Raw genomic sequence first — 57,671 nt, 5'->3', positions numbered from 1 at the left:
GTACCCGTGATGGCAGCGGACGAGCACCCGGCGCCCGTCCTCCAGCGCGTCGTCCGCGGCCCGCGCGAGGCGCATGACTCCGGTGATGTGCGTACCGTCCAGCGGTCCGTCCGGGATCGGCCACACATGGTGCTCGACTCCCGGGTCGGGTCCGTGTCCCGGCTGCCGCAGCAGCGTCAGGACCAGGTCGAACTCATCGTGTACGACGGCGGATTGCGGTTGCCCCGAACGCCCCGCGAACTCGTGCCCGCCCATCCACAGGCCGGGCACGATCTCACTCCACGGGCTGTCCGGGGACGGAACGTCCGGATACCTTCTGCGAGTTCGCAACGGCGCCTCCCCACCAACTGCCCCAACTCCTGCCAAAGGTAACCGGGTTCTTGCCCACGGAGCACCCCGCCTGTTCCCATGGTCATGGGGTGATGGTGCATGAACGGACTGCGCGTCGTACCGGCCCGGCGGCACGGCCAGGAGCGCCTGTACGTCTGCCTGACCGACGGCAGAAGCGTCGCCTGGTACGACCGTGACACGGCCAGGGTCAATCTGCTCAGCGAGGACCGGCGCGAGGACGTGCTCGGCGTCCTGGGCCCGTTCCTGACCGGCCCGGTGACGATCGGACCGCCGCCCGTCCCGACGCCGGCCGAGCTGGCCCGTCTGGCCCTCCACCCGGACGACGACCTCGCGCCGAACCGACCCGGCGAGGCCCTGGTGATCGACCTCGACCGCGACCCGGGCCCGGCGCGCCGGCTGCGCCCCGACCCGCGCAGGCGTGCGCTCACCGCCGAGCAGACCGTCGGCGCGGCCATCGACCGGCTCGAGGGAGGCGGGTGGCACACCCTGCATTCGATCCCGCTCCCGGGCGGCGACCGCATCCACCATCTGGTGATCGGCCCCGCCGGCCTCTTCTGTCTGTACGCCCTTCACGCCCACAAACAGCGCGTCCTGGTCGCCGACCCGATGGTCACCGTCGGCCGCCGCGAGTCACGCCCACTGCTCCGCCGGGTCCGTGCGGACGCGGACCGCGCGTCCCATGCCCTGACCGCTCAGGTCCGTGCCGTGCTCGCCGTGGTCGGCCCCGCCCGCCTCGACATCCCGGCGCCCGCGAGGGAGGTCCGCGTCCTGAGGGACACCGACCTGGCGGGCCTGGCACGGCTCGGCGGGGTGCTCAAGCCGGCCGACGTGGAGGCCCTGCACGCGATGGCCCGCGACCGGCACACCTGGCTGCGGGTCTGAACCGGAACGGGGCGCCCGCCCCACGGCCTTCAAGGCAACGGGGGGCCCGCCCCGCGCCCCTCAGCCTCTGCGGCCCCTCAGGCCTTGCGGCCCCTCAGCCTCTGCGGCCCCTCAGGGCAACGGCCCGGCGCGCTCCGGGTCGAACAGCGGAGCCAGGAGATCGCCGAAGTCCTGGATCCGGGACGCGATGTCCGTTGCCTGGAAGGCCAGTTGGGCAGGCGAACCGCATTCCTCGACCTCCTCCCACGTCACCGGCGCGGACACCGTCGGCTCCTCCCGGGCCCGTAGCGTGTAGGGAGTGGCGGTCGTCTTGCGGCCGGCGTTCTGGCTCCAGTCGACGAACACCTTTCCCGGCCGCAGGTTCCGCGTCATCCGGTGCACGACCTGCCGGGGCAGCGCCTTCTCCGCCTCGACGGCCAGCCCCTTCGCGTACGCGCTGACGTCGGCGGACGGCGTCGGCGCGACCGCGGCGAGCAGATGCAGCCCCTTCGCCCCGGACGACTTCGCGTACGCCTCGATCCCGTCGGCGGCCAGCCGCTCGCGCAGCCACAACGCCACCTCGCAGCACTCGACGACTGTCGCCGGCGCCCCCGGATCGAGGTCGAGGACGATCCGGTCGGCGATCCCGGGCGTGCCGATCGTCCACTGCGGCGTATGGAACTCCGTCACGAGGTTCGCCGCCCACATGAGCGAGGCCAGATCCTGGACGAGGACCATGCGCGCGGGCCCCTCGGTGCGCGGAACCTCGGCGGTGGTGACCCAGGCGGGCGTACCGGGCGGAACGTTCTTGGTGAAGAAGACCTGCCCGTCGGGACCGTCGGGATAGCGCAGGAAGGAGACCGGCCGGTCCCGCAGATGGGGGAGGAGCACGTCCGCGACCGTGGCGTAGTAGTGGAGCACCTCGCCCTTGGTGAAGCCGGTGGCCGGGTGGAGGACCTTGTCGAGATTGGTGAGCGCGAGCCTCCTGCCCTCCACCTCCGTGATCGGCGTCATACGATGACAATCCCACGAAAACAGCACAGACCTTGCTCAAAGTTACCGAAAGGGTGCTGCACGTGCGATCCATATGGAACGGCGCCATCTCCTTCGGCCTGGTGAGCATCCCCATCAAGGTCGTGAACGCCACCGAGAACCACGCGATCTCCTTCCGCCAGATCCACCTGGACGACGGCGGCCGCATCCGCTACCGCAAGGTCTGCGAGCTGGAGGACAACGAGGTCTCGGCCGCGGAGATCGGCAAGGCCTACGAGGACGCGGACGGCACCCTGATCCCGATCACGGACGAGGACCTGGCCTCGCTGCCCATCCCGACCACCCGGACCATCGAGATCGTGGCCTTCGTCCCGGCCGACCGGATCGACCCGCTCCAGATGGACACGGCGTACTACCTGGCCGCGAACGGCGTTCCGGCCGCCAAGCCGTACGTCCTGCTGCGCGAGGCACTCAAGCGGAGCCAGAAGGTCGCCGTGGCGAAGTTCGCGCTGCGCGGCCGGGAGCGGCTCGGGATGCTGCGCGTCGTGGACGACGTCATCGCCATGCACGGCCTGCTCTGGCCGGACGAGATCCGCGCCACCGACGAGGTCGCCCCGGACACCACGATCAAGGTCCGCGACAAGGAACTCGACCTGGCCGACGCCCTGATGGACACCCTTGGCGAGGTCGACCTCGAAGACCTGCACGACGACTACCGCGAGGCCGTCGAGGAACTCGTCACCGCCAAGGCCGAGGGCCACGAGACACCCGCGGCCCCCTCCGGGGAGAAGGCCGGCGGCAAGGTGCTGGACCTGATGGCGGCCCTGGAGAAGAGCGTGCGCGCGGCCAAGGAGTCGCGCGGCGAGGAGGCCGACGGGACGGGCGAGGACGCCGAGGTCACCACGCTGCCGTCCGGCACACGGGCGCCGAACCGTACGGCACCGAAGGAGGTCGGCGGCAAGAAGTCGACGTCCGCCGCGAAGAAGACGGCGGCGAAGAAGACGCCACCGAGAAAGTCGACGACGAAGCCGACGTCGTCGAAGCCGCCGACGGAGAACCGAGCCACGAAGCCGACCGCGAAGTCGACGGCCGGAACCACGACGAAACGGCCCGAAGCCGCGGAAGCCTCCAGGCCGACGAAGAAGACCGCCACGAAATCCGCCACGAAATCCGCCACGAAGACCGCCACGAAGAAGACGGCTCCGCGCAAGCGCGCGTCGGCGTGAGGGCACGAGGGAGGACGCTCACCGCACCACGTCGATTCCGTACCACCCGGCACGGGGGGCGCAGGATGCCTAGGCCCCAAAGAGCTCGGACCTCTCCCCTTAGACATGCCTCACTGCGGGTTTCGCTTCTACCTGGAACCTACCAGCGGCAATGCCCCAAGATCCCCTCCACGCCTCGTCCCCGGACGTCGACATGGACTCACTTGAGGCTGTATCCGCCTGCACCACCACGAAGACCCCGGCCTCAGCGGTTCCGCTGGTGACGGGGTCTTCGGGCACCTCATAAGGGGTGCCCCCGGCAGGATTCGAACCTGCGCACACGGCTCCGGAGCCCAGGTGAGACCGCGGGGCCTTTGCTGCTCTGACCTGCGGCGGACGCTCTGATCGGGCGAGTGCCGAGCAAGGTCATCACGCCCCTATTACGCGGGTGGTCTGTCGGGCGGTCGGCGCGGGCCGTATCGTCGAAGCATGATCTCGGGCAGCGGCGGCACGGAGTTCACGGCGGAGGGCCTGGAGCCTGTCCTCCGGGAGGCATGCGCGACTGCCGGACTCGACCACCGTGGCGCCGAGTTGCTGCGACTTGGATCGAACGCGGTCTACCGCCTCACGTCGTTACCCGTCATCGTCCGCATCGCGCGTGATCCGGCGGTTCTTGCAGAGATGGAACGGGCTGTGGGCGTGGCCCGGTGGCTTGAGGAACAGGACTTCCCGGCCACGTGCGTGCCGGCATCGATCGCTCAACCGCTCGTCACCGGCGGCCTGGTGGCCACCTTCTGGGAGAGCGTCCAGGACAACGAGGAGTACGCGACGGTCGGTGAGCTGGCCGACCTCCTGCGCCGCTTGCACTGGCTCGAAGAACCTGAGTTCCTGGGCCTGCCGTACTTCGATCCGCTGGCCAAGCTGGCGGCGTCGCTCGAAGGGCTGGACGGCATCTCAGGGGAGGACCGAACGTTCCTGGAGGAGCGAGCCGGGAGCCTCGCCAAGGATTACGACCGGCTGGACTTCGTACTTCCCTTCGGCATGATCCACGGTGACGCCAGTATCGGGAATATCCTCCGTCATCGGGACGGGCACGCGGTGCTCATCGACCTGGACGGCTTCGCCCTCGCTCCACGTGAGTGGGACTTGGTTCAGACGGCGATGTTCTACGACAGGTACGGCTGGCACACCAAGGCGGAGTACGCCGAGTTCGTGCACCGGTACGGCTTCGACCTGATGAACTGGCCGGGCTACGAAACGCTGGCTGACCTACGTGAGCTGATGATGGTTGCCTGGCTCGGCCACCAGGTCGCGACGAGTGAACGGTCTGCCGCCGAATTCGCTCGGCGAGTGCGCTCTCTCCGCACGGGGGAGGGCCGGGACGAGTGGGGCCCGTTCTGAAGGCGCCGCGACCTGTGCTCAGAGACCGGCGTGATCGGCCGAGGCTATCCACAGCCTGTGCTCTGTGACCTGCTCGGTGAACGTCTGGACGTCCGCGCTGTCGCCGGCCGCTGCGAGACCCTGCCGGAACTCGACCAGGTAGCTGACGCATCGTGCCGACTTGAGCTGCTCGCCCAGGTCAAGCGCATCGAGTGCCACGCGGCAAGCCTCCTCGATGTCTCCGGCACGTAGGTGGGCGTCGGCGAGCACCATGGTCGCGAAGAAGTCGCTCCGCACGTGGTTGCCACTCATTGCGTTCTCGGCATGGGCGACGGCTTGCCGGGCGCTGTTGACGTCACGGAAGCAGTGGGCGGCCTCCGCGGCGAGCTCCGCCTCGTCGAAGTAGCTGATCCATTCGGGCTCGTCGTCGGTGTTCCGGCTCTCCAGCGCTTTCGTGGCCGCGCTCAGGGCGGCTTCGCAGGCTCGCACATCCCCGGTCCGGGCAAGAGCGCGGGCTTCCATGGCGTGGAACTGCGCGCGAAGCGTGGGTGTGGCCACCGGAGAGATACCCATGAGAGCCGCGCGGGCGAGCGTCGCGGCCTGCGTGAAGCGACCGAGGAACGTCGCCTGGTGGCTCATGGCCGACAGGATGCTTCCGGCGAGCCGACGGTCGCTGGCGTCCTGGGCCAGCCGGAGAGCCTGGAGGAAATACCGCTGTGCCAAGCCGTGGCGGCAGGCGTCGTAGGACATCCAGCCAGCGAGGAGGGTTGCCTCCGCCACGGTGGAGAGTAGGGCTCGGCCAACCTGTTCGGTGTACTGACCGCGAAGGAGCGGCGCGACTTCGGTGCTGAGGTACTGGATCGCCGCATGCCGTGCGTGGTCGCCGCCGAACCGGTCGTCCAGTTCGGCGAACATGTCCGCGGTGGTCTTGATGGCGGCCACGTCTCCGAGGCCAACACGGATTCCCTCCCGGCGCTGCCGGGGAACGGCCGGCTCGGGCGCCACGAGCCATCGGAGGGACGCTTCGTTCCATGCAGGCTCGGACGGCTCGGCTTGTAAGAGAGGTTCGTACCGGTTGAGATCGGCACGCCACAGCTGGCCAACGGCTTCGATCGCGTCGTCGGGACTCGCTGGATAGCTGACGTCCATGAGCGACGTATCCCGTCCGCCCTCGTGGTTCAGCCCGAGCTCGGCTGCACTGAGGCTGTACGCCTCGCACAGGAGCGGCCCGTAGAAGTCGTCAGGAACGCTGTGGCCGTTCTCCCAACTGGCAATACGGCGCTTGACGCTGGCGTCCGCCGGGAGCTGATGGCCACGGCGCGCCGCAGCGTGACGCAGCTCGCGCACCAATCGCGGCTGACTCCACCCGCGATCCGTACGGGCCTGCCGTAAGCGAACGCTGGTCGATTCCATCGAAGACGTGACCGTCCTCTCCCGGTGAGTGAACTGGTGCGGCCACTGGGGCGCACGACTCTGAGGCCGTACGACCGAATGTACGCGCGGTTCATGGCCCGATGCTCCAAGTAGTCGCAGATCGGCGGCGATTGACCAACGACGGGGGATGACACGTCCACGCGTAACGCGTCATCCCCCGTCACCCCTCGTCATCTGCCCTGACCAGGGTGGCGAACGTGAGTCTGGAGGCAGAGCGGCATTGCGGCCGCGAATGAGACTGACCGAGGTGAGATGACGTGCAGAGGATGACCACAAGAGGCGTCGAATGGCTCTCTGCGGCGGCCGACGATCCGGCCGGATGCCGGGCGACCTGGGCGGACGACGCACGTGCACCGTACGCGCTGGCGGCCGGCCGTTTCTTCGATGTGGTGACGGTCGAACAGCGGGTCGGCATGGAGACCTTTGACCAACTTCTGCACCGGGGACTGCCGTTCGGCCCGGTGGTGCTCGACTACAAGGCCCGGCGAGTGGGTTTCCTCCTCGGCTCGCGGAGTCAGGAGACCTTCGTTCACTACCTCGCCCAGGAAGACGGCACGCCCCCCACGTACCGCTACCTGGGTCACGGCTCGGTGGTCGTCGTCCCGGGACCGATGCCCATGAGCGGCGACCGATACCAGTGGCTCCGGGCACCGACTCGACGCCCCATCGCCAACCCGCTGCGTCCGGTCGCTTTGGCCACCATGTTGGTTGCCTCCGCCGAACTGCTCACCCGCGTGGACCGGTACGGCGAGCGCTACCCGTCTGCGGCTGCCCTCGTCCTCCCCATCTTCGAGGGGACTCCGACCGATGCGGGATGACCCCACCCACCGGCATGACGCTGCGACCTGGTCACCTCTGGATACTGACGACTGGTACGCCGCACGCAACGCCACGACTGCCCTCCGGGACGCCCTGCTTCGTGCCGGCCTGGAGAAGGACTTCCCTTACCTGCGAGCCGACTTGAACGCGTTCGGGCATGGCCTGGTCGAGTTGGGCCGCGTCTCACCGGCCACCGCGGAACGCCTGGCGGAACTGCTGCGGCTGGCGCTTGCCGCGGGGCTGCAGCGACTTGAAGAGACCAGCGACAGAGCTACCGAGGACCGAGGACTGACGAAATGACCGATCGACGGGGAGTCGTAGCCAAGCGTGCAGAGAACCTGGTGCCTGGCGTGCCGTACGTCCGAGGCTGGGCGCAGGCTCGACGCGGTGCTGACGAGCTGGCCGCGCAACTGACCGCTCTGGGCCTGGATCCGGACTTCCCCGGCCTCACGGCCGACGTGAACGTCTCGGGCGACGGCCTGGTACGCCTCGGCGTCGTACGGCCCGAAGCGGCCCTGATCCTGGCGGAACTGATCGTGTCGGGCTTCGCGGCAGAGATGCCGACGCATGCCGAGACCTCAATGCAAGAGGCGGGGAGCGCCCGCCACACCTCGACGGCTGCCTGACCGCTTCGACCCGAGAAACCCCGGCCGGTCGCGGTCCGAGCATGCTCCCGCGATCGGCCGGACCGGCCCCGTGCGTCACCGTTCCCGGTTGGACGATGCGCGGGGCCTTCTGCTGTCCGCGAGTCCTGTCGTCTGTGGTCTGCCGCTCGGCCGGGACCGGCGCCCCAGCGCCGCAGCCCGGACGAACGGCAGACCCACCACGCTCCGAGGATGGATGCGCGGCTCATATGCGACTCCGCCCAGCAGGACATCAGCTTGGGAAGCTGAGGTGATCTGGGGCTTGCTGAGGGATTGACCTGGGGCGGAGGGTGCCGACGCATGGTGGCGGGTTTCTGATTCCCCGGTGTTCCCCGCACGATCTGGCACACGTCTGGCACGACCTTTTCGTCCCGAACTATCGGAGGGCGGGTCGTTTAGGTGCAGCGAGCTGGCCAACTGGCCGTCGACGGATCTTGGCGGTCGGCTGTGGTCATGATGGTTGCTGTACTCCGCTGCTGTACCGCAGTACTCATTGCAGTCGCTCGGCCTGATCGTACTCGGCTGCCCGGATCGTGGGCTGGTACCTGATCTGGGGCTGGGTCCGCTTGATCATTGCCAACAGTGCCTCTCCATGCAGGGTGCGCACACCAATCTCGGTCCCGTCGGCACCAGCAACGTTGTCGACCACATAGAGGTAGTACTGCTCGGGGTTCACTCTGGCGGCTTCCACCTGCTGGTGTTCCAGCAGCAGTGCTTTGCTGCGTGCCGTGCGGCTGAATGCCTTTACCTCGATCATGCGAGGCGGACTTTTGATGTCGTACGGGAGATCCGAGCGGCGGACGTGCTTCGGATCGCGGCCAGCCCGTCGCTCCAAGGCCATCACATGCCTGATCGCCGCTTGCTCTGTCTCCTTGCTGCCTCTGGTCAATCCCAGGCGTTGCATCCGAGCGAGTAGCCAAGCCTGTTCACGCTTCAGTGACTCGAAGGACTCTTGCAGGTAGACGGACAATTCTTCGTGTGGGAAATTGCCGGCGATCGATACGTGATCGCCGTACTGGACGGAGTCGAACCCCTCTTCCTGCCAGCCGGCGACGATGGGCTCATAGCAGGCCACATGTGCGCACAGCTCCTTCAGGGAGTCGGGGATGGTGTCTTCAATCAGCAGATCGGCATGAGTGACGATTGTCTCGACCATGCGCCGGTTGAGCGGCATGAAGACCGTTGACATCCACAAGCGCCAGGTGGCGGCCCACTCTGCGGTGGTCGGAGCCGACGCAACCCACTTGGTCCTATATCGGGCTTCGAACTTCTCCCAGGCTTGGTCCACGGCCGTAGACTGCGCATAGAGCGGACCGTAGAGCTCGCTGAGTTGGCGGTTGACCCGGTCCAGATGATCCTTGCGCCGAGTTAGACGCAGATTCGTCAGGTAGGTCGCTCCGTAACCCGTGGCCGCAATCACCACGGTGACTACTAGAGGGACCACAATATTCAGCTGCACGATCCACAACGTTACCCAAGCGACGTCGCAGGTCTGTGAACACCGCTTTAGGAGTTCGATCCGTGCCAGCCTTGGGCTGACCACTGGTGCGACGGCCGGAGAGAGACGCTGGGGTACGCCTCAGTCCGGCATCGTTGATGTCAGCCGCGGATGTCAGCCGCCTTCTGATCCACAGCTCTACAGAGATCGGTTGCTGACGGTCGTAGCCGAGGATGGTTGCTGTGATTGCTGTACTTGCCGAGTAAGCGAACCTCAGATGCAGGGTGCTGGCTGCGATAGCGTCGACCAGCCTCAGAACAGCGGGTCTTGAGGGGAGTGCAGACTGCCCGCGAACTGTCTCTCCAGCCTGGAGAGACTCAGGCGACCGGAATATTCATGGCGGAGCTTCATCCACTTCCGCTGATGACTGATCAGGTTGGCGTACTCGGCGAGGTCCGGGGAAAGCACGGAGAACTGGCCCGCCGACAGCGCACGGGTGCCCTGACCGCGCAAGACTGTGAGTCGGGCGTCAACGTTCGTTGTGCTCACGAGGACGCGGGTCTCCCACACGCACGCGACGCCCTGTACTCGGAGGGTGTCTCGTAGGAGGGCGGGGCCGCTTAGGACCCACCGCACCGTGGCTGTACACCAGACGTGATCCCCGATGTGGTAGGCGGTCAGATCGGTTGCCTGGTCGAAGGCGACGGACGGGGGCATGGCCCAGCCCAGAACCCGGACGGTGTCCGTATCAATCAGCGTGTTTTCGCCCTGAACGAAGAGGCCCATCGTGCCCTCAAACTCCGGCCCCACTAGGTCCGGCGGCACGAACATCAGACGAACGGCTTCAGCTTCGATCGCGCTGAGGCTTTCTGTGCTCGCGAGGATCGAACGCACCGCGTCCTCGTCGGCAATGCCGGTCCGTTGTGCGAATTTCTCCACGACGTCGTACCAGGTTGTGAGGAGCACGAACCGATCCTCGATGCCGGCGAGGTCCTCGTTCATCGGGTATGGGAAGGTGGTCCCGTCGCCGAAGTCCTTCGTGTTCTTGCTGACGAAGTAGACCTTCTCGTCAGGATGCTCCCGCGCGTACTCAACGGCCGTTAGCCAGATCGCAGCGTCCCGCCCGCCGATCTTCACCGTGTCACCGCCAGCGTTGGTGGTGACCTGCTTGCACGGAGGCAGGATGTTGGCCTCCCGAATCAGTGCCTGCTTGAGCGCGGTTTCGCTCGTTGGGACGATGTCGACTACCTTGAGCCACCTTTGCCGCCACTGATCCTGGAAGTGTTGGAGACGCATCCGCGGGAGCGTCACGCCGAGGGGCCATGGCGTTGCCTCCTTCAGGCTGCGCAGGGCAGCCTCGGCTGCCTCGTACTTCTCGCGGTAGGGCACTGCGCGATGGGCCGTCAACTCCTCTAGTACGACCCACGGCACAGACACGCGCTCGACCCCGGACGCCCTGATGATCTTTGCCAGATCCGTAGTGGCGCTGTCGATGTCGGACTTCGTCAGGATGTTTGTGTCCAGGATGATCAACTCTGGCCATCGCAATCGCTCTTGCCCGCGCCATTCCCCAAACTGAGGCCATCCGATTTCATGGATCCCCCAACTTTAGTCTTCAGCTGCTCTTTTGCTTCATTCGCCCGTGCTTCACGCGCCCGCATTTTGTCCAAATTGCGTTTCGCCGCGAGTGTAACTCCGCCGACTGCAAGCGTGCCTAGCGCCCCTGCTCCGGAACCCTGCCCAAAGGCCTTCGGAAATGCCTTCGCTATGGCGGCATCTTCGATGGCCTTGATCAAGGATTGGACGCCGCCCACTCGTTTTGCGGCTGTCACAATGTCCTGATACGGACCTAGGTTGCCCACCTGCACCCTCCCTCTGCGCCCGTCCCCTGCCACGACAGCGCGCGGCTCTTCCTGCTCGGCCAATCCCGGGCGCGGAGCACCGACCATGCTGCAGATGTCAGGGTCGCAGGACACGGGCACGCGCGCACGCGCTTCGACTGATCAGGGCGCCCTCCTCGCCACCGCTGGCTCGGCGGAGCGGCCGGCGCCCGCCGCCGGGTGATCAAAAGACTTCACCGGAAGATCACTTCGAGCTTTGACCGAGACGGTCAAGAGGTAGGTCGGGTACTCCGAACCAGCTGGATGCCGCGTCCGGTGCGGCTTCCTGGATGGAACTCGCGCTCTCAGCTTGGGTTCTATGGGGTCGAGAGGCTTGCTGACCTGCTGCGGAGCAGCGTCACGACCGGAGGGTGTGCTTGGGCGGGTGACCGCTGTTCCCCGTGGTTCCCCGCAGTATCTGGCACGGGTCTGGCACTGAGGCGCGTTCATGTGGATTAGTCAGTCGCGCCTCAACCTGGCATGCCGATGCCGAGGTCGGTGGCGGCGGTCAACGAGTGGGCCGCGGTTTTCAGATCGTTCTCCCATCTCGGGAGCTCGTCGGGGCCGATCCATTCGCTGTAGTCCGCTGTCAAGGAGAGGAACCGTATCTCCTCCTGGGTGCGGGCTGCGACCGTCATCGATATCCGGTCGGCGACGTCCTTGGCGCTCAGCTCGCCTTTCGCGAGACCGAACGCAAGGCTCACGAGGAGGCATCGGCCAGCTGTCTCCTCGTCGGGGAGGGGTATGCCGAGTTCGTGCAGGGTTTGGACGTACAGTTCACGGATCTCGGTCTCGTCGCTCCTGCGCGGCAGGCCGGCCAGTTCGCGTAGGGCAGGGGAATCAAGCCCATCGACGAGCACATGTGCAGCGAGCATTGGGAGTTCACCGGGAGGAAGTACTTCCGCCACGTACTGCCAAGCGCTGCGCTGTAACCGGTTGATGCGCCCATAGTGCGGGGCAGCGGGATGTCCTGGCCAGCCGATTGCTGTTGTGGCCGCGGCTTCTTCTTGCCCCGGGTCTTGTCGGGGATCTTGGTGGCCTGCGTTTTCCCTGTTCAAGGGTGGTGACTCCGCAGAGCTAGCTGTCGCCGTTGGTCGTTCTTGGCCACTGTCGAGCGACCTCGGACGGCCCTGAGACGGCTCAGCCAGCGCCATCATGGGCGTCGACTCACAGCGTTACGCAGTACCTCGAACCAACTCATGAAGCGCCACCACAACCAGCCCCTCCGCCCTCCTAGCGGCCTGGGTCCCGAACGTGCTGGTCTGCGCGGGAGTCGGGAAGCAGTAGAGACACGTGCGGCTCGACTCCGCCGGCCCCCACCACCATGCAAGTGGCAGTAGCCGTTCCATCCGGCTACGTTCCCGCACGCTCGCCCTTGGTCCGGCACGGATGTCGGCCTGGTTCGCCTCTCCGGGGTCGAGCCGGTCATACGGATCCCAGCTCCGCCTGCCGTACCACTGAGTCCTGTCCGTGGAGATCCATGACGCCGTGACGGCGTACCCCGAGTGGTGCACCGGCGGGCGAGTTGAGCTGCGGGATACCACCGGTGCCCGGGCCGGCGGAAGAGCGAGGGCGGGGGAGAGAAAACCGAGGAAGATCGTATGGTGCGAGTTCGCCAGGCCGTGAAACGATGCCAGGCGGGGAGAGGGGGACGAGATTCAGTCGATACTTGCGAACATCGTGCTTGGGCTAGTGACCAGCTTGCTCGGCGGTGGGTTCGTCTGGTTGTGGGAACGGGCCAAGCGCGCTCGGGCGGTGAACAAGAGGGCGGCATTCTTCGGCGTCCGACCCGGGCAGACCTGTCTGATCGTGCTGGGCAACAAGCACAACTCGCCTGGCGTCGCGCATTACCGGGACATACGGGCGGCCATGGAACTGGCCTTGATCGCAGGTGAGTTGGGCTGCCATGTCTCGGTGGAGTCCGGTGACTTTCGCGGGGGCAACGGGGATCGCACCGAATTCTGTGTCGGCGGACCCATCGGGGGCGCCAACATCCGCACCGGCGGCCACCTCGCTGCCCACCTGCCCGGCGTCGTCATTCATCCCTACGACGGCACCCATCCGGACTCAGTGGCCATCGAAGTGGGTGGGGAGAAGTTCCAGTTCGACCGGGGCAACCAGGAGTACACCCTCGTCGCGAAGTTCACGCCCGTAGAGTCCGTTTGCCCGGTGTTCGTGGTGGCCGGGCAGACGTCGGTGGCTAACCTTGCCGCGATCCACTTCCTGCGGCGCGAGTACGCGCAGGTGGCCAGACAGCTGTCCTCGGTGGAGCGCTTCTGCGTGCTCATCAAGGTCTCCGACATCAGGACCTACGAGTTCCATCGTGCGGGACTGGAACGCGAAGTCACTGCGGCCGCGTTCGGAGAGTGAGTGCACTCACCGTCCCATGATTTCACCGAGTACCACTGCGGCCGCACGACTCCACGACACCTGCTGGGCCATCTCGTTGCGGAGTTCGGCCGCCTGCCGAAAGGCAGCGTCGCAGTCCCGCAGTTTCCGTTCGATGGCCCGAGCCCATTTGTCAGTGTCCTTCTCGTCGTCTCTCGACAGTTCGACGACGAACCGGCTCGCCCGCTCTTGCCCCAGGGTCTCGCGGAGTAGATCGGCCAGTCCGCTCTCCGAGCTGATCAGAACCGGGATGCCCTGAGTGATCGCCTCAAGTCCAACGAGGCCGAACCCCTCCCTGCGTGATGGCATGATTACCAGACTGGCGGTCTTCAGATCGTCGTCAATGCGGGGCTGTTCCGACGTGTAAGCGCGGACCACGACATCCAGCCTGGGGCTCGCGGCCCAAGCCATGATCTTGTTCCGTTCGTCGTCCACGGCCGATGCCGGGGCGCCGCGCACTAGCAGCCGGACGCTCCTGAGACCGTCCTCGCGTAGCCATGTCGTGACCCGGCCGCAGGCCGCGGCGGCGAGGTCGACGCCTTTGAGCTCGGCGTCCTCGACGCGGCCCAGAAGCATGACCCGGAACGGGGATCCCTGGGGCGGGGCGAGATCCACACCTGGGACGGCGCAGTCGAACCCTGGATCGAGCCGCAGAGGGGGAAGGCCCTCAGGGCTCCTGAACTCGTCGATGAATTGGTCATGCAACCGAGGCCCGACCGTGACCACACGGTGGGCAGTTCTGCCGAGTGCCCGCTCGATGGCGGTTCGTTCCTCGGCCCGCAGGCCCAGGTCGTTGCCACAGTCAGGCTTGTACCACTCGATCTCATCCGGGGCCATGTGTACAAAGTGCAGGCGCCGGGCGGTGGGGAAGAAGTCGTCTGCGAGTTTCTGTGCCGCAAATCCCGTAATCCGGCCGTGCCCCAGGACCAGGTCGGGCACGGCCCCACCGAGACGATTCGGACGGCTCGTGAGCCGAATGTCCTCGGAGGCCCCGGGCATCTCGGGAGCCGAAAGCAGCTTGACGCCTGCATCGTCGGCAGCAGCGATTTCCGCGGCGGTGGCGTCCAGCACCACACAGAACACCTGCGCGCCGACGGCGGCCAGCGCCCGGCACAGGTCCCGATTGAACGTGCTGAGTCCTCCATGGGAGGAAGCCCATTCGGTGGCCACGGACAGAACTACCGGCGTCCGGTGGGAGTGCGCCGTGGGTTCGGCGGCTATCTGTGGGTGCGCGGCGCCCGATCCTTCGACCGCTGCTCCTCCGTACGGGCCCACCGGAACGTTGCCTGGAGCGATGCCGAGGGCGGCACGAGCACGCTCTACCGCCTCCGCAAGGTCGAGGTTGGTGTCCTCGTACAAACGCGTAGTGTCGTCCGGGTTCGGGAGCAGCAGGAAGGCCATCTTGTTGATTAGTGCCGTGCTCTCCAGCTCCGCTGTGACTCTCAAGAGGTGTTCGGCGGCGGTGTCCCGGTCACCGGTCAGGAGATGGGCCATAGCCGCGTTGTAACGGCTCAACGTGCGCCGGTAGGCGTCGGTGGCCAGTTCGAGTGCACGCTGGGACCATTTGAGAGCCTCGTCCTTGAGGCCGTTGGCCAAGCTGAGATACGTCAGACTGTTCGCCTGCTTCCAGCCTGGGGTCAACGCGAAGGACGACTGGAAGTTGGTGTGGGCGGCGGATACGCCTCCAGCCCCATACGCGTCGAACGCGGCGCTGTAATGGTTGTCCGCCAGCTCGGTGCGCAACTTTCCGGTGGCCTTGCGGAACCAATTGTGAGCTGGCCACGTCCGCAGTGGTATGCGAACCCGGTCGGCGGTGAGGCGACCGCCGAGTTCCGCGATCCGTTCGGCCACCGCCTTAAAGCCGGGAGCGTCGGCCACCGAGATGTCGTCAGTGTCCGCCGCGTACAGCCAGCGTTTAACTGTGTGTTCACCGTACGTGCAAGTGACGGTGGTGAGGTCGAGGGCCGATGGCTCACCCGCACGCAAGATCGCGGAGTGGAGATAGGTGATCCGTACGATGGCGTCCGGGCCGGTGTTGGGCATCCGCTCCAAGGCGCTGAGCATCTTCTCTACGTGCCGCTCGTTCATCTGGGAACAGCATGTCTCGAAGATGCGCAGAGGTCCCTGGGCGGCATCGTGCAGGAAGCAGAAGAGCCGATTAATCAGCATGGCTCGGACGTTGCCTCGGCCAGTGACCTGGTCGTGCGGCTGCAATCGGATGGTGCGGGCGGTCCACAGACGGGCGTAAACCTCATCGAAGAGTTCCGTCTGCACGGCGAAGCGGACGGTGTCCCCGGGGTCGAGGATGCCTTGTGCGACCAGTGCCTCCCTGTGCTGGTCATACTGCGTGCGTGTGATCTCCGGCTGCCCGGCCAGGGAGTAAGCAAACCAGGCCTCATCCGGTGTCGCGTGCCCCAGAGCAGAGGTCAGAACGTTGAAAGCGATGAGCTCTTGTCGTTTCATCGCGCGCACGGCACGGATAAGCGGGCGCTCCAGGACGTTGCGACCCGATTCCATGCGGGAACGGATACCTTCGAGTACCTCAGGGGTGAGCTTCATATGATCGGTGACGCCCTGCTGCCAGCGGGCGAACATCTCGTAGCAGTAAAGCTGGACCTCGTACGGATTGCCATCCGTGAGCTGCCGCAAGGAGGACACCACGCCTTGTGAGATCCCGCCATAGATTCCGGCGTTGCGGAGTGGCCACAGTATGCAGTTCTTGACGTCCTCCGACTCGATGAATGCTCGGACCTCGATCTCCTTGAACTGCCGCAGAATCGGCGAGTGCACGTCCATGATCCGGTCGATCAGCCCGGACGTGCCCGCGAGCACCAGGATCAACCCGTCGACACGCGTGGCGAGAAAGCGCAGTACCGACAGGGCGCGGGCGTCGTGGGCGATCAGTTGAGCCTCGTCCACGAGGAGAACTACTGGATGCCCGAGGAGACGTACGAAGGAGGAGAGGTCGGCGCGCAGCGCTGCCTCCGGCACCCGGCCCTCGGCCCCCGCGAGGGCCACTGCCTCCGGGAACTGGAACGGTGCCACGGAAGCGGCGTCGTCGGCCCCTGCCATCACCCGACGGACGGTCGACACGTCGAACGGGACGTCTTTCCCGGCCTGCGCGGCCCCGTTCGCAATCGTCGAGACCAACTCGTCGTACAACTTACGAAAGAAGGTGAGCGGCTCGCTGTCACCCTCGACCAGATCCACGCGCGCGGTCGTAAGGCCGCGTGCCGCAGCTATCCGTTCGGTGGCGTAGAGCAGGCTCGTCTTTCCGACAGCACGCGGGCCGTGCAGGACGATGCAGACTGATGGCCGGTCGACGGCTGCCTGATCGAGTTCATATGCAATGGTGGCGACTTCCTGGTCCCGTCCGGCGAAGACCGCTGCCTCACGCACTGGGTTCCGGTAGTCGTATGGATTGCGCACCTCGGAGATGTCCACGAGCCCCCTCACCTCATGCAGATCGTACGACCCGTGCGGCAACCGGCGGTACCGTTCTCCTTCGTATCCGCAAGTAATGCGTGTGAGGGGGCTACGTCTGGCGACAGCAGGATTATGCAAAGGTCGGCGGAGCGGCTTTGGGCTGGAGCTGCTTTGGGGCGAGTGATCATGGCCCCGTAAGCTTCTGGCGCGTCGGGCAGTCTGTGGACCTGCCCGCTAAAGCATGACGTTGGGGCCATGATCTTAGAGGCTCGCCCCAAAGTGGCTACCTAAAGCCGTGGAGCCGACCGCCCCAGCCGCAGAGGGTGTCTCCCACCTTCATGCCCGCATGCACGTAGCGCGCCGCCGGGCGCGGCCAGCCGGGGCGGAGACAGGAGGCAGGCCGCGCCGCAGAGGTGGCGCGCGCCCGCGCCGTGCGCGGGCCTTGAACCAGTAGAGAAAGTCTGAGCCAACTGGGCGTCTGCTACAGCCTGAAGGACAGCTCCAAGTCGTCGCCTGGGAGGTGGAACTCCTCCAGGGCGAGCGGCTTCTCTGCCGCGGTGAGTGTCACGCGGATGATGTGGAGGAGCGGGACGCCTTCGGGGAGTCGGAGGGTCTGGGCTTGGTCAGGGAGCGGCATACGCGTGCGGATGTACTCCGTGAAGTGGAGTTCGTGGCCTAGGCCTGCGAGTGACGCGTAGAGCTCCGGGGCCGGCGGGGGCGCTTCCTCTTCGTACTTCGTGTCGATCAGCACGGAGAACGGTACGTATGTGCGGTGGAGTTGGCGGAGGCGGCCGTTGTCGGCTGTCTGCAACGCGTCGTACGTGAACATCGGCTCGCCCGGCGGGATGCGCAACAGGTCGGCGAGTGCGAGCGGGGCGTCTGTGCGGGTAGCTACGGAGGGTTCTGCGTTGGCCCATCGGATGCTGTCGGCCTCGACATAGCCTCCGTTCGGAGTGCGTCGGATGCCGCGCGGGCGCGTGAGGCTGGGACGGCTCTGGGGTGAGCGGGCGAAGGTGCCCCGCCCCATGATGACTTCGACGAGACCGGATGCCCGTAGCTCGGTGAGGCCTTGACGGACCGTGGGGCGCGTCACGCCGAACTGCTTGGCCAATGTCTCCTCGGAGGGAAGCGGCTGGCCGGCGGGGTAGGTGCCGTTCAGGATGCCTTCGCGCAGGTAGTCGGCGATCTGCCGGTACTTCGGCTGCGTGTTCTGTGGCGGCATGTGGGCCCTCCGTGGCCGTGGTTCCCGATCGGCTGTGCGCCGTCGTGGACGGCTTGTGTATTGCGGTGAACAGCGTCTCCCATCCCAAGGCGGTTGACAACCCGTACTACGGGTGGTCACTCTGGACTCTCGACCCGTACTACGGGTTGTAAAGCAGCCCGGAGGATCGGCCTTCGGGTGCGATGGATGAGGAGTCCAGACAAGTGGCAAGCCTTCCGATCGACACCGCGAAGTTCACGGGGATCATCTGTGCCGTTCCCCCCGCTCCGCGGATCGCGAACCGTGAGACCGGTCAGCTCCGCGTTGACCGCGACACGGGCAAGACCGTGTACCAGGTCGGCCTGTGCCTGATGTCGGGCGGGTCCGCCGACGTCGTGACCGTGAACGTCCCCGGTGAGCCCAGCGGCGTGCAGCTCGGCATGCCCGTGGCTGTACGGGACTTGGTGGCCACGCCGTGGGAGAACGACGGCCGGCACGGCGTCGCCTTCCGCGCGGCGGAGATCCGGCCCCTGAACGCTCCGGCTCCGGCCGGGAAGGGGGCCGCGCAGTGATGATCCTGGCCTCCACCGCCTCGGCTGGAACGACCTGGCCGAGCTGGTTCCTGGTGGTGGCCGCAGTGCTGGTGTCGGGCCTACTCCTCGTAGGCCCGGCCCTGCGCCGCCGCTACCCCGTCGCCTGCTGGCTCTTATTCGGGTTCCCGGTCGCGTGCTGCCGCGTCATCCGTACGTGGCGTCCGCTGATGGCCGGGTGTGGCCTGGCAGTGAGTCGACGTCCTGCTCTGACGGTCGTGTCCGGGCTCGTCGGCAAGGGAACTCCACCCCCTCAGCCGTTGGTGCCCCGGTTCGGGTTCATACGGCCGACTGCCGGCGGCTTCTGGCTGCTGGCGCGTCTCCTTCCGGGCCAAGTGCCGGACGACTTCGTCAAGGCGGCGCCCGCCATGGCTGAAGCCTGGGAGGTCCATGCGGTCCGGGTTCTTTCCCATAAGCCGGGAACGGTCCGGATCACGGCCTGGGTCACCGATCCGTTGGCGTACCCGCGCATACCGAAGCAGCGCGAGCCCGTTCAGTTTCTCCGAGTTGCGGTCGGTGCGCTGGAGACCGGCGCCGCATGGGTGATCGACCTGCGTCGCGTACCGCACTGGCTGATCGTCGGTGCCACCCGGTCCGGGAAGTCCACGCTGATCAACGCGCTCGTGGCGGGCCTGGCTCCGCAACCCGTCGCCCTGGTCGGCGTCGACTGCAAGGGCGGCATGGAACTGTCGCTGTACGAACCGCGGTTATCGGCGCTCGCAACCAACCGTGAACAAGCGGTCCGGCTCCTGGCCGCGCTGGTTGATCTCACCCTCGACCGCATGACTGTCTGCCGCGCTGCCCGCGTACGGAACATCTGGGGCCTCCCCGAGCAGGATCGACCGGTCCCAGTGGTCGTCATCGTCGACGAGATCGCGGAACTGTTCCTCATCGCGAGCCGGAACGAGAAGGACGAAGCCCACGCCGCTGGTACGGCGCTGATCCGGCTCGCCCAACTTGGCGCGGCACTCGGCGTCTTCCTCGTCGTCGCTGGCCAGCGCGTCGGCTCCGACCTGGGTCCGGGCGTCACGGCCCTACGTGCCCAGCTCGGCGGGCGAGTCTGTCACCGCGTCGCCGACCCCGGCACAGCAGAGATGGCCCTCGGAGACCTCAACCCGGACGCGCTCAAGGCAGCGCAAGCCATCACGCCGGAACAAGCCGGCACCGCGGTGCTGGCCTCCGGCGACGGCTGGGAACGCGCCCGCTCCCACCTGATCACCGAAGCGGACGCGGAAGCCATCGCGGCCGAGTACGCGCACCTCACCCCGCACCTTCCCGAACTGCTGGACGCGAAGTGAAAGGGGTCCACCGTGCTCGTGTCCGTCTCGGCGGTGCTGCTGCTCGGACTGCTCATCTGGTTCCTGCTGCGCATCCGCTACCTGCGCTGGGCCGACCTGCTGCTCTGCTCGGCCTTCGGCTTCCTGCTCGCCCGGACGATGGCCGCGCCCCTTGTGGCTACGGTCCTCGACGGCCTGGGCGCCTTCCTCGGAGCACTCCGCTTCTGACCCATCCCGCACGACCACAGCTGAACAGCGCCCGCACAACGGGCTCCCGACGGGGCGCGAAGTCGCCAAACCCGACCCCGTCAGGAACCCACTCCATCCGCCACGTGAGCAGTGAAAGGAGCACCCTCACTTTGTCCACCGCGCATCGTCCGCGCAAATCCCCTCCGCTCGAATGCGAGCTGAGGGACAGAGAACAGCCGACCTGTGTCGGACGGGAACAGGTCGTCCTCGTCGGACTCGATGGCTTCGAACGCTGGCTCTGCCCGGCACACGCTGCCGCCGTCTGGCTCACCGACCCGACGCTTCGCTTCAGTGCCAAGACGCTGCCCCAAGGAATCTCTGCCGTCATGTGGCAGGCGTTCGGCGGCGGTGGTCGTCCATGATCACGCCTTCCCTGACCCTCCCGAAGGGCGTCTCCGCGCTGATCGACAGGGCCGGAGAGCCAGGCTTCGAGGCCTGGCGACGCCAGATCATCCGCCTAGGGGGCTGTGCCAACCCGATTCACCTCGTCGGCACTGCCACGGTCGTCGACGCGTCGACCGGCGAGGCCCTGCTCTCGTACGGCTCGGACGTCTACGGCGGCCGACTGCTCACCGCATGCGGCAACCGCCGGGCAACGGTCTGCCCGACCTGCGCCCGCATCTATCAGGCGGACACGTACCAACTGATCCGTGCCGGACTCGTCGGCGGCAAGACCGTGGGGGAGGAGGTGGGCGGCCACCCTCGGGTGTTCGCCACCCTCACCGCTCCAGGCTTCGGCCCGGTCCACACCCGCCGCGAGCGCGACGGCCGCGTACGGGCCTGCCGACCCCGAAAAGCTGGGGCGAGCTGTCCGCATGGATCGCCGGCCGGGTGCCACACGCGGCACGCGGACGACGATCCGAGGCTCGGGGAGCCCCTCTGCCCGCGCTGCTACGACTACGCCGGAGCCGTGCTCTGGCAGGCACAATCAGGCGGACTCTGGCACCGCTTCGTCCTGGAATTGCGCCGCGAGATCGCCCGGAAGATCGGGCTCTCCCGCGGGGAGTTCGGCGAGAGCGTTCGGCTGTCGTACGCCAAGGTTGCCGAGTACCAGCGGCGCGGGCTGGTCCACTTTCATGCCGTCATCCGCCTCGACGGTCCGGAGGGGGCCAACTCGACTCCGCCGTTCTGGGCCACGACTGCTCTGCTCTCGGCGGCTGTCCGCGCTGCTGCCGAGAGAGTGCGGCTCCTGGCTCCCGGGCGGGACGTCGTCGGCCCGCGTGCGCTGCGGTTCGGGGAGCAGATCGACGTACGTCCTATCTCCGCTTTCGGAGCGGGGGAGCGGCTGACCTCGTCGGCCGTAGCCGGTTACATCGCCAAGTACGCAACGAAGGGGGCCGAGACAGCCGGCGCGGTGGATGGCCGTATCCATGGGCCGCGGGATTTGGTCCTGTTGCCCGTACGTGCCCACGTGCTCCGCATGATCGGTATGTGCTGGTGGCTCGGCGGTCTGCCCGACTTCGAGCCGCTCGGCTTACGGCGCTGGGCGCACATGCTCGGCTACGGCGGCCACTTCTCCAGCAAGTCGCGCCGCTACTCCACCACCCTGACCGCACTCCGGCAGGCCCGTGCGGAACATCGTGCGGAGGAACAGCGAACCGCCCTCGGCATCGATTTGAGGTCAACCGTCACGGTTGGCCATTGGCGCTATGCCGGGCGCGGCTACTCGCCGGAGGCGGCGCTCCTGGCTGCCTCCGTGAGGGAAGGCGGTGCTTCCCATGGCGCGTGACACCCGTGCGAGGCCGGCCGAACTCCTCACCGTGCGGCAGGTACTCGACGAGCTGGGAGGCATCTCCAGACGCACCTTCTATCGCTGGCGGGAGCTCCGCATCGCCCCGGCCTGCATACGGCTACCGAATGGTGAGCTGCGAGTCCGGCGAGACGTGCTCAACAACTGGCTGGAGGAGCGGGCAGAGGGGGTGGCCTCGTGAAGTCTTACAAGGCTTCCGTCTGGAAGCTCTCGGTCAACAAGACCACGAAGAAGCCGACTTACCTCGTGCGCTGGGTGGTCGACGGTCAGCCGTTCAGTGAGTCGCACAAGACCAAGGCACTGGCCGACCGCTTTCGCGCCAAGCTGGTGCGGGCGCTCGACAAGGGCGAGCCGTTCGACACGGTGACGGGTCTGCCCGACTCGCTGCGTGGCGGCAGAGCGGCCCTGTCCTTCCTTGATCTGGCGATCAAGTACGTCGATGCCCGGTGGGCGGAGGCATCGGCCAAGCACCGGGACAGCATGACCGATGCCTTGGCGACGGTCATTCCCGTCCTGGTCAAGCCGGGACGGGGGCGTCCGGCTCCGGAGATGCTGCGTCGGGCGCTGCGCTCGTACGTCCTGCCCGTGCCGCGCAGGGAGCGGGAACGGCCGGACGAGATCGCCTCCACAGTGCGCTGGATGGAGAAGGCATCGCTTCCTGTGGGAGAGCTGCAAGAGATCACCCGTGTGCACGAGTTGATCGACGGATTGGGGCGGAAGCTGGACGGCAAGCCTGCTGCCACTCAGACCTACCGGCGACGTCGGGCCGTCGTCTTCAACGCGCTGGAATTCGCGGTGGAGTTGGAACACCTGACCTCCAACCCACTCAGCCGGGTGCGGCGCAAGCGAGGCAAGCGGGCGGTGCAGGAAGTCGACCGCCGGGTGGTGGTCAATCCGCGGCAGGCTCGGGAACTGCTGACCGCGCTCACTTACGTGGGCGGCTTCGAGCGGGCAAGTGGCCGGCGGCTGCGGGCGTTCTTCGGATGCCTGTACTACGCGGCCATGCGGCCGGGCGAGGCACTCGGGCTCCGGCGGTCCGACTGCACGCTTCCGGCGTCGGGCTGGGGACGTATCGAGCTGGCGGAGACGCGTCCTTCGGCGGGCAAGGCGTGGACCGATTCCGGTGAGGCGCATGACAGGCGGGGTCTGAAGCAGCGGGCCCAGGGCGAGGTGCGCATCGTGCCGATTCCGCCTCCGCTGGTCCGTCTGCTGCGCGACCACTTGAAGGAGTTCGGCACGGCGAAGGACGGCCGGCTGTTCTCCAGCGAGCGGGGCAACGTGATCGCGGCCTCCTCGTACTCGCGTGCGTGGAAGCAGGCGCGGGAACTCGCCCTCGTCCCGGACCAGGCGTCTTCCGTCCTTGCCTTCCGGCCGTACGACCTCCGTCACGCGGGAGTCTCCCAGTGGCTCAACTCCGGTGTCCCGGCCCCGGAGGTCGCCGCTCGCGCCGGCCACTCGGTGGACGTCCTTCTCAAGATCTACGCCAAGTGCATCGACGGCCAGGAGCAGGAGATGAACGACCGGATCATGCAGGGGCTTGGGGAGGATTCAGTGGACTGACGCGACGATCTGATCAAACACGGGAGCCTCGGACCAGAGCGGTCCGGGGCTCCTGCCGGTCGCGAGGTGTGTAGCCTCCAGGGCTGTGCGGTCGGAGAATGATCCGGCCAGGTCCGATTGAGGAGACACCATGGCGCACGAGCCTATAAGCACGCCTGCAGAGACCCGTGTTCGTCTTAAGGACGGTAGCTATACCGTCCTTACGCTCGCGGATGTCGCTGTCGCTGCCTTGCACACGCCTGAAGACGAGAAGTACGACGTGCTGGCGGTGGTCGGCGGGAAGAATGTTTCCGCCCTCGTGCTCGCGCGGGAGGCGCTGAAGGGTCGGGACCCGTGGAACACCAACGTCGCCGAGATGGCTCTGCATGATCTCGGGTTCAGCATCCTGGTGCGCCGCCGGTTCGACAACGCCACTGGTGAGCCGGTGCGACTTGCCCGTGAGCAGATCAACAACTCTTCGATCTGACCTCGAACGAACGTCTCTGACATATTCGATCGGATGCAGGAGCCTCGGACCATGACCGGTCCGAAGCTCCTTCCTGTCCACGGGTCGTCCACACGACTACGCTCAAAGCCTCTTGATACGCGCGCTGACCTGCGGTGAAGTCCTTCAAGATCAACACGCTATTACAGCGTGATCACTGGCAAACGGCTGCTTTTGGCGGCATCTGCCTGCGCATGGCTGTAGATACGCGAAGACCCCGTTCTCAGCGAAACCGCTGATGGCGGGGTCTTTGGGCACCGTATGAAGGGTGCCCCCGGCAGGATTCGAACCTGCGCACACGGCTCCGGAGGCCGTTGCTCTATCCCCTGAGCTACGGGGGCGTGTCGGGCGCTTTGTGCGGCGACGGGTAGAACCCTACCAGCTCTTTCAGGGGTGATCGCCATGTGTTTTGGACGCGGCGCGTGGTGTCGCGGGGGGAGCGGCGGTTGGGCGGGGCTGGGCTCTCGCGGGTGGGTGGGGGCCGCACGGGGTGGAAGTGGGGAAAACCCGGACGCGGCGGTGGGCGCGGACCTACTCTCGAGTTGTGCCAGGCGTGTCCGGTCGGGTGCTTGTTGTGGACGACAACAAGGTCATCCGGCAGCTGATCAGGGTCAACCTCGAGCTGGAGGGTCTCGAGGTCGTGACCGCGGCTGACGGTGCCGAATGTCTGGACGTCGTCCATCAGGTTCGGCCCGATGTCGTCACCCTCGACGTCGTGATGCCCCGGCTCGACGGCCTGCGCACCGCCGCCCGCCTCCGTGCCGATCCCCGGACCCGGAATCTGCCCCTCGCCATCGTCAGCGCCTGTACGCAGTATGAAGTCGAGAGCGGGCTCGACATCGGTGTCGACGCCTTTCTCGCCAAGCCCTTCGAGCCGTCCGAACTCATCAGCCTGGTAAAGCAGTTGATGGAAGGGCGCGAGGTCGGTGGCGTCGTGGGTGGCGCCGTCGAGGAGGCCGAGCGTGCCGGGCGCAGCGGGCACCACTGAGCAGCGGTAAACCGGTTCATCGGGGGTCTATCTCTACACCGGGCGTTGAGTCATACGTCGGTTCGTTCAGCGCAGGCCCGACCCGCCCGACCTTTACACCGGTTCATTCAGCGCAGGCCCGACCCGCCTGACCCGTACACCGGTTCATTCAGCGGGGCCCGACCCGTACACCGTTCATCTGGCGCCGACCCGGACACCGGGGATGAAGCCTTCCGCGTGGGTCGGTGCATGCGAGGAGCGGGCTGGGTCAGCGTCGTCCCCAGTCACTCACTGGGGTGGTCCACTGGGGTGGGTGGTCCCTGGGGGGTGAGGAGTCGGAGTCCCGGCTCTGTCGCCGTCGCCGCGTCCGGTGATCGCCGGATCCGATCCGCCGGGCATCGGCAGAGCTCGGATTGCGACTCGGACTGCGACTCGGTTTGGACCTCGGGCTCAGCGACCCTTGGTCTGTGTCGTCGACAGTCGCGCTCCTCGCTCCCACTCCTCGCTCCCACTCCTCGCTCCAGCTCACCGCTCCCGCTCACCGCCATCCCACGCCGGCGATCCCCTCCTAGGCCGCCTTGGAGTCCCCGCGGAGTCACCTCTGACTCCCCTCGGACTCCCCTCCAAGATCAGGCGCCCCCAGCACCAGCAACCGCCTCCCCGTCGCAACCCCCTCCCCGTCCACATCCCGGACCATCGCCAAACTGGCTCGCTTTCCCACCCCCCTCCTCCCCTAGGCTTGTCCCGTGACTCCCGTCGAGCTCTCCCGTACCGTGCTGCGCGCGGTGCGTCGTGCTGTCGACGTGGGGGAGCTGAGCGTCTCCGTGCCCGCGAGCGTGGCGGTCACCCCGCCTGGGCCGGGCGGATGCGGGGACTATGCGACGAACATCGCGTTGCGGCTGGCCGGGCAGGCAGGCCGGCCTGCGCTGGAAGTCGCCGAGGTCCTGCGGCCGTACATCACGGGTGATCCCGGTGTCGCCGCCGTGACCGTCACCGGACCCGGTTTCCTCAACGTCACCCTCGCCGGTGGCGCCTCCGTCGGCCTGGTCGAAGAGGTCATGGACCAGGGCGCTCGCTACGGGTACGGGGACACCCTCGCCGGGCAGGTCGTCGAGCTGCGTGTGCCCTACGAGACCCGGGCCGAAGTCGTCGCCGAGGCTCTCGTACGGATCGTCGCCACCCAGGGCGGACGTGCCGAGGTCCGGCATGCCGAGCCCGTGAACCTCCGGCCCGTGCCCGCGCCCGAGGACCCCGCCCCCCTCGGCCACGACGCCGCCCGCTGGGCGCTGCTCCACCCCGCGCCGCACGACCGGCCCCGGATCAGTGCCGACCACCTTCTCCAGCGCGAGAGCAATCCTCTCTTCCGCGTCCGTTACGCCCACGCCCGCACCCGGGCCCTGCGCCGCAACGCCGCCACCCTCGGCTACAGCCATAGCCACAGCTACAGCTACAGCCGAAGCTGTGTCGGTGTCCCCCGGGGCGTCGTACGTCCCTCGGACGGGCCCGGCGGTCCTGGCGACCGCGCCCGCCCCGCCGACCAGGCCCACACCCTCCATACGGACCCCCCGCCCCCCACCCCCGCCGACCAGGTCCACACCTCTCGTACGGACCCCCCGCCCCCCCACCTCGCCGAAGCCGATCTCCTCGCCGCTCTGGCCGAGTACCCGCACGCCCTGCGTCTTGCCGCGCGGGATCGGGCGCCCGATCGGGTGGCGCGGCATCTTGTCGTGACCGCTGACGCTCTTCTCGGTTTTCAGTACGCCGTGCTGCCGCTCGGCGACGAGAAACCCGCGGCCGCCCACCGTGCCCGGCTCGCGCTCGCCGAAGCCGCCGGGGCGGTGCTGGCCGGTGGCCTGTCCCTGCTCGGCATCAGCGCCCCCGACTACCTTTGACGAAGCAGAAAGCACTCCAGACATGAGCCGTTCCGCACACCCCGCCGGGCCCCGTCACGCCGACGTCCTCACCGAGGGCCACTACAGCGCCCCGCCCGCCGACCTCAACGCTCTCGACCCGAAGGTGTGGTCGCACACCGTGAGCCGTACGGAGGACGGTGTCGTGAGCGTCGGCGGGATCGAAGTCACCGCGCTGGCCGAGGAGTTCGGCACTCCGGCGTACTTCCTCGACGAGAGCGACTTCCGCGAGCGGGCGCGCGCCTGGCGCACCGCGTTCGGGCACGACGCCGACGTCTTCTACGCGGGCAAGGCCTTCCTCTCGCGCGCCGTCGTCCGGTGGCTGCACGAGGAGGGGCTCAACCTGGACGTGTGTTCCGGGGGTGAGCTGGCGACGGCCCTGTCGGCCGGCATGCCCGCCGACCGCATCGCCTTCCACGGCAACAACAAGTCCGAGCACGAGATCCGTACTGCCGTCGAGGCCGGGGTCGGGCGGATCGTGCTCGACTCCTTCCAGGAGATCGTGCGGGTCGCCCACATCGCGCAGTCCCTGGGAACGCGGCAGCGGGTGCAGATCCGGGTGACGGTGGGCGTCGAGGCGCACACGCACGAGTTCATCGCCACCGCGCACGAGGACCAGAAGTTCGGGATCGCGCTCGCGGACGGGCAGGCCGCCGAGGCCGTACGGCGGACGCTCGCGCTCGACGCGCTCGAACTCGTCGGCATCCACTCGCACATCGGCTCGCAGATCTTCGACATGGCCGGGTTCGAGGTCGCGGCCCGGCGCGTCGTCGCGCTGCTCGCCGCCGTGCGGGACGAGCACGGGGTCGAGCTGCCCGAGATCGACCTCGGCGGCGGCCTCGGCATCGCGTACACCAGCGACGACGATCCCCGCGAGCCGCACGAGATCGCCAAGGCGCTGAGCGAGATCGTGACGCGTGAGTGCGAGGCCGCGAAGCTCCGTACACCGCGGATCTCCGTGGAGCCCGGGCGCGCCATCGTCGGTCCCACCGCGTTCACGCTGTACGAGGTCGGCACCGTCAAGCCGCTCGACGGGCTGCGGACCTACGTCTCGGTGGACGGCGGCATGTCCGACAACATCCGGACCGCGCTGTACGACGCCGAGTACAGCGTCGCCCTCGTCTCGCGTGTCTCCGACGCCGAGCCGATGCTCGTGCGCGTCGTCGGCAAGCACTGCGAGAGCGGTGACATCGTCGTGAAGGACGCCTTCCTGCCCGCGGACCTGGCCCCGGGCGACCTCGTCGCGGTCCCGGCCACCGGCGCGTACTGCCGGTCCATGGCCAGCAACTACAACCACGCTCTCCGCCCGCCGGTCGTCGCCGTGAAGGACGGTGCGGCGCGGGTGATCGTCCGGCGTGAGACGGAGGAGGACCTCCTGCGTCTCGACGTCGGGTGAGAAGGAGAGGGCCACGAGGAAGCGGGCGGAAGCGGGCGACAAGCGCGCGGAGGCCCGTGTCGGCTCCGGCGAGTGGCCGGGGACGACGGTAAGCGACAGGAGGTGACTTCAGGTGATCGGATGTGCCGGGCGGCCGGTCTGGAACAGGGCGGAACCGGGCGCAAGATCTCCTGTCGTCGCCCACCAGAAAAATGAAATGGACGTCTCACGATCCGGACGAAGGGTAGAAACTCCCGTCCGGTGAGTGAGACTGGTCCAACCGAACACGGTATGAGGAAACGAGGTCGGATGATGCGTACGCGTCCGCTGAAGGTGGCGCTGCTGGGCTGCGGGGTTGTCGGCTCAGAGGTGGCGCGCATCATGACGACGCACGCCGACGACCTCACGGCGAGGATCGGCGCCCCCGTCGAACTCGTGGGCGTGGCCGTCCGCCGGCCCTCCAAGGTGCGCGCGGGCATCGACCCCGACCTGGTCACCACCGACGCGACCGCCCTCGTCAAGCGCGGGGACATCGACGTCGTCGTCGAGGTCATCGGCGGCATCGAGCCCGCCCGTTCGCTGATCACCACCGCGTTCGAGCACGGCGCCTCCGTCGTCTCCGCGAACAAGGCGCTGCTCGCCCAGGACGGTGCCGCCCTGCACGCGGCGGCCCAGGAGCACGGCAGGGACCTCTACTACGAGGCCGCCGTCGCCGGCGCCATCCCGCTGATCCGGCCGCTGCGCGAGTCCCTCGCCGGCGACAAGATCAACCGGGTGATGGGCATCGTCAACGGCACCACCAACTTCATCCTCGACAAGATGGAATCCACGGGGGCGGGCTACCAGGAGGCCCTCGACGAGGCCACCGCGCTCGGGTACGCCGAGGCCGACCCGACGGCCGACGTCGAGGCCTTCGACGCCGCCGCCAAGGCCGCCATCCTCGCCGGGATCGCCTTCCACACGCGGGTGCGCCTCGACGACGTCTACCGCGAGGGCATGACCGAGGTCACCGCCGCCGACTTCGCCTCGGCGAAGGGGATGGGCTGCACCATCAAACTGCTCGCCCTGTGCGAGCGGGCTGCCGACGGGGGCTCGGTGACCGCGCGCGTCCATCCCGCGATGATCCCGCTGACCCACCCGCTCGCCTCCGTCCGCGGCGCGTACAACGCCGTGTTCGTCGAGTCGGAGGCCGCCGGCCAGCTCATGTTCTACGGGCCGGGCGCCGGCGGCGCCCCCACCGCGTCCGCCGTCCTCGGCGACCTGGTGGCCGTCTGCCGCAACAAGCTCGGCGGTGCCACCGGCCCCGGCGACTCCGCGTACACCCAGCTGCCCGTCTCGCCCATGGGCGAGGTCGTCACGCGGTACCACATCAGCCTCGACGTGGCCGACAAACCCGGTGTCCTCGCGCAGGTCGCCACCGTCTTCGCCGAGCACGGGGTGTCCATCGACACCGTGCGCCAGTCGGGCAAGGACGGCGAGGCCTCCCTCGTCGTCGTCACCCATCGCGCGTCCGACGCGTCCCTCGCCGGGACCGTCGAGGCGTTGCGCGGCCTCGACACCGTGCGGGGCGTCTCCAGCATCATGCGGGTTGAAGGGGAGTAACGAGCAATGACCCACCAGTGGCGCGGAATCATCGAGGAGTACCGGGACCGGCTTCCGGTGTCCGACAGCACGCCGGTCGTGTCGCTCCGCGAGGGCGGTACGCCGCTCGTGCCCGCGCAGGTGCTCTCCGAGCGCACGGGCTGCGAGGTCCACCTCAAGGTGGAGGGCGCCAACCCGACCGGTTCCTTCAAGGACCGCGGTATGACGATGGCCATCACGCGGGCGAAGGAGGAGGGCGCGAAGGCCGTCATCTGCGCCTCCACCGGCAACACCTCCGCGAGCGCCGCCGCCTACGCCGTACGCGCCGGGATGGTCTGTGCCGTCCTCGTGCCGCAGGGCAAGATCGCGCTCGGCAAGATGGGCCAGGCCCTCATCCACGGCGCCAAGATCCTCCAGGTCGACGGCAACTTCGACGACTGTCTGACGCTGGCGCGCTCGCTGTCCGACAACTACCCGGTGGCGCTGGTCAATTCGGTGAACCCGGTGCGTATCGAGGGCCAGAAGACCGCCGCCTTCGAGATCGTGGACATGCTCGGCGACGCGCCCGACATCCATGTCCTTCCGGTGGGCAACGCGGGCAACATCACCGCGTACTGGAAGGGGTACACGGAGTACGCCGCCGACGGCATCGCCGGGCGCACCCCGCGCATGTGGGGGTTCCAGGCGTCCGGCTCCGCGCCCATCGTGCGCGGTGAGATCGTCAAGGACCCGTCGACCATCGCCACCGCGATCCGGATCGGCAACCCGGCCTCGTGGCAGTTCGCGCTGGCCGCGCGGGACGAGTCGGGCGGCCTCATCGACGAGGTGACGGACCGTGAGATCCTGCGCGCCTACCGGCTGTTGGCCGCACAGGAGGGCGTGTTCGTCGAGCCCGCGTCCGCCGCGTCCGTGGCCGGTCTGCTGAAGGCCGCCGAGCAGGGCAAGGTCGACCCGGGCCAGCGCATCGTCTGCACCGTCACCGGAAACGGTCTCAAGGACCCCGACTGGGCCGTCGCGGGAGCTCCGCAGCCGGTCACGGTCCCGGTGGACGCGGCGACGGCGGCGGAGCGACTCGGTCTCGCCTAGATCCGGGTCGGGGTCGGCATGAGGTCTGGTCGGGATCGGTGAGAGTTCGGGCCGGATTCGGCTTGAGGTCGGGTCGGGATCGGCGTGAAGTCGCGTCAGGTCCGGGGGAACTCGCCGTGAGTGGGCGGGAAACCGTCGTAAAGCCGACGGAAACCGTTCGCTCGCGGGGGTCATCCCCATGCCGACCCTGCCGGGGGTGCACGAGGGGCTTACGACACGCATCGTGCGCCTCCTGTGCGCCCTATGTCGCCACGGAACCTTCCTTCGATAGGCTGTACCGAACCCGCCCACCGCATATGCCGCGGTGCCGCGCGGTCTTTGCGGACTCCGGGTCCCGGTGCCCGTCCGACGCAGTTCACCCCGCAGTTCATCTGCCAGTTCATCCGGCAGTTCATCGGAAATCTTGTACATCACGCAGCTCAAGGAGAGTCATCGAGCGATGGCCGGTCCAGCGTTCCGCGCCGCCGCCGTCCGGGTGCGCGTCCCCGCCACCAGTGCCAACCTCGGCCCGGGTTTCGACGCCTTCGGCCTGTCACTGGGGCTCTATGACGACGTCGTCGTCAGGGTGGCCGACTCAGGACTGCACATCGACATCGCGGGTGAGGGCAGCGAGACGCTGCCGCGCGACGAGAGGCATCTCCTCGTACGTTCCCTGCGCACCGCCTTCGACCTGCTCGGCGGACAGCCGCGCGGGCTGGAGATCGTCTGCGCCAACCGCATCCCGCACGGCCGGGGTCTCGGTTCCTCGTCGGCCGCCATCTGCGCCGGCATCGTCGCCGCCCGCGCGGTGACGATAGGCGGGGACAGCAGGCTCGACGACGCCGCGGTCCTGGAGCTCGCGACCGAGATCGAGGGGCACCCCGACAACGTCGCGGCCTGTCTGCTCGGCGGATTCACGCTCTCCTGGTTGGAATCCGGCGCCGCGCGGGCGATCAGGATGGATCCCGCGGACTCCATCGTTCCGGTGGTCTTCGTGCCCGGGAAGCCCGTGCTCACCGAGACCGCGCGCGGTCTGCTGCCGCGCACCGTCCCGCACGTCGACGCCGCCGCCAACGCGGGCCGCGCCGCACTGCTCGTCGAGGCGCTGACCCGGCGCCCCGAGCTGCTGCTGCCCGCCACCGAGGACCGGCTGCACCAGGAGTACCGCGCCCCGGCGATGCCGGAGAGCGCCGCGCTCGTGGAGCGCCTGCGCGCCGACGGCATCCCGGCGGTGATCTCCGGCGCGGGCCCCACGGTGCTCGCGCTCGCGGACCGCGCGTCAGCCGACAAGGTGGCCGATCTCGCAGGTCAGAGCTGGTCCGCCAACCGTCTGGACCTCGACGCACAGGGGGCGTGCGTGCTGCCCCTCGCACCTGTCGAGGTCGATTGACGACGCACGGTCGCCGGATTTGGAGAGGGGGAATGTTTGTTGGATCCGGTAGTGTTAACCTCAAGTCTGCACCCGACCCCACCATGGCGAGGTGCTTCGCGTCCCTGTCCGGGACACCCATTCTTCCGGGAGCCTCCCAAACTGCTACGTGCCTTGCATTGGGTGCTATGCGCTGAGCAGTGCTGAGCACGCTCCGGAACCGGCGTGACCGAGCCGATGACACCGAATCTCAGTGCCACGGCTTTGGAATCGTCATCACCAGCAATGTCTTCCGCCGCTTTGGCGGACCACCGCCCCGGCACGGTCCACACAGCAAGGGCCAATGCCGGACAGCACAACCGGTCGCCGAGCCAGACAGGCCGACGTCCGCTCCAGGGAAGGACCCTTCGTGAGCGACACCACCGATCTGATGGGCGCACGTGTCGAGGAGACCGCTGCCGCGCCCGCCACGGACGCCTCCGCGCCTGCCACCGGTGCCGGCTCCAGGCGACGCCGCGGTACCGGCCTTGAAGGCATGGTGCTGGCCGAGCTTCAGCAGGTCGCATCCGGCCTCGGGATCAGGGGCACCGCGCGTATGCGCAAGAGCCAGCTGATCGAGGTCATCAAGGAGGCGCAGGCCGGAGGAAGCGCTCCCGCCGCGACGGCGTCCGACGACGCCGAGACCAAGCCGAAGCGCCGGACCACCTCGAAGGCCCGTACGGGTGACGAGTCCGCCGCCCCGGCCGCGGACAAGGCCGAGAAGGTCGCCGCCGAGAAGGCCGTGGCCCAGCAGCAGATCGAGATCCCCGGCCAGCCGGCCGGCGGCCCCTCCCGGGCGAGCGATGCCGAGCAGGACGCCCCCGCCGAGCGCCGCCGTCGCCGTGCCACCGCCGAGGCGGGCAGCCCCGAGACGGTTGCCACCGAGGCGAAGACCGAGACGCAGACCGACGCCGAGGGCGCCGACGGCCGTCGCGAGCGCCGTGACCGCCGTGACCGTGACCGGGGCGGCCGCGAGCGCCGTCCGGCCAAGGGCGACGAGCAGCAGGTCGGCCAGGGTGGCCAGGGTGCCGGACAGCAGCGTCCGGACCGTCAGGAGCGCCAGGACCGTCCCGACCGTCAGCAGCAGGGCGGCGGCCGTCAGGACCGCCAGCAGCCGCGTGACGGCGGAACGCGCGACGCCGGTCCCCGTGACAACGGCCCGCGCGACAACGGCCCGCGTGACAACGGACCGCAGGACGACGACGACTTCGAGGGCGGCCGCCGCGGCCGGCGCGGCCGTTACCGCGACCGCCGTGGGCGTCGTGGACGCGACGAGATCGCCGAGCCGCAGGTCGCCGACGACGACGTGCTGATCCCCGTCGCGGGCATCCTCGACATCCTCGACAACTACGCGTTCATCCGTACGTCGGGCTACCTGCCGGGTCCCAACGACGTGTACGTCTCCCTCGCCCAGGTCCGTAAGAACGGTCTGCGCAAGGGTGACCACGTCACCGGCGCCGTCCGTCAGCCGAAGGACGGCGAGCGCCGCGAGAAGTTCAACGCGCTCGTCCGCCTCGACTCGGCGAACGGCATGGCGGCCGAATCCGGCCGCGGGCGCCCGGAGTTCAACAAGCTGACGCCCCTCTACCCGCAGGACCGCCTCCGTCTGGAGACCGACCCGGGTGTGCTGACGACGCGGATCATCGACCTCGTCACGCCGATCGGCAAGGGCCAGCGCGGTCTGATCGTGGCCCCGCCGAAGACCGGCAAGACCATGATCCTTCAGGCGATCGCCAACGCGATCACCATCAACAACCCCGAGTGCCACCTGATGGTCGTCCTGGTCGACGAGCGTCCGGAAGAGGTCACCGACATGCAGCGGTCGGTGAAGGGCGAGGTCATCTCCTCGACCTTCGACCGTCCGGCCGAGGACCACACCACGGTCGCCGAGCTCGCCATCGAGCGTGCCAAGCGTCTGGTGGAGCTGGGCCACGACGTCGTCGTGCTGCTCGACTCGATCACCCGTCTGGGCCGTGCGTACAACCTCGCCGCCCCGGCCTCCGGCCGCATCCTGTCCGGTGGTGTCGACTCGACCGCGCTGTACCCGCCGAAGCGCTTCTTCGGTGCCGCGCGCAACATCGAGGACGGCGGCTCGCTGACCATCCTGGCCACCGCGCTCGTCGACACCGGCTCGCGCATGGACGAGGTCATCTTCGAGGAGTTCAAGGGCACCGGCAACGCCGAGCTCAAGCTCGACCGGAAGCTCGCCGACAAGCGCGTCTTCCCGGCGGTGGACGTGGACGCGTCCGGTACCCGTAAGGAAGAGCTTCTGCTCGGCAGCGACGAGCTCGCCATCACCTGGAAGCTGCGTCGCGTGCTCCACGCGCTCGACCAGCAGCAGGCGATCGAGCTGCTGCTCGACAAGATGAAGCAGACGAAGTCGAACGCCGAGTTCCTGCTCCAGATCCAGAAGACCACGCCGTCGCCGGGCAACGGCAACGACTGACGTCTTACGCGACCGCGGTCCTCGCCGACCGCAATTCGCAGGGCAGAAGCGCAAAGGGCCGCCCCCGTCATCCAGGTGACGGGGGCGGCCCTTTGCGCTGCCCCGGGCACCTGTACGATCGCGCTCTTGAACATCTGCTGAAGCAGAACTGAACTCTTTTCTCTGAGGGGGGACTTGAGTGGATACGTCCACGTCTGGGGGCGGCCGTCACCGACGCCGCATACGGATCGCCGTCCCGGTCGCCGCGGCAGGCCTCGCCGCCGCCGTGGCCGGTGCGCTTCTGGTGTCGTCCGCGAACGCCACGCCGAGCTCGGCACTGCCCACGCCCGTCCTGCGTACCGCCGACTCCTCGCCTTCGCAGGCCGTGCTGGAGAAGCGGGTCGCGGGCGCGCTGGCCGGTGACGACACCGCGGGCCGGACGACGAAGAAGGCGTCCCTGAGCGCGTCGACCACCCCGTCGCACGTGGACCCGAAGATCATCGGTGGTACCACGACGACCATCACCACGGCTCCGTGGATGGCGCAGCTCTGGTACTACGACGAGGCCAAGGGCATCGGCTTCTTCTGCGGTGGCTCCGTCGTCTCGCCGACGAAGATCCTCACCGCCGCGCACTGCACCAAGGACGAGAACGGCAAGACCTACGACTGGGCGGCCAACGGCGCCATCGTGACCGGCACTTCCCAGCTGCCGACCGATACCAGCCTGAACGGCGGTACGGTGACAGGCGTCTCGCGGCAGTGGACCCACCCGTCGTACAGCCCGACCAGGATCGACAACGACGTCGCGGTCCTCACGCTGGCGAACCCCGTCACCGTCAAGCCGATCCGCATGACGACGTCCGGTGACACCACGTCGTACGCGTCCGGCACGAAGGCGACGCTCTACGGCTGGGGCCGCACCACGTCCACCACGCAGGACATCTCCGACGTCCTGAAGACGGCCACGCTGCCGATCAACTCGGACACCACGTGCGCCGCGGCCTACGGCACCGACTTCATCAAGGGCCACATGGTCTGTGCGGGCACCAAGGCGACCGGCACCGACGCCGGCACCACCACGGCCTGCAATGGTGACTCCGGCGGCCCGCTGATCGTGGGCGGCCGCATCGTGGGCGTCGTCTCCTGGGGTGTCCAGGACTGCGTCGCCAAGGGCGCGTACAGCGTCTTCTCGAAGGTCAGCACCTACGTCGGCGCCGCCTGGCCGCGCGTCGAGGACACGAACCTGAACTACGACCACAAGGCCGACCTGTGGGTCCGTAACCCGTCCACCAAGACGGGATACGAGAAGGACTCCAACGGCACCTCGTTCGCCACGCGCCGGTCGACGGGACCCATGGGCGGCGTGAACGTCGTGCTCCAGACCGACCTCAACCGGGACGGCATCCAGGACCTCGTGTACCGCGACAGCACCTCGGGTGACGTCTACTGGGCGCACGTGCTGCCGGCGACGGGGAAGACCGCCACCGACAAGATCTTCGGCAGCTGGGGGACCCGCGCCCGGATCATCGCCCCCGGTGACCTCACCGGCGACGGCCTGCCCGACATGCTCTCCGTCGACTCCGCCGGAGTGATGTGGGAGTACCCGGGCAAGGGCAACGGCACCTTCTCGGCGCGCGTCCAGGTCGGCACCGGCTGGAGCCAGTACAACTCGGTCCGCGCGCACGGCGACTTCACCGGCGACGGCAAGGCCGACCTCATCGCGCGCAGCAAGACCGGCTCGTACGTCTACCTGTACAAGGGCACGGGCAAGACCGGCAGCGGAGCCTTCTCCACCCGCATCAAGGTGCGCACCTGGGCCGACTACAACGTCTTCGACGCCGTCGGTGACGTGACCGGCGACGGCAAGGCCGACTTCCTGGCCCGCACCCCCGGCGGCACGCTCTACCTGTACCCCGGGACCGGAAAGGCCACCACCGAGATCTTTGCCACAAGGATCTCGGTAGGTACCGGTTTCCAGCAGTACGACATCTTCGGCTGATCTCGCAGGTGGGCGGGGTTCTCCCCGCTCAGGCCGGACACGCAGAGTGCCCATCGCGTCACGCGGTGGGCACTTTTCGTCGTGCAACCCTTTCCCGAGTTTCCCCGTCTGACCGTACGGAGTGACCATGGAGCGGTACGCCTCGTCACGACCAGATGGGCCTGGCCCTGAAAGCAGGGGGTAACCGACCGCAGAGGAACCGAGGAGCCATATGCCTGCCGAGAGCACGCCGGAGCCCGCCATACCGGGCGACCCGGGCAACAGCACCCCGCGCCGCCCCAAGGGCGGCCGACGCAAGACCCGCAGCACGCGGAGCAGGGCTCTGATGATCACGGCCTGGACCGCGGCGGGTGTCGTGGCGCTCGGTGGCGCCGGAGCCGGGTACCTGTTCTTCAAGCTCAACGGCAATCTCAAGAGCGTCGACATCAACCAGGCGCTCGGCAGCGACCGGCCCATCAAGGTCGACAACGGCTCGGAGAACATCCTGGTCCTCGGCTCGGACACCCGCTCCGGGACCAACAAGAAGCTGGGCGGCGGCAGCGACGACGGCAGCGCCCGCTCCGACACCGCGATGATCGTCCACGTGTACAAGGGCCACAAGCGGGCCAGCGTGGTCTCCGTCCCCCGTGACACCCTCGTCCGGCGGCCCTCCTGCACCGACTCCAAGGGCACGGTCCACGGCGCGGTCTCCAGCGCCATGTTCAACTCCGCCTACTCCACCGGCGGCGCCGCCTGCGCGGTGAAGACCGTCGAGTCCATGACCGGCATCCGCATGGACCACTACATCGAGATCGACTTCAGCGGCTTCCAGAAGCTCGTCGACGACCTCGGCGGCGTCACGGTCACCACGACCAAGGCCATCTCGGACCACGAGAGCCATCTGCATCTCGCAGCCGGGTCGCACAGCCTGAACGGCAAGCAGGCGCTCGGCCTGGTCCGCACCCGGCACGGCGTCGGGGACGGCTCCGACCTCGGCCGCATCCAGCTCCAGCAGGCGTTCATGAAGGCGCTGGTCGACCAGGTCAAGCACGTCGGGCTCCTGTCCAACCCGAAAAAGCTGTACGACCTCGCCGACACCGCGACCAAGACGGTGACCACCGACTCCGACATCGGCAGCGTCGCCGACCTCGCCTCCTTCGCGGGCGGCCTCAAGGGCATCGGCTCGTCCCACATGAAGATGGTGACGATGCCCGTCGAGTACGACCCCTCCGACGGCAACCGCGTCCTGGTCGACAAGGCCAAGGCGGAGCTGGTCTGGAAGGCGCTCAAGGCCGACCGGCCGATCCCGAAGGCGGCCACCGAGGGAACCGCCACCGGCACCGCGAAGGGCGTCGTAAGCTCCGGCTGATCCGCGCCCGGGCCGCCGGCTGACCTGCGCCCGGGCTTCCGCCGACCCGCGCTCGGGCCTCCGGCTGACCTGCGCTCGGGCCTCCCCCGACCCGCGCCAAGGCCTCCGCGACCCGTGCTCGGGCCGCCTGGGAATAGATCGCCGCGTCCCCCCGTTTTGGGGGATGCGGCCAGTCCTGGCAGACTGGTACGTCGGCCCCGGTTCACGCATCCGCATCCAGCGGCGGCGACCCGGTGCCCTCCCGAAACTAGGAGACACCTTGAAGCGCGACATCCACCCCGAGTACGTCGAGACGCAGGTCAGCTGTACCTGTGGCGCGTCGTTCACCACCCGCAGCACGATCTCGAGCGGCACCGTCCGTGCCGAGGTCTGCTCCGAGTGCCACCCGTTCTACACGGGCAAGCAGAAGATCCTCGACACCGGTGGCCGTGTGGCCCGCTTCGAGGCCCGCTTCGGCAAGGCTGCCGCTGCCAGCAAGTAGCGAGCCCACAGCGCCGGTCTTCGGAGTCCCCCGCACGGGGACCCCGGGACCGGCGCTTTGCGGTCCAGCCCCCTCCCCGGGCTCTCGACGCGTTCGTCGAGCAGGGGAACCCCACGCCGTACCTACGTCCCCGAGCACCTCACGCAGCCGGGGACAGTCCATTGGAGCCGGAGATGTTCGAGGCGGTCGAGGAACTGATCGGCGAGCACGCCGATCTGGAGAAGAAGCTCGCTGACCCGTCGGTCCACGCCGACCAGGCCAACGCGCGCAAGCTCAACAAGCGCTACGCCGAGCTGACCCCGATCGTCGCGACGTACCGCTCCTGGAAGCAGACCGGGGACGACATCGGCACGGCCAAGGAGTTCGCCGCCGACGACCCCGACTTCGCCGCCGAGGTCAAGGACCTGGAGAAGCAGCGCGAGGAGCTCACGGAGAAGCTCCGCCTGCTGCTGGTCCCGCGCGACCCGAGCGACGACAAGGACGTCATCCTGGAGATCAAGGCGGGCGCCGGCGGCGACGAGTCCGCCCTGTTCGCCGGTGACCTCCTGCGCATGTACCTGCGCTACGCCGAGCGCGTGGGCTGGAAGACCGAGATCATCGACGCCACCGAGTCCGAGCTCGGCGGCTACAAGGACGTCCAGGTCGCGGTGAAGACCAAGGGCGGCCAGGGTGCCACCGAGCCCGGCCAGGGCGTCTGGGCCCGCCTGAAGTACGAGGGCGGTGTGCACCGTGTGCAGCGCGTGCCCTCCACCGAGTCGCAGGGCCGGATCCACACCTCGGCCGCCGGTGTCCTCGTCACGCCCGAGGCCGAGGAGGTCGAGGTCGAGATCCTCGCGAACGATCTCCGTATCGACGTCTACCGCTCCTCGGGCCCCGGCGGCCAGTCCGTCAACACGACCGACTCCGCGGTGCGCATCACGCACATTCCCACCGGAGTCGTCGCTTCCTGCCAGAACGAGAAGAGCCAGCTGCAGAACAAGGAGCAGGCGATGCGTATCCTGCGCTCCAGGCTCCTCGCGGCGGCGCAGGAGGAAGCCGAACGGGAGGCCTCGGACGTTCGCCGCAGCCAGGTCCGCACCGTCGACCGCTCCGAGAAGATCCGTACGTACAACTTCCCGGAGAATCGCATCTCGGACCACCGCGTCGGCTTCAAGGCGTACAACTTGGACCAGGTCCTCGACGGCGACCTCGACACGATGATCCAGGCCTGCGTCGACGCGGACTCGGCAGCCAAGCTCGCCGCCGCGTAACGCACTACAACAGCTCGCCGCCGCACACACGACAACAGCTCAGCCCGGAGGACCAGCGTGCAGCAACATTTTGGGGGGCGACCCCCGAACCCCCGCAGCGTGCTGCTCGCGGAAGTGGCCCAGGCCACCCAGCGGCTGGCCGACGCCGGCGTGCCCTCGCCGCGCAACGACGCGGAGGAGCTCGCCGCCTTCGTGCACGGCGTGAAGCGGGGCGAGCTGCACAGCGTCAAGGACGCGGACTTCGACGCCCGCTACTGGGAGGTGACCGCGCGCCGCGAGGCCCGGGAGCCGCTCCAGCACATCACCGGGCGCGCCTACTTCCGCTATCTCGAACTCCAGGTGGGGCCCGGCGTGTTCGTGCCCCGCCCGGAGACCGAGTCGGTCGTCGGCTGGGCCATAGACGCGGTCCGTGCGATGGATGTCGTCGAACCGCTGATCGTCGATCTGTGCACCGGCTCCGGCGCCATCGCCCTCGCCCTCGCGCAGGAGGTCCCGCGCTCGCGTGTGCACGCCGTGGAGCTGTCCGAGGACGCCCTGCGGTGGACGCGCAAGAACGTCGAGGGGTCCAGGGTCGACCTGCGCCAGGGAGACGCCCTCACGTCGTTCCCCGACCTCGACGGCCAGGTGGACCTGGTGATCTCCAACCCTCCGTACATCCCGCTCACCGAATGGGAGTACGTGCAGCCGGAGGCCCGGGACCACGACCCCGAGCTCGCCCTCTTCTCCGGCGAGGACGGACTCGACCTCATCCGCGGCATCGAGCGCACCGCGCACCGGCTGCTGCGCCCCGGCGGCGTCGTCGTCATCGAGCACGCCGACACCCAGGGCGGACAGGTGCCCTGGATCTTCACCGAGGAGCGGGGCTGGGCCGACGCGGCCGACCACCCGGACCTCAACAACCGGCCGCGGTTCGCGACGGCCCGCAAGGCGATGCCGTGAGCGCGGCCCACGTGGTCCCGGCGCGCGGCGCCGTCGCGCGCCCGCGCACCGCGTCCGCCCGCACCGCGTTTCTTCGCACCCCCAGCCAGCAGTACGTGTATGAGGAGGCCCGCTAAATGGCACGGCGATACGACACCAACGACGCGACCGACCGCACCACAGGTCTGCGTGAGGCGGCGTCCGCCGTCCGCCGTGGCGAACTGGTGGTCCTCCCCACCGACACCGTCTACGGCATCGGCGCCGACGCCTTCACCTCGGAGGCCGTCGCCGACCTGCTCGACGCCAAGGGCCGGGGCCGCAACATGCCCACCCCCGTCCTCATCGGCTCCCCGAACACGCTGCACGGCCTCGTCACGGACTTCTCCGAGATGGCCTGGGAGCTCGTCGACGCGTTCTGGCCGGGTGCCCTGACCCTCGTCGCCAAGCACCAGCCCTCGCTCCAGTGGGACCTCGGCGACACCCGGGGCACGGTGGCCGTCCGTATGCCGCTGCACCCCGTCGCCATCGAGCTCCTGACGGAGGTCGGCCCGATGGCCGTCTCCTCCGCCAACCTCACCGGTCACCCCGCTCCCGAGGACTGCGACGCCGCCCAGAACATGCTCGGCGACTCCGTCTCGGTCTACCTGGACGGCGGCCCGACCCCCGGCAACGTGCCCTCCTCGATCGTCGACGTCACCGGCAAGGTGCCCGTCCTGCTGCGCGCGGGCGCACTGTCGGCGGAGGAGCTCCGTAAGGTCGTACCCGACCTCGAGGTGGCGAATTGACAGCCCCCGCGTCCCCCGGGCTCCCCGCTCCGCTCGAGCAGGGGGCACCCCCATGCGTGGCATAGGCACGGGGATCACCGGGACCGGCGGATCCCCGAGTGGGTCCTTCCGCATCCTCCACGTCAGCACCGGCAACGTGTGCCGCTCGCCGATCACCGAGCGGCTGACCCGGCATGCCCTGGCGGACCGGCTGGGCGACCCCCTGTGGGGCGGTCTCATCGTGGAGAGCGCCGGCACCTGGGGCCATGAGGGCGCGCCCATGGAGGCCAACGCCGCGACCGTCCTGACCGACTTCGGCGCGGACCCCTCCGGCTTCGTCGGGCGCGAGCTCCTCGACGACCACGTCATCCGCGCCGACCTGGTCCTGACGGCCACCCGCGACCACCGCGCCCAGGTCATCTCCATGGGCCACTCCGCCGGTCTGCGCACCTTCACGCTGAAGGAGTTCACCCGGCTGGTCCGTGCCATAGACACCGCGACCCTGCCGCCCCTCCAGGACGGGGTGATCGAGCGCGCCGTCGCCCTGGTGCGAGCCGCCGCGGCGCTGCGCGGCTGGCTGCTGGCCCCGACCGCGGAGGCCGACGAGGTGTTCGACCCCTACGGGGCGCCCCTGCCGTTCTTCCGGTCCATCGGCGACGAGATCAACGAGGCACTGGATCCGGTGGTCACCGCTCTGACGGGGGTACCCGCGCGGACGTGACACCGGGCGTCCCACCGGCCGCGGTTCTACATTGGACGTAAGCGTCCCTCCGCAGATGTCCGGAGTCCACCATGCCGGTCGCCACCATGCCCGAAGCGGATGTACTGAGCCGCCAGGACCCCGAGCTCGCCGAGATCCTCAACGGTGAGCTGGACCGGCAGTCGACCACGCTCCAGCTGATCGCGGCCGAGAACTTCACGTCACCGGCCGTGCTGGCCGCGCTCGGCTCGCCGCTGGCGAACAAGTACGCGGAGGGGTATCCCGGGGCCCGGCACCACGGCGGCTGCGACTTCGTCGACGTCGCCGAGCGGATCGCCGTCGACCGCGCCAAGGCCCTCTTCGGCGCCGATCACGCCAACGTCCAGTCCCACTCCGGGAGTTCGGCCGTCCTGGCCGCGTACGCCGCCCTGCTGCGCCCCGGTGACACCGTTCTGGCGATGGGCCTGCCCTTCGGCGGCCATCTCACCCACGGGTCGCCCGCGAACTTCTCCGGCCGCTGGTTCGACTTCGTCGGCTACGGCGTCGGGGCGGAGTCGGGACTGATCGACTACGAGCAGGTGCGCGCCCTGGCCCGCTCCCGACGTCCCAAGGCCGTCGTCTGCGGGTCGATCTCGTATCCCCGGCACATCGACTACGAGTTGTTCCGGGAGATCGCCGACGAGGTCGGCGCCTATCTCATCGCGGACGCCGCCCACCCCATCGGGCTCGTCGCCGGGGGAGCGGCGCCGAACCCGGTGCCGTACGCCGATGTCGTGTGCGCCACCACGCACAAGGTGTTGCGGGGGCCGCGCGGCGGCATGCTCCTGTGCGGCGCCGAACTGGCCGAGCGGGTCGACCGGGCCGTCTTCCCGTTCACCCAGGGCGGCGCGCAGATGAACACCATCGCGGCCAGGGCCGTCGCGTTCGGCGAGGCGGCGACCCCGGCCTTCACGGCGTACGTCCATCAGGTGACCGCCAACGCGCGGGTACTGGCCGCGGGTCTCGAGGCGGAGGGGCTCGTGGTCACCACGGGCGGCACCGACACCCATCTGCTGGTCGCGGATCCGGCGCCGCTCGGCGTCGAGGGACGCGCGGCGCGCGGCCGGCTGGCCGCGGCCGGTATGGTCCTCGACACCTGTGCGCTGCCTCACGGCGACACCCGCGGCCTGCGGCTCGGCACCGCCGCGCTGACCACCCAGGGGATGTGCGAGCCGGAGATGGCAAGGGTCGCGGCCCTGTTCGCGGGGGTGCTGCGGGACGAGATAGACGGCCGGACGGCACGGGGCGAGGTCCGTGAATTGACGGGTAGATTTCCGCCTTATCCGGACTGACCGGGGGTACGCGTACCTGACCGCACAGCCACACGTGCAACCATCGTCGCTACCCGAAAGTCCTCAACCATATGCGTGCATCGCTAGGGTGTGGGGCGGTGATGGCCAGCGAGACCTGTGGGGAAGCCCGTGCGTGAATACCTGCTGACGCTCTGCATCACGGCCGCGGTGACGTATCTGCTGACAGGGCCGGTACGGAAATTCGCGATCGTGGCCGGAGCCATGCCGGAAATCCGGGCGCGTGACGTGCACCGTGAACCCACGCCGAGGCTCGGCGGCATCGCGATGTTCTTCGGGCTCTGCGCCGGTCTGCTGGTCGCCGACCACCTGAAGAACCTCAACGCGGTCTTCTCGAACTCCAACGAACCACGCGCCCTGCTCTCCGGAGCCGCGCTGATCTGGCTGATCGGCGTGCTGGACGACAAGTTCGAGATCGACGCCCTGATCAAGCTGGGCGGCCAGATGATCGCCGCCGGCGTGATGGTCATGCAGGGTCTGACGATCCTGTGGCTGCCGATCCCGGGGGTCGGCCTGGTCGCGCTGACCCAGTGGCAGGGCACGCTCCTGACGGTGGCGCTCGTCGTCATCACCATCAACGCGGTCAACTTCGTGGACGGTCTCGACGGACTCGCCGCCGGCATGGTGTGCATCGCGTCCGCCGCGTTCTTCCTGTACGCCTACCGCATCTGGTACTCGTACGGCATCGAGGCCGCCGCCCCGGCGACGCTGTTCGCGGCGATCCTGATGGGCATGTGCCTGGGCTTCCTGCCGCACAACATGCACCCCGCGCGGATCTTCATGGGCGACTCCGGCTCGATGCTCATCGGGCTGGTGCTGGCCGCGGGCGCCATCTCCATCACCGGGCAGATCGACCCCGACGTGATGAACCTGTTCTCCGGTTCCGAGCGCAACACCGTGCACCAGACGGTGCCGGTGTTCATCCCGCTGCTGCTGCCGCTGACGATCATCGCGATCCCGGCCGCCGACCTCGTGCTCGCCATCGTGCGCCGCACCTGGCGCGGGCAGTCGCCGTTCGCCGCCGACCGCGGGCATCTGCACCACCGCCTCCTCGAGGTCGGCCACTCGCACAGCCGCGCCGTCCTGATCATGTACTTCTGGTCGGCGCTGATCTCCTTCGGCGCCCTCGCGTACTCGGTCAACTCCGGGGCCATGTGGAGCGTGCTCGTCATCGCGGCGCTCAGCGCGGTCGGTCTCGTGCTGCTCCTGCTGCCGCGCTTCACACCGCGTGCCCCGCGCTGGGCCGAGCACCTGCTGCCGCCGCGCTACCGCCGCCGCAGGGCCGCCGCTGCGGCCGCCCTGGACGGTGCCCCCGTGACTCACGAGGCCGCGCCCGCGGGCGAGCCGGACGAGGCCCGTGAGCACCGTGCTCCGGCGGCCGCGGGAGTCGCGGGCGTCAATGGAGCGACGGCGATCGGTACCCGTCCGCGACTCCTGGACCGACGTGAGGCCGAGTCCTCGCGCTGAGGCCGAAGGTAAGAATCTGACTAACGCGTGACCAAATCGTGGGGTAGCGAATCCGTCCAATACCAGACAAACGGGCGCTTGCAATGCGCAGACGCGCAGCTTCACTCTCATGTGTGACAGTCGGCACACCAACCAGGTAAAGACCTCATCAAATAGTTTGTGATACGGTTCACGAGAACCCAGGGCAGAGCCGAAGGACCCCTGTACGACGGTCCTTTGGCGTGAGGTTCTCTCTCAGCCCGGGACTACGCTCGTCCATGACGACACGCCCCCCTTAGCAAGCGGAGTTGCCGCCATGCCGTCCAATGACGCCCGGATCCTCCTTCAGGCCGCTGTACCCACGGCTGCCGTCGGCGCGATTGCCGCCGTCGTCAGCGGCGCGGTCGCCGGCGGCAAGGGAGCGCTCGGGGCGATCGTCGCGACGCTGGTAGTGGTTCTGTTCATGGGGCTGGGCCTCTACGTTCTGCAACGCACTGCCAAATCGCTTCCGCACTTGTTCCAGGCGATGGGCCTCTTGCTCTACACGGCGCAAATTCTTCTGCTCTTCATCTTTGTCGCCGCGTTCAAGAACACATCGCTGTTCAATCCCAAGTCCTTCGCGCTCACCCTGGTCGTCACCACCCTCGTGTGGATCGGCGCACAGGCGCGTGCCCATATGAAGGCCAAGATCCTCTACGTCGAACCCGACTCCTCGAAGGGCGAAAAGCCCGAAAAGAAGGGGCACTCGTCGTGAGGGGTAGGGCCGGGATAAGTGCACGTAGGAGATCCTGCTATCGTCCGGTGCCAACTGCGGCATCGCGGGCGCGGGCATCCGAGCTGACGCCTGTTCGATCGCGAGGCTTGATGCCCCACTGCCGCCCCCACATCCGTAACACCAGTCCAGTGCCGAACCGCGGCTGCGCGCCGCGCCGACACAACGAGGTTGCCGTACCTATGCGCCACGCTGAAGGAGCCCGCGGTGAGTGCTGACCCGACGCAGGTGCTCGCTTTCGAGACCGACTGCCACATCTTCGAGAACAACGGTTGTGGCTTCCCGGCACCCGGCCTGCACTCGTTCCTGTTCAAGCCCCTGTTGGGCAGCGGGGACGTGTACTTCAACAAGACGATGCTCCTGGCGCTGCTCGGCTCGCTCGTCGTCGTCGCCTTCTTCTGGGCCGCCTTCCGCAAGCCGAAGGTCGTCCCGGGCAAGCTGCAGATGGTGGCCGAGACCGGCTACGACTTCATCCGCCGCGGTGTCGTCTACGAGACGATCGGCAAGAAGGAAGGCGAGAAGTACGTACCGCTGGTCGTCTCGCTGTTCTTCTTCATCTGGATGATGAACCTCTGGTCGATCATTCCGGTCGCCCAGTTCCCGGTGACGGCGATCATTTCGTACCCCGCGGTACTGGCCGGCATCGTCTACATCGTCTGGGTGTCCCTGACGTTCAAGCGCCACGGATTCGTCGGAGCGTTCAAGAACTTCAGCGGCTACGACAAGTCGCTGGGCGCGGTTCTGCCGCTCGCCATGTTCATCGAGCTGCTCTCGAACCTGATCGTCCGGCCGTTCACGCACGCGGTGCGACTCTTCGCGAACATGTTCGCCGGTCACACCCTGCTGCTGCTGTTCACGATCGCCACCTGGTACCTGCTCAACGGCTGGGGCATCGCCTACTCGGGTGTCTCGTTCATCATGGTCATCGTCATGACGGCCTTCGAGCTGTTCATCCAGGCCCTGCAGGCGTACGTCTTCGTGCTGCTGACCTGCACTTTCATCCAGGGCGCGCTGGCCGAGAACCACTGAGCGTCCGTCCTCACGACCCCCAGTCGTCCGGTGGCCAACCCCCACCGGTCCGTAAAGAAAAGGAATAACTGGCATGCAGACCCTTGCCGCTGTCTCCGGCTCGCTCGGCTCGATCGGTTACGGCCTCGCGGCCATCGGCCCCGGCGTCGGCGTCGGCATCATCTTCGGTAACGGCACCCAGGCGCTCGCTCGTCAGCCTGAGGCCGCCGGTCTGATCCGCGCCAACCAGATCCTCGGCTTCGCCTTCTGTGAGGCGCTCGCCCTCATCGGTCTGGTCATGCCGTTCGTCTACGGCACCTGATCCACCCGATCAGCGACAGCCCACTAGACGAAAGGCACTGACATGAGCCACATGCTCATTCTGGCGGCCGAGAAGGAAAACCCTCTCATCCCGCCGATCCCCGAGCTTGTCATCGGCCTGCTCGCCTTCGTCATCGTCTTCGGCTTCCTGGCCTGGAAGCTTCTCCCGAACATCAACAAGGTTCTGGAGCAGCGCCGCGAGGCCATCGAGGGCGGTATCGAAAAGGCCGAGGCCGCGCAGACCGAGGCCCAGAGCGTTCTTGAGCAGTACAAGGCTCAGCTCGCCGAGGCCCGTCACGAGGCCGCGCGCCTGCGTCAGGACGCACAGGAGCAGGGCGCCACGCTCATCGCCGAGATGCGCGCGGAAGGCCAGCGGCAGCGCGACGAGATCGTCGCCGCCGGCCACACGCAGATCGAGGCCGACCGCAAGGCCGCCTCTCAGTCGCTGCGTCAGGACGTCGGCCACCTGGCCACCGACCTGGCCGGCAAGCTCGTCGGCGAGTCCCTCGAGGACCACGCCCGCCAGAGCCGCGTCATCGACCGTTTCCTCTCCGAGCTTGAGGAGAAGGCCGAGGCGGCTCGATGACTGCACACGGAGCGAGCCGCGAGGCAACCGCAGCCGCACGTGAGCGTCTCGACGCGCTGACGGACTCGACGTCCGTGGACGCGGCACAGCTCGCCGACGAGCTGGCCGCGGTCACCGCGCTGCTCCACCGCGAGGTGTCGCTGCGTCGGGTCCTCACCGACCCGGCGCAGCCCGGCGAGGCCAAGGCCGAGCTGGTCCAGCGCCTGCTCGGTGGCCAGGTGGGCGGCAGCGCCGCCGACCTGGTGTCCGGCATGGTGCGTTCCCGCTGGTCGCAGCCCCGCGACCTGGTGGACGCCCTCGAGGAGCTCGCCGCCACCGCCGACCTCACGGCGGCGCAGCGGACGGGCGCGCTCGACGACGTCGAGGACGAGCTGTTCCGCTTCGGCCGGATCGTCGCCTCGAACACCGAGCTGCGCGCCGCGCTGACCGACCGGGCCGCCACCACGGCGGCCAAGAGCGAGCTGCTGAGCAGCCTGCTCGGCGGCCGGGCCGACGTGAGCACCGAGCGTCTGGTGACGCGCCTTGTGACCGCGCCCCGCGGACGTAGCCTGGAAGCGGGACTCGAGTCCCTGTCCAGGCTCGCCGCCGAGCGACGCGACCGCATGGTCGCCGTGGTCACCTCGGCGGTGCCGCTGAGCGACGGGCAGAAGCAGCGCCTCGGCGCCTCTCTGGCCAAGCTCTACGGCCGCCCGATGCACCTCAACCTCGACGTGGACCCCGATGTCCTCGGCGGGATCCGGGTGCAGGTCGGCGACGAGGTCATCAACGGCTCCATCGCGGACCGTCTCGAGGACGCCGCCCGCCGCATGGCGAGCTAGTAACCACACAGCAGTAGGCAATTACGGCCCTGGTTGGGCCGTGCAGAGGATTCACCTCTCATCGGGGGGAGTCCCCATCCCCCCAAAGTGAAACTTCGGGCCCAACAAGGAGAGCAGGGAACCCAGATGGCGGAGCTCACGATCCGGCCGGAGGAGATCCGGGACGCACTGGAGAACTTTGTCCAGTCGTACCAGCCGGACGCGGCCTCGCGCGAGGAGGTCGGTACGGTCACCGTCGCCGGCGACGGTATTGCCAAGATCGAGGGTCTTCCCTCGGCCATGGCGAACGAGCTGCTTAAGTTCGAGGACGGAACCCTCGGCCTCGCGCTGAACCTGGAAGAGCGCGAGATCGGTGCGGTCGTCCTCGGCGAGTTCAGCGGTATCGAAGAGGGCCAGCCGGTGCAGCGCACCGGTGAGGTGCTGTCCGTCGCCGTGGGCGAGGGCTACCTCGGCCGCGTGGTCGACCCGCTCGGCAACCCGATCGACGGCCTCGGCGACATCGAGACGTCCGGCCGCCGCGCCCTCGAGCTGCAGGCCCCGGGCGTCATGGTCCGCAAGTCGGTCCACGAGCCGATGGAGACGGGCTACAAGGCCGTCGACGCGATGACCCCGATCGGCCGCGGCCAGCGTCAGCTGGTCATCGGCGACCGTCAGACCGGCAAGACCGCGCTGGCCGTCGACACGATCATCAACCAGCGCGACAACTGGCGCTCGGGCGACACGAAGAAGCAGGTCCGCTGCATCTACGTCGCCATCGGTCAGAAGGGTTCGACCATCGCCTCCGTGCGTGGCGCCCTCGAAGAGGCCGGCGCGCTGGAGTACACGACCATCGTCGCCGCCCCGGCGTCCGACCCGGCCGGCTTCAAGTACCTTGCGCCGTACACCGGTTCGGCCATCGGCCAGCAGTGGATGTACGAGGGCAAGCACGTCCTCATCATCTTCGACGACCTCTCGAAGCAGGCCGACGCCTACCGCGCCGTGTCCCTGCTGCTCCGCCGTCCGCCGGGGCGCGAGGCCTACCCCGGTGACGTCTTCTACCTGCACTCCCGTCTGCTGGAGCGCTGCGCGAAGCTCTCCGACGAGATGGGCGCCGGTTCGATGACGGGTCTGCCGATCGTCGAGACCAAGGCGAACGACGTGTCGGCGTTCATCCCGACCAACGTCATCTCCATCACCGACGGCCAGTGCTTCCTCGAGTCCGACCTGTTCAACGCCGGCCAGCGTCCGGCCCTGAACGTCGGTATCTCGGTCTCCCGCGTCGGTGGCTCCGCCCAGCACAAGGCGATGAAGCAGGTCTCCGGCCGTCTTCGCCTCGACCTGGCCCAGTACCGCGAGCTGGAGGCGTTCGCCGCCTTCGGTTCCGACCTGGACGCCGCGTCGAAGTCGCAGCTGGAGCGCGGTCAGCGTCTGGTCGAGCTGCTCAAGCAGGCTCAGTACCAGCCGATGTCGACCGAGGACCAGGTCGTCTCCGTGTGGTCCGCGACCACCGGCAAGATGGACGACGTGCCGGTCGCCGACATCCGCCGCTTCGAGAAGGAGCTCCTGGAGTACCTGCACCGTAAGGAGCAGGGCCTCATGACCTCCATCAAGGAGGGCGGCAAGATGTCGGACGACACCCTCACCGCCATCGCGGACGGCATCGCGGACTTCAAGAAGCAGTTCGAGACCTCGGACGGGAAGCTTCTCGGCGAGGACGCTCCGGCCGCCGCCAAGTGACGTAAGGAAGGGACCTGACTCATGGGAGCCCAGCTCCGGGTCTACAAGCGTCGCATCCGATCCGTCACCGCGACCAAGAAGATCACCAAGGCGATGGAGATGATCGCCGCCTCGCGCGTCGTCAAGGCGCAGCGCAAGGTGGCGGCCTCCACGCCGTACGCGACCGAGCTCACCCGCGCGGTCACGGCGGTCGGCACCGGCTCGAACACCAAGCATCCGCTGACGACGGAGGCGGAGACGGCGAGCCGTTCCGCGGTGCTGCTCCTCACGAGCGACCGCGGTCTGGCCGGCGCCTTCAACTCCAACGCCATCAAGGCGGCGGAGCAGCTGACCGCCCGTCTCGAGGCCGAGGGCAAGAAGGTCGACACGTACATCGTCGGCCGCCGCGGTCTGGCCCACTACAACTTCCGCGAGCGCAAGGTCGTGGAGTCGTGGTCGGGCTTCACCGACGAGCCCACCTACGCGGACGCGAAGAAGGTAGCGGGTCCGCTCATCGAGGCCATCGAGAACGAGACGGCGGATGGCGGCGTGGACGAACTCCACATCGTCTACACCGAGTTCGTCTCGATGATGACGCAGACGGCCGTCGACGGCCGGCTGCTTCCGCTTCGCCTCGAAGAGGTCGCGGAGGAGGCGCCCGAGGGCGAGATCCTTCCGCTGTACGAGTTCGAGCCGTCGGCGGAGGACGTCCTTGACGCCCTGCTGCCGCGCTACGTCGAAAGCCGTATCTACAACGCGCTGCTCCAGTCGGCTGCCTCCAAGCACGCCGCCACGCGCCGCGCGATGAAGTCGGCGACCGACAACGCGGGAGACCTGATCACTTCGCTCTCCCGCCTTGCCAATGCGGCCCGCCAGGCCGAAATCACCCAGGAAATCAGCGAGATCGTCGGCGGCTCCGCAGCCCTTGCCGACGCGACCGCGGGGAGTGACAAGTAATGACGACGACTTCTGAGACGGCCGTTGCCACGGGCCGCGTCGCCCGGGTCATCGGCCCGGTCGTCGACGTGGAGTTCCCCGTCGACGCGATGCCGGACATGTACAACGCCCTTCACGTCGAGGTGGCCGACCCGGCCAACGCCGGCGAGAAGAAGACGCTGACCCTGGAAGTCGCCCAGCACCTGGGTGACGGCATGGTCCGTACGATCTCCATGCAGCCGACCGACGGTCTGGTCCGCCAGGCCGCGGTCACCGACACGGGCGCGGGCATCACCGTCCCGGTCGGCGACTTCACCAAGGGCAAGGTGTTCAACACCCTCGGTGAGGTGCTGAACTCCGACGAGAAGTACTCGGGCGAGCGCTGGTCCATCCACCGCAAGGCCCCGCGCTTCGACGAGCTCGAGTCGAAGACCGAGATGTTCGAGACCGGCGTCAAGGTCATCGACCTTCTCACCCCGTACGTCAAGGGTGGAAAGATCGGTCTGTTCGGTGGCGCCGGCGTCGGCAAGACGGTGCTCATCCAGGAGATGATCTACCGCGTCGCCAACAACCACGACGGTGTCTCCGTGTTCGCCGGTGTCGGCGAGCGCACGCGTGAGGGCAACGACCTCATCGAGGAGATGGCGGAGTCGGGCGTCATCGACAAGACCGCCCTTGTCTTCGGCCAGATGGACGAGCCCCCGGGCACCCGTCTGCGCGTGGCCCTCGCGGGTCTGACCATGGCGGAGTACTTCCGCGATGTGCAGAAGCAGGACGTGCTGTTCTTCGTGGACAACATCTTCCGCTTCACGCAGGCCGGTTCCGAGGTCTCGACCCTGCTCGGCCGTATGCCCTCCGCGGTGGGTTACCAGCCGAACCTGGCCGACGAGATGGGTCTCCTCCAGGAGCGCATCACCTCGACCCGTGGTCACTCGATCACCTCGATGCAGGCGATCTACGTCCCCGCGGACGACCTGACCGACCCGGCCCCGGCCACCACGTTCGCCCACCTCGACGCGACGACGGTTCTCTCCCGTCCGATCTCCGAGAAGGGCATCTACCCGGCCGTGGACCCGCTGGACTCCACGTCCCGCATCCTGGACCCCCGCTACATCGCGGCGGACCACTACGCGGCCGCGATGCGCGTCAAGTCGGTTCTTCAGAAGTACAAGGACCTTCAGGACATCATCGCGATCCTCGGTATCGACGAGCTGGGCGAGGAGGACAAGCTCACCGTCCACCGTGCCCGTCGCGTGGAGCGCTTCCTGTCCCAGAACACCCACGTCGCCAAGCAGTTCACCGGCGTCGACGGGTCGGACGTCCCGCTGGACGAGTCGATCGCGGCCTTCAACGCGATCATCGACGGTGAGTACGACCACTTCCCGGAGCAGGCGTTCTTCCTGTGCGGTGGCATTGAGGACCTCAAGGCCAACGCCAAGGAGCTCGGCGTCTCCTGAACCTCGTGTTCTGAGTGAGGGGTGGGACCGCACCTCGCGGGGTGCGGTCCTTCCCCCTCCGTACGCCTACTAGACTTTGACCCAACACCCGGCAGCAACGCCGGGTGGTGACCCGAGGAGCCCACCTTGGCTGCTGAGCTGCACGTCGAGCTCGTCGCCGCGGACCGCAGTGTCTGGTCCGGCGAGGCCACCCTGGTCGTCGCGCGCACCACGTCCGGCGACATCGGCGTCATGCCCGGTCACCAGCCGCTTCTCGGTGTGCTGGAGTCGGGCCCGGTGACCATCCGTACGAGTGATGGTGGAACGGTCATCGCCGCGGTGCACGGCGGTTTCATCTCATTCGCCGACAACAAGCTGTCGCTGCTGGCCGAGATCGCCGAGCTGTCGGACGAGATCGACGTCCAGCGTGCTGAGCGGGCGCTCGAGCGCGCGAAGTCGGACGCCGACGCGTCCGCCGAGCGCCGCGCGGACGTCCGTCTGCGTGCGGTGGCGAACCACTGACCATCGGTGCGACCCCGGCCCGTCAGGCGCCGGGGGAGCACTGTGCAAGGCTTTGACTCAGCCGCGGCTGGGACCGGATCACTCCGGCCCTGGCCGCGGCTGAGGCAAATCCGGACGTTTTTTCTTTTCCGTTACCTAGGAGACGAGGAGGTCGGTGTCGATGGTCCTCGCTCTGACTGTGTGCGGAGTGGTAGTGGCGCTCGTGGTGGTGGGGCTGTTCGTCTTCGGCCTCCGCCGCCGGCTGATCCAGCGTTCCGGCGGAACGTTCGACTGCAGCCTGCGCTGGGACGTACCCGAGAAGGGTGACCCCAGCGGCAAGGGCTGGAGCTACGGAGTGGCCCGCTACAACGGCGACCGGATCGAGTGGTACCGCGTCTTCTCGTACGCCCCCCGCCCGCGCCGCGGCCTCGAACGCTCGGCGATCGAGGTGGCCGGCCGCCGCGCCGCCGAGGGCGAGGAGGAGCTCGCGCTGCTCTCCGACGCGATCATCCTGGCCTGTATCCACCGCGGAACGCGTCTCGAACTGGCGATGAGCGAGGACGCGCTCACGGGATTCCTCGCCTGGCTGGAGGCCGCCCCGCCCGGGCAACGGGTGAACGTCGCGTAGCGACGTTCAGGGCCCCGTTGGATGGGGGTCCCCCCGGCCGCGGAGCGGTTGGGGAAGGGTGAACGTCGCCTGACCTGACCTGACCCAACCCGTCCCGGGCTTCCCGGGGGTGAAAAGCGAGCCGCGGACAGACCCGGAGGTCTGCCCGCGGCTTTTGTCGCGCCGGGGTGGGAAGTGACTAGCTCAGGCCGTTGCTGAGAGCGCCGACGAGTTCACCGTTGCTGGTGTCCCCGCTGAACTCCCAGAAGAAGGCGCCACCCAGACCCTGGCTCTTGGCCCACGACATCTTCGTTCCGATGGTGGCCGGGGTGTCGTAGGACCACCAGTTGTTGCCGCAGTAGGCGTAGGCCGTGCCGGCGATGGTGCCGGTGGCGGGGCAGGAGGTCTTGAGGACCTTGTAGTCCTCGATGCCCTGCTCGTACGTACCGGCGGCCGGGCCGGTCGCCGTGCCGCCGGGCGCGGCCTGGGTGACCCCGGTCCAGCCGCGGCCGTAGAAGCCGATGCCGATGAGCAGCTTGCTCGCGGGCACGCCCTTCGACTTGAACTTGGCGATCGCGTCGGCCGTGTCGAAACCGGGCGTCGGGATGCCGCTGTACGAGGTGAGCGGGGAGTGCGGGGCGGTCGGGCCCTGTGCGGCGAACGCGCCGAAGAAGTCGTACGACATCACGTTGTACCAGTCGACGTACTGCGAGGCGCCCGCGTAGTCGGCGGCGTCGATCTTGCCGCCGTTGGTGCCGTCGGCCGTGGTGGCCGCGGTGACCAGGTTGCCGGTGCCGAACTTGGCGCGCAGGGCCTGCATCAGGTTCTTGTAGGCCGCGGCGCCGCTGGTGTCGCAGGACAGACCACAGGCGTTCGGGTACTCCCAGTCGATGTCGATGCCGTCGAAGACATCGGCCCAGCGCGGGTCCTTCACGAGGTTGTAGCAGGAGTTCGCGAACGCGGCCGGGTTGGCGGCCGCCTGGGCGAAGCCGCCGGACCAGGTCCAGCCGCCGAAGGACCAGAGGATCTTGATGTTCGGGTACTTGGCCTTCAGCTCACGGAGCTGGTTGAAGTTGCCGCGCAGCGGCTGGTCCCACGTGTCGGCGACGCCGCTGACCGACTGGTCGGCGGTGAAGGCCTTGTCGTAGTCGGCGTAGGAGTCGCCGATCGCGCACTGGCCGTTGGTGACGTTGCCGAAGGCGTAGTTGATGTGCGTGATCTTGGCGGCCGAGCCCGACGTCACCAGGTTCTTGACGTTGTAGTTGCGGCCGTAGATGCCCCACTCGGTGAAGTAGCCGAGCTTGACGGTCTTGCCGCTGGGCGGCGGGTCGGTGGTGCCGCCGGTGGTGTGGACCGCGACCGCTCCGCTGACCGGTCCGGTCTGGTCGGCGGTGTCACGGGCCTGGACGGTGTAGGAGTAGTCGGTGCCGGCGGTGAGGCCGGTGTCCGTGTACGAGGTCGTCGTCACGGTCGCGACCTTGGTGCCGCCCCGCAGGACGTCGTAGTTCTTGACGCCCTTGTCGTCGGTGGCCGCGCTCCAGGAGAGCTTCGCCGAGGTGTCGGTGATCGAGGAGGCGGTGGGGGTGCCGGGCGCGGAGGGCGTGCTGTCACCGGGGACGGTGGTGCCACCGTCGCAACTGCCGCCGTTCAGCGTGCAGTTGGAGGGGGAACCGGAGCCCGCGCCGTTGAACCCGAAGGACACGGAGGCGCCGGCGGCCAGGCTGCCGTTGTAGGACTTGTTCTTGGCGGTCCAGTGGTTGCCCGAGCTGGTGACGTCCGCGTCCCAGGCCGAGGTGACGGAGGTGCCGGAGGGGAAGTCCCACTGGATCGTCCACGAACTGATCGCGGTGGTACCGGTGTTCTTGACGGTCCACTTGCCTTCGAAGCCCGTACCCCAGTCCTGGGTCTTCGCGTACGTGGCGGTGGCGCTGTCGGCCGCATGGGCGGGACTCGCCAGGCCGACCAGGCCGGCCAGGGGAAGCAGCAGGGTGGCGAGCCCGGCCGTCGCTCGTTGTCTGAAGCGCATTCCGCGTCTCCTCAGGGGGAGTTGGGGAGGGGAGGGGCGTAACTGAGCCTTCACGCCCACGATGCCCGTGAGAATAGGAAGGTCTGGACCATAGGTCAATAGGTCTGGACCACTGTCCCGATGTCGCGTGACCTCCCCAACTCCGTTGCGGTGAAAGCCGATTGGTGCCGATCGGGTGGTCCTGACTGTGCGGCAGGCGGCTGACGTGGGCCTTCTCGTCTCTCCGTGCGGTCGGCCGGGGCCCGATGGAGAGGGCGAAAAAAGGGTGCCCGTGCCGGACCCGAAGTGACCTTCGAGTCCGGCACGGGCACCCGTGTCCGGTCCGGCGTGGCTGCCGAGGAGTCGCTCAGCGCTCCCCGCCCGGGACCCACAGCACGTCGCCGACATCCTTGTTCGCCGTGCGCGCCAGGATGAACAGGAGGTCCGAGAGCCGGTTGAGGTAGGTGGCGGTGAGCGGGTTCATCGCCTCGCCGTGGACCTCGAGCGCCGCCCAGGTCGAACGCTCGGCCCGGCGCACGACCGTGCACGCCTGGTGCAGGAGCGCGGCGCCCGCGGTGCCGCCGGGCAGGATGAAGGAGCGGAGCTTCTCCAGCCGCTCGTTGAACAGGTCGCAGTCCGCCTCCAGCTTGTCGATGTAGAACTGCTCGACCCGCAGCGGCGGGAACTTCGGGTCCTCCACCACCGGTGTCGACAGATCGGCGCCCACGTCGAACAGGTCGTTCTGGACGCGGGTGAGGACCTGGACGACCTCGGCCTCCAGGCCGCCCAGCGCGATCGCCGTACCGATCACCGCGTTCGCCTCGTTGGCGTCGGCGTACGCCGAGATCCGCAGGTCGGTCTTGGCGACCCTGCTCATGTCCCCGAGGGCGGTCGTGCCCTGGTCGCCGGTCCTGGTGTAGATACGCGTCAGATTGACCATGGGTCCAGCCTAGTTACGCCCCGGCCCCGCGGAACGCCCGTGTGCCCACTGTCACGGCGAGTGCGGTGAGGGCGAGGGCCGTCAGCACGCCGTACAGCATGTGCGCGGTGGCGTACGAGCCGGTGTAGGCGTCCCTCATCGCGTCCACCAGATAGCGCAGCGGCATGAGGTGCGAGAGGGTGTCCAGCCAGCCGGGGGCCAGCGTCATCGGCAGCATCAGGCCGGACAGCAGCATCGAGGGCATGGTGAGCGCGTTGACGGTGGGTCCGAACTCCTGGGGGTGTGCGGACCCGCAGGGCGAGGGCCTAGGAGAGCGAGGCGAGCGAGAGCGCCAGCAGGGCGACGAACGCGAAGCCGATCAGGATGCCGGCGAGCGGCGCGCGCAGGCCCGTCGCGAGCGCGGCCAGGACGAGCAGCACCCCCTGGAGGACGAGGACGGCGGTGTCACGCAGGATGCGGCCGAGCAGCAGCGCGAGGCGGCTCGCCGGGGTGACCCGCATCCGCTCCAGGACGCCCAGGTTCTTCTCGACGATGATCGTGAAGCCGGCGAACGCGGCTCCGAACATGCCGAGTTGGAGCAGCAGCCCGGGGACCAGGACCTGCCAGGAGGTGCCCTGGACGCCGAGTGGAAGACCGGTCAGGAGCGGGCCGAAGAAGAGTAGATAGAGCAGCGGTGTCAGAACGCCGAAAAGCATCGCGACGGGGGAACGCAGGGTCTGGCGTGCGTAGCGCCCGAAGATCAGCGCGGTGTCGTTCAGAAGCATGGGTCGCCACGTCCTATACGGCTAGTACTCCAGCAGTACTTCGTGGCTTGACCTGGGGAAACGTCGAGCGGTGGGAGTGTAGCGGGCAGGATGCCGTCACGGACGGCTTCTGCCCGCATGCCCCTCGAAGGAGTGCCCACGGCGGCGGTAGTGGCAGCGGCGGGCCACCGCTTGGCGTCGTCGGCGCCAGTGCGACCAGCTCAACGTGTGGGTGCGGGTGTGAAGGTCTCGGGGTGTGTGAGCTGCCAGGAGTCGCCGCACTTCCGCCACTGTGAGCTCGATGACCACGGCATCCTCACCGGCGGATCCCCCTTTTCTGCTGCTCGCGCGCTCGTCGCTGCGAGGAAGGTGTGGGCGAGCATGGCC

Annotated in this window: 52 protein-coding genes, 1 tRNA gene and 1 pseudogene (1 of these 54 running past the window's edge); 41 read left to right on the top strand and 13 right to left on the bottom strand. The window is 68.1% G+C overall.

Annotated features, from left to right (window positions below):
• Positions 1–330 carry the 5' portion of a dual specificity protein phosphatase family protein gene (locus ABZV42_RS18460; protein WP_355981448.1) on the bottom strand. 177 nt of this gene lie to the left of the window's left edge, so 330 of the gene's 507 nt are visible here — the first part of the coding sequence; the start codon lies at positions 328–330; the stop codon falls past the left edge of the window.
• A 99-nt stretch (positions 331–429) separates the two neighbouring features.
• Between ABZV42_RS18460 and ABZV42_RS18455 the strand changes: the two genes are divergently transcribed.
• Complete coding sequence (locus tag ABZV42_RS18455) at positions 430–1,233, top strand: nuclease-related domain-containing protein (RefSeq protein WP_355981451.1); 804 nt, start codon at positions 430–432, stop codon at positions 1,231–1,233.
• Between the two features lie 111 nt (positions 1,234–1,344).
• Here the strand turns inward: ABZV42_RS18455 and ligD are convergent, their stop codons facing one another.
• Complete coding sequence (ligD, locus tag ABZV42_RS18450; RefSeq protein WP_355981453.1) at positions 1,345–2,226, bottom strand: non-homologous end-joining DNA ligase; 882 nt, start codon at positions 2,224–2,226, stop codon at positions 1,345–1,347.
• Positions 2,227–2,288: 62 nt separating this feature from the next.
• Between ligD and ABZV42_RS18445 the strand changes: the two genes are divergently transcribed.
• Together ABZV42_RS18445 and ABZV42_RS18440 are read left to right on the top strand one after the other, a co-directional pair.
• A complete protein-coding gene (locus tag ABZV42_RS18445; RefSeq protein WP_356052712.1) occupies positions 2,289–3,431 on the top strand; it encodes a Ku protein in 1,143 nt (380 codons plus the stop codon).
• A 468-nt stretch (positions 3,432–3,899) separates the two neighbouring features.
• Positions 3,900–4,811, top strand: coding sequence for an aminoglycoside phosphotransferase family protein (locus ABZV42_RS18440; protein WP_356052710.1), 912 nt, complete (start codon positions 3,900–3,902; stop codon positions 4,809–4,811).
• Between the two features lie 18 nt (positions 4,812–4,829).
• On the opposite strand, the gene ABZV42_RS18435 is transcribed toward ABZV42_RS18440, so the two are convergent.
• Positions 4,830–6,203, bottom strand: coding sequence for a hypothetical protein (locus tag ABZV42_RS18435; RefSeq protein WP_356052708.1), 1,374 nt, complete (start codon positions 6,201–6,203; stop codon positions 4,830–4,832).
• A 287-nt stretch (positions 6,204–6,490) separates the two neighbouring features.
• Here ABZV42_RS18435 and ABZV42_RS18430 point away from each other — a divergent pair, with 287 nt between their 5' ends.
• From ABZV42_RS18430 to ABZV42_RS18420, 3 genes are read left to right on the top strand one after another with little or no spacing between them, the layout of a single operon-like run.
• Entirely contained in the window at positions 6,491–7,042 is a 552-nt protein-coding gene (locus tag ABZV42_RS18430; protein ID WP_356052706.1) for a bifunctional DNA primase/polymerase, read from the top strand.
• Positions 7,032–7,343 (top strand): hypothetical protein, encoded by a 312-nt coding sequence (locus ABZV42_RS18425; RefSeq protein ID WP_356052704.1) that lies wholly within the window; start codon positions 7,032–7,034, stop codon positions 7,341–7,343. The genes ABZV42_RS18430 and ABZV42_RS18425 overlap by 11 nt, the downstream gene beginning before the upstream one ends.
• Positions 7,340–7,669, top strand: coding sequence for a hypothetical protein (locus ABZV42_RS18420; protein WP_356052702.1), 330 nt, complete (start codon positions 7,340–7,342; stop codon positions 7,667–7,669). Before ABZV42_RS18425 ends, ABZV42_RS18420 begins: the two co-directional genes overlap by 4 nt.
• Before the next feature lie 508 nt (positions 7,670–8,177).
• Here the strand turns inward: ABZV42_RS18420 and ABZV42_RS18415 are convergent.
• The 4 genes from ABZV42_RS18415 to ABZV42_RS18400 all read right to left on the bottom strand — a co-directional run bounded on the left by ABZV42_RS18415 (position 8,178) and on the right by ABZV42_RS18400 (position 11,880).
• Positions 8,178–9,146, bottom strand: a complete 969-nt coding sequence (locus ABZV42_RS18415) for a DUF3883 domain-containing protein (RefSeq protein WP_356052700.1) — start codon at positions 9,144–9,146, stop codon at positions 8,178–8,180.
• Between the two features lie 291 nt (positions 9,147–9,437).
• Positions 9,438–10,658 carry a PIN domain-containing protein gene (locus ABZV42_RS18410; protein WP_356052699.1) on the bottom strand — a complete coding sequence of 407 codons (1,221 nt, stop codon included), beginning with the start codon at positions 10,656–10,658 and terminating at the stop codon, positions 9,438–9,440.
• The gene (locus ABZV42_RS18405; RefSeq protein ID WP_356052697.1) at positions 10,655–10,987 is read right to left on the bottom strand and encodes a hypothetical protein; all 333 of its coding nucleotides are present in this window, start codon (positions 10,985–10,987) and stop codon (positions 10,655–10,657) included. Before ABZV42_RS18405 ends, ABZV42_RS18410 begins: the two co-directional genes overlap by 4 nt.
• A 488-nt stretch (positions 10,988–11,475) precedes the next feature.
• The gene (locus ABZV42_RS18400) at positions 11,476–11,880 is read right to left on the bottom strand and encodes a hypothetical protein (RefSeq protein ID WP_356052695.1); all 405 of its coding nucleotides are present in this window, start codon (positions 11,878–11,880) and stop codon (positions 11,476–11,478) included.
• 817 nt (positions 11,881–12,697) lie between these two features.
• Here ABZV42_RS18400 and ABZV42_RS18395 point away from each other — a divergent pair.
• A complete protein-coding gene (locus tag ABZV42_RS18395) occupies positions 12,698–13,375 on the top strand; it encodes a hypothetical protein (protein ID WP_356052693.1) in 678 nt (225 codons plus the stop codon).
• A gap of 6 nt (positions 13,376–13,381) precedes the next feature.
• Here the strand turns inward: ABZV42_RS18395 and ABZV42_RS18390 are convergent, their stop codons facing one another.
• Positions 13,382–16,837 carry an AAA family ATPase gene (locus ABZV42_RS18390; protein WP_356052691.1) on the bottom strand — a complete coding sequence of 1,152 codons (3,456 nt, stop codon included), beginning with the start codon at positions 16,835–16,837 and terminating at the stop codon, positions 13,382–13,384.
• 463 nt (positions 16,838–17,300) lie between these two features.
• The gene (locus ABZV42_RS18385; RefSeq protein ID WP_356052689.1) at positions 17,301–18,041 is read right to left on the bottom strand and encodes a GntR family transcriptional regulator; all 741 of its coding nucleotides are present in this window, start codon (positions 18,039–18,041) and stop codon (positions 17,301–17,303) included.
• 203 nt (positions 18,042–18,244) lie between these two features.
• Here ABZV42_RS18385 and ABZV42_RS18380 point away from each other — a divergent pair, with 203 nt between their 5' ends.
• From ABZV42_RS18380 to ABZV42_RS18345, 8 genes are all read left to right on the top strand, one after another.
• On the top strand, positions 18,245–18,592 hold the full coding sequence (locus tag ABZV42_RS18380; RefSeq protein WP_355616839.1) for a hypothetical protein: 348 nt from the start codon (positions 18,245–18,247) through the stop codon (positions 18,590–18,592).
• Positions 18,589–19,908, top strand: a complete 1,320-nt coding sequence (locus tag ABZV42_RS18375) for an FtsK/SpoIIIE domain-containing protein (RefSeq protein WP_356052687.1) — start codon at positions 18,589–18,591, stop codon at positions 19,906–19,908. The genes ABZV42_RS18380 and ABZV42_RS18375 overlap by 4 nt, the downstream gene beginning before the upstream one ends.
• A 12-nt stretch (positions 19,909–19,920) precedes the next feature.
• The gene (locus ABZV42_RS18370; RefSeq protein ID WP_356052685.1) at positions 19,921–20,115 is read left to right on the top strand and encodes a hypothetical protein; all 195 of its coding nucleotides are present in this window, start codon (positions 19,921–19,923) and stop codon (positions 20,113–20,115) included.
• Positions 20,116–20,246: 131 nt separating this feature from the next.
• Positions 20,247–20,498: a hypothetical protein gene (locus tag ABZV42_RS18365; RefSeq protein WP_356052684.1), complete on the top strand. Its 252-nt coding sequence runs from the start codon at positions 20,247–20,249 to the stop codon at positions 20,496–20,498.
• Positions 20,495–21,865, top strand: coding sequence for a replication initiator (locus ABZV42_RS18360; RefSeq protein WP_356052682.1), 1,371 nt, complete (start codon positions 20,495–20,497; stop codon positions 21,863–21,865). Before ABZV42_RS18365 ends, ABZV42_RS18360 begins: the two co-directional genes overlap by 4 nt.
• Positions 21,855–22,067: a helix-turn-helix domain-containing protein gene (locus tag ABZV42_RS18355; RefSeq protein ID WP_356052680.1), complete on the top strand. Its 213-nt coding sequence runs from the start codon at positions 21,855–21,857 to the stop codon at positions 22,065–22,067. Before ABZV42_RS18360 ends, ABZV42_RS18355 begins: the two co-directional genes overlap by 11 nt.
• Positions 22,064–23,446 carry a site-specific integrase gene (locus tag ABZV42_RS18350; RefSeq protein ID WP_356052678.1) on the top strand — a complete coding sequence of 461 codons (1,383 nt, stop codon included), beginning with the start codon at positions 22,064–22,066 and terminating at the stop codon, positions 23,444–23,446. The genes ABZV42_RS18355 and ABZV42_RS18350 overlap by 4 nt, the downstream gene beginning before the upstream one ends.
• A 130-nt stretch (positions 23,447–23,576) precedes the next feature.
• On the top strand, positions 23,577–23,912 hold the full coding sequence (locus ABZV42_RS18345) for a hypothetical protein (RefSeq protein WP_356052676.1): 336 nt from the start codon (positions 23,577–23,579) through the stop codon (positions 23,910–23,912).
• Between the two features lie 287 nt (positions 23,913–24,199).
• Here the strand turns inward: ABZV42_RS18345 and ABZV42_RS18340 are convergent.
• Positions 24,200–24,271 (bottom strand) — tRNA-Arg (locus ABZV42_RS18340).
• A 155-nt stretch (positions 24,272–24,426) separates the two neighbouring features.
• On the opposite strand from ABZV42_RS18340, the gene ABZV42_RS18335 reads away from it, so the two are divergent.
• The 26 genes from ABZV42_RS18335 (at position 24,427) to ABZV42_RS18210 (ending at position 53,617) form a co-directional block, all read left to right on the top strand.
• On the top strand, positions 24,427–24,918 hold the full coding sequence (locus tag ABZV42_RS18335) for a response regulator (RefSeq protein WP_356052834.1): 492 nt from the start codon (positions 24,427–24,429) through the stop codon (positions 24,916–24,918).
• A gap of 725 nt (positions 24,919–25,643) precedes the next feature.
• On the top strand, positions 25,644–26,789 hold the full coding sequence (gene nrtL / locus ABZV42_RS18330; RefSeq protein ID WP_356052674.1) for an ArgS-related anticodon-binding protein NrtL: 1,146 nt from the start codon (positions 25,644–25,646) through the stop codon (positions 26,787–26,789).
• Positions 26,790–26,811: 22 nt separating this feature from the next.
• Positions 26,812–28,203: a diaminopimelate decarboxylase gene (lysA, locus tag ABZV42_RS18325; RefSeq protein ID WP_355981515.1), complete on the top strand. Its 1,392-nt coding sequence runs from the start codon at positions 26,812–26,814 to the stop codon at positions 28,201–28,203.
• Between the two features lie 288 nt (positions 28,204–28,491).
• A complete protein-coding gene (locus tag ABZV42_RS18320) occupies positions 28,492–29,784 on the top strand; it encodes a homoserine dehydrogenase (RefSeq protein ID WP_355981518.1) in 1,293 nt (430 codons plus the stop codon).
• A gap of 6 nt (positions 29,785–29,790) precedes the next feature.
• Positions 29,791–30,849, top strand: a complete 1,059-nt coding sequence (thrC, locus tag ABZV42_RS18315; protein WP_355981521.1) for a threonine synthase — start codon at positions 29,791–29,793, stop codon at positions 30,847–30,849.
• 439 nt (positions 30,850–31,288) lie between these two features.
• Positions 31,289–32,218 carry a homoserine kinase gene (gene thrB, locus ABZV42_RS18310; protein WP_355981524.1) on the top strand — a complete coding sequence of 310 codons (930 nt, stop codon included), beginning with the start codon at positions 31,289–31,291 and terminating at the stop codon, positions 32,216–32,218.
• A 388-nt stretch (positions 32,219–32,606) separates the two neighbouring features.
• A complete protein-coding gene (gene rho / locus ABZV42_RS18305) occupies positions 32,607–34,682 on the top strand; it encodes a transcription termination factor Rho (protein WP_356052672.1) in 2,076 nt (691 codons plus the stop codon).
• A gap of 178 nt (positions 34,683–34,860) precedes the next feature.
• A complete protein-coding gene (locus ABZV42_RS18300) occupies positions 34,861–36,660 on the top strand; it encodes a trypsin-like serine protease (RefSeq protein WP_356052669.1) in 1,800 nt (599 codons plus the stop codon).
• A gap of 211 nt (positions 36,661–36,871) precedes the next feature.
• Positions 36,872–38,008, top strand: a complete 1,137-nt coding sequence (locus tag ABZV42_RS18295) for an LCP family protein (protein ID WP_355981533.1) — start codon at positions 36,872–36,874, stop codon at positions 38,006–38,008.
• Positions 38,009–38,267: 259 nt separating this feature from the next.
• The gene (gene rpmE / locus ABZV42_RS18290; RefSeq protein WP_328553393.1) at positions 38,268–38,489 is read left to right on the top strand and encodes a 50S ribosomal protein L31; all 222 of its coding nucleotides are present in this window, start codon (positions 38,268–38,270) and stop codon (positions 38,487–38,489) included.
• Positions 38,490–38,662: 173 nt separating this feature from the next.
• The gene (prfA, locus tag ABZV42_RS18285) at positions 38,663–39,739 is read left to right on the top strand and encodes a peptide chain release factor 1 (RefSeq protein ID WP_355981537.1); all 1,077 of its coding nucleotides are present in this window, start codon (positions 38,663–38,665) and stop codon (positions 39,737–39,739) included.
• A gap of 99 nt (positions 39,740–39,838) precedes the next feature.
• Positions 39,839–40,678: a peptide chain release factor N(5)-glutamine methyltransferase gene (prmC, locus tag ABZV42_RS18280; RefSeq protein WP_355981540.1), complete on the top strand. Its 840-nt coding sequence runs from the start codon at positions 39,839–39,841 to the stop codon at positions 40,676–40,678.
• Between the two features lie 116 nt (positions 40,679–40,794).
• Positions 40,795–41,442 (top strand): L-threonylcarbamoyladenylate synthase, encoded by a 648-nt coding sequence (locus tag ABZV42_RS18275; protein ID WP_328553390.1) that lies wholly within the window; start codon positions 40,795–40,797, stop codon positions 41,440–41,442.
• A gap of 52 nt (positions 41,443–41,494) precedes the next feature.
• A complete protein-coding gene (locus ABZV42_RS18270) occupies positions 41,495–42,142 on the top strand; it encodes a protein-tyrosine-phosphatase (protein WP_355981542.1) in 648 nt (215 codons plus the stop codon).
• 71 nt (positions 42,143–42,213) lie between these two features.
• On the top strand, positions 42,214–43,452 hold the full coding sequence (glyA, locus tag ABZV42_RS18265) for a serine hydroxymethyltransferase (RefSeq protein ID WP_356052666.1): 1,239 nt from the start codon (positions 42,214–42,216) through the stop codon (positions 43,450–43,452).
• A gap of 129 nt (positions 43,453–43,581) precedes the next feature.
• The gene (locus ABZV42_RS18260) at positions 43,582–44,937 is read left to right on the top strand and encodes an MraY family glycosyltransferase (protein ID WP_356052664.1); all 1,356 of its coding nucleotides are present in this window, start codon (positions 43,582–43,584) and stop codon (positions 44,935–44,937) included.
• Between the two features lie 295 nt (positions 44,938–45,232).
• Complete coding sequence (locus tag ABZV42_RS18255) at positions 45,233–45,670, top strand: hypothetical protein (protein WP_355981550.1); 438 nt, start codon at positions 45,233–45,235, stop codon at positions 45,668–45,670.
• A 210-nt stretch (positions 45,671–45,880) separates the two neighbouring features.
• Complete coding sequence (gene atpB, locus ABZV42_RS18250; protein WP_355981735.1) at positions 45,881–46,717, top strand: F0F1 ATP synthase subunit A; 837 nt, start codon at positions 45,881–45,883, stop codon at positions 46,715–46,717.
• A 64-nt stretch (positions 46,718–46,781) separates the two neighbouring features.
• A complete protein-coding gene (locus ABZV42_RS18245) occupies positions 46,782–47,018 on the top strand; it encodes a F0F1 ATP synthase subunit C (protein ID WP_261707225.1) in 237 nt (78 codons plus the stop codon).
• A 42-nt stretch (positions 47,019–47,060) separates the two neighbouring features.
• Positions 47,061–47,603 carry a F0F1 ATP synthase subunit B gene (locus ABZV42_RS18240; protein ID WP_355981553.1) on the top strand — a complete coding sequence of 181 codons (543 nt, stop codon included), beginning with the start codon at positions 47,061–47,063 and terminating at the stop codon, positions 47,601–47,603.
• Entirely contained in the window at positions 47,600–48,421 is an 822-nt protein-coding gene (locus ABZV42_RS18235) for a F0F1 ATP synthase subunit delta (RefSeq protein WP_356052662.1), read from the top strand. Before ABZV42_RS18240 ends, ABZV42_RS18235 begins: the two co-directional genes overlap by 4 nt.
• Positions 48,422–48,547: 126 nt before the next feature.
• Positions 48,548–50,137 (top strand): F0F1 ATP synthase subunit alpha, encoded by a 1,590-nt coding sequence (gene atpA, locus ABZV42_RS18230; protein WP_355981559.1) that lies wholly within the window; start codon positions 48,548–48,550, stop codon positions 50,135–50,137.
• Positions 50,138–50,158: 21 nt separating this feature from the next.
• Positions 50,159–51,073, top strand: coding sequence for a F0F1 ATP synthase subunit gamma (locus ABZV42_RS18225; RefSeq protein ID WP_355981562.1), 915 nt, complete (start codon positions 50,159–50,161; stop codon positions 51,071–51,073).
• Complete coding sequence (gene atpD, locus ABZV42_RS18220) at positions 51,073–52,509, top strand: F0F1 ATP synthase subunit beta (RefSeq protein ID WP_355981565.1); 1,437 nt, start codon at positions 51,073–51,075, stop codon at positions 52,507–52,509. Before ABZV42_RS18225 ends, atpD begins: the two co-directional genes overlap by 1 nt.
• 126 nt (positions 52,510–52,635) lie before the next feature.
• On the top strand, positions 52,636–53,010 hold the full coding sequence (locus tag ABZV42_RS18215; RefSeq protein WP_328553380.1) for a F0F1 ATP synthase subunit epsilon: 375 nt from the start codon (positions 52,636–52,638) through the stop codon (positions 53,008–53,010).
• A gap of 160 nt (positions 53,011–53,170) precedes the next feature.
• On the top strand, positions 53,171–53,617 hold the full coding sequence (locus tag ABZV42_RS18210; RefSeq protein WP_355981568.1) for a DUF2550 domain-containing protein: 447 nt from the start codon (positions 53,171–53,173) through the stop codon (positions 53,615–53,617).
• Positions 53,618–53,795: 178 nt separating this feature from the next.
• Here the strand turns inward: ABZV42_RS18210 and ABZV42_RS18205 are convergent, their stop codons facing one another.
• The 3 genes and pseudogenes from ABZV42_RS18205 to ABZV42_RS18195 all read right to left on the bottom strand — a co-directional run bounded on the left by ABZV42_RS18205 (position 53,796) and on the right by ABZV42_RS18195 (position 57,305).
• Positions 53,796–55,622, bottom strand: a complete 1,827-nt coding sequence (locus ABZV42_RS18205) for a glycoside hydrolase family 18 chitinase (protein ID WP_356052660.1) — start codon at positions 55,620–55,622, stop codon at positions 53,796–53,798.
• A gap of 346 nt (positions 55,623–55,968) precedes the next feature.
• The gene (locus tag ABZV42_RS18200; protein ID WP_355981574.1) at positions 55,969–56,541 is read right to left on the bottom strand and encodes a cob(I)yrinic acid a,c-diamide adenosyltransferase; all 573 of its coding nucleotides are present in this window, start codon (positions 56,539–56,541) and stop codon (positions 55,969–55,971) included.
• A gap of 13 nt (positions 56,542–56,554) precedes the next feature.
• A pseudogene (locus ABZV42_RS18195) lies at positions 56,555–57,305 on the bottom strand (ABC transporter permease).
• Positions 57,306–57,671: the final 366 nt, after the last annotated feature.

Source organism: Streptomyces sp. NPDC005281, assembly GCF_040607495.1.
Lineage (GTDB): Bacteria > Actinomycetota > Actinomycetes > Streptomycetales > Streptomycetaceae > Streptomyces.
Note: the sequence above shows the minus strand (reverse complement) of the source record. Positions and strands in the feature narration are given on the sequence as shown.

Excerpts from the sequence above, each read along its gene's own strand:
- atpD (WP_355981565.1), top strand. The coding sequence starts at position 51,073 with ATGACGACGACTTCTGAGACGGCCGTTGCCACGGGCCGCGTCGCCCGG.
- thrB (WP_355981524.1), top strand. The coding sequence starts at position 31,289 with ATGGCCGGTCCAGCGTTCCGCGCCGCCGCCGTCCGGGTGCGCGTCCCC.
- ABZV42_RS18270 (WP_355981542.1), top strand. The coding sequence starts at position 41,495 with ATGCGTGGCATAGGCACGGGGATCACCGGGACCGGCGGATCCCCGAGT.
- ABZV42_RS18355 (WP_356052680.1), top strand. The coding sequence starts at position 21,855 with ATGGCGCGTGACACCCGTGCGAGGCCGGCCGAACTCCTCACCGTGCGG.
- ABZV42_RS18425 (WP_356052704.1), top strand. The coding sequence starts at position 7,032 with ATGCGGGATGACCCCACCCACCGGCATGACGCTGCGACCTGGTCACCT.
- ABZV42_RS18295 (WP_355981533.1), top strand. The coding sequence starts at position 36,872 with ATGCCTGCCGAGAGCACGCCGGAGCCCGCCATACCGGGCGACCCGGGC.
- ABZV42_RS18235 (WP_356052662.1), top strand. The coding sequence starts at position 47,600 with ATGACTGCACACGGAGCGAGCCGCGAGGCAACCGCAGCCGCACGTGAG.
- atpA (WP_355981559.1), top strand. The coding sequence starts at position 48,548 with ATGGCGGAGCTCACGATCCGGCCGGAGGAGATCCGGGACGCACTGGAG.
- ABZV42_RS18430 (WP_356052706.1), top strand. The coding sequence starts at position 6,491 with ATGACCACAAGAGGCGTCGAATGGCTCTCTGCGGCGGCCGACGATCCG.
- prfA (WP_355981537.1), top strand. The coding sequence starts at position 38,663 with ATGTTCGAGGCGGTCGAGGAACTGATCGGCGAGCACGCCGATCTGGAG.
- ABZV42_RS18275 (WP_328553390.1), top strand. The coding sequence starts at position 40,795 with ATGGCACGGCGATACGACACCAACGACGCGACCGACCGCACCACAGGT.
- ABZV42_RS18255 (WP_355981550.1), top strand. The coding sequence starts at position 45,233 with ATGCCGTCCAATGACGCCCGGATCCTCCTTCAGGCCGCTGTACCCACG.
- ABZV42_RS18420 (WP_356052702.1), top strand. The coding sequence starts at position 7,340 with ATGACCGATCGACGGGGAGTCGTAGCCAAGCGTGCAGAGAACCTGGTG.
- ABZV42_RS18320 (WP_355981518.1), top strand. The coding sequence starts at position 28,492 with ATGATGCGTACGCGTCCGCTGAAGGTGGCGCTGCTGGGCTGCGGGGTT.
- ligD (WP_355981453.1), bottom strand. The coding sequence starts at position 2,226 with ATGACGCCGATCACGGAGGTGGAGGGCAGGAGGCTCGCGCTCACCAAT.
- ABZV42_RS18435 (WP_356052708.1), bottom strand. The coding sequence starts at position 6,203 with ATGGAATCGACCAGCGTTCGCTTACGGCAGGCCCGTACGGATCGCGGG.
- ABZV42_RS18400 (WP_356052695.1), bottom strand. The coding sequence starts at position 11,880 with ATGCTCGCTGCACATGTGCTCGTCGATGGGCTTGATTCCCCTGCCCTA.
- ABZV42_RS18360 (WP_356052682.1), top strand. The coding sequence starts at position 20,495 with ATGATCACGCCTTCCCTGACCCTCCCGAAGGGCGTCTCCGCGCTGATC.
- ABZV42_RS18225 (WP_355981562.1), top strand. The coding sequence starts at position 50,159 with ATGGGAGCCCAGCTCCGGGTCTACAAGCGTCGCATCCGATCCGTCACC.
- ABZV42_RS18200 (WP_355981574.1), bottom strand. The coding sequence starts at position 56,541 with ATGGTCAATCTGACGCGTATCTACACCAGGACCGGCGACCAGGGCACG.
- ABZV42_RS18385 (WP_356052689.1), bottom strand. The coding sequence starts at position 18,041 with ATGCCGCCACAGAACACGCAGCCGAAGTACCGGCAGATCGCCGACTAC.
- ABZV42_RS18455 (WP_355981451.1), top strand. The coding sequence starts at position 430 with ATGAACGGACTGCGCGTCGTACCGGCCCGGCGGCACGGCCAGGAGCGC.
- ABZV42_RS18240 (WP_355981553.1), top strand. The coding sequence starts at position 47,061 with ATGAGCCACATGCTCATTCTGGCGGCCGAGAAGGAAAACCCTCTCATC.
- ABZV42_RS18210 (WP_355981568.1), top strand. The coding sequence starts at position 53,171 with ATGGTCCTCGCTCTGACTGTGTGCGGAGTGGTAGTGGCGCTCGTGGTG.
- glyA (WP_356052666.1), top strand. The coding sequence starts at position 42,214 with ATGCCGGTCGCCACCATGCCCGAAGCGGATGTACTGAGCCGCCAGGAC.
- ABZV42_RS18205 (WP_356052660.1), bottom strand. The coding sequence starts at position 55,622 with ATGCGCTTCAGACAACGAGCGACGGCCGGGCTCGCCACCCTGCTGCTT.
- ABZV42_RS18345 (WP_356052676.1), top strand. The coding sequence starts at position 23,577 with ATGGCGCACGAGCCTATAAGCACGCCTGCAGAGACCCGTGTTCGTCTT.
- thrC (WP_355981521.1), top strand. The coding sequence starts at position 29,791 with ATGACCCACCAGTGGCGCGGAATCATCGAGGAGTACCGGGACCGGCTT.
- ABZV42_RS18440 (WP_356052710.1), top strand. The coding sequence starts at position 3,900 with ATGATCTCGGGCAGCGGCGGCACGGAGTTCACGGCGGAGGGCCTGGAG.
- lysA (WP_355981515.1), top strand. The coding sequence starts at position 26,812 with ATGAGCCGTTCCGCACACCCCGCCGGGCCCCGTCACGCCGACGTCCTC.